Raw genomic sequence first — 55,269 nt, forward strand, 5'->3', positions numbered from 1 at the left:
TGCGCGAGCGCACCAAGGACACCTGGGGCCTGTGGCGCCAGAGCGAGCTCAACCCGGAGTCGAATGTGCAGTTCGGCGAAGGGGGGGCCGGCACCTTCTCGGACGGCAAGCTGTGGAGCCAGATCTCCGATCCGCGCCACCTCACCCGCAAGGTGCTGACCGAGTTCGTCAAGGCCGGCGCGCCGGAAGAAATCCTGTACGTCAGCAAGCCGCATATCGGTACCTTCCGCCTGGTGTCCATGGTGATCAAGATGCGCGCCGACATCGAGGCCCTGGGCGGCGAGATCCACTTCGAGCAAAAGGTCACCGACGTCTTGATCGAAGACGGCCCCAAGGGCAAACATATTCGCGGCGTCAGCCTGGCCAGCGGTGAGCAGATCCGCACCGATCACGTCGTGCTGGCGCTGGGCCACAGCGCCCGCGACACCTTCACCATGCTGCACGAGCGCGGCGTGTTCATGGAGGCCAAGCCCTTCTCGATCGGCTATCGCATCGAGCATCCGCAAAGCCTGATCGACAAGGCCCGCTTCGGCCCCAATGCCGGCAACGAGATTTTGGGCGCGGCCGATTACAAGCTGGTGCACCACGCCAAAAACGGTCGCTCGGTCTACAGCTTTTGCATGTGCCCCGGTGGCACGGTGGTGGCGGCCACGTCCGAGCCCGAGCGTGTGGTCACCAACGGCATGAGCCAGTATTCGCGCAATGAGCGCAATGCCAATGCTGGCATCGTCGTGGGCATCAGCCCGCAAGACTACCGGCAAGACGGCAAGACCGACGGCCCGGTCAACCCGCTCGACGGCATGGCCTTCCAGCGCATCTGGGAAAGCCGCGCCTACGAGCTGGGTGAGGGCGGCTACAAAGCCCCTGGCGCGCTGGTGGGCGACTTCATCAAACGCCAGCGCAGCCGCGTGTTGGGCAATGTGGAACCGTCTTACAAGCCCGGCATCACGCTGACCGATTTGCAGCAAAAAGGCCGTGGCAGCTTGCCGGAGTACTGCCTGGACGCGATTCGCGAGGCCTTGCCCGCGTTTGAGCGCCAGATCCGCGGCTTCTCCATGCCCGATGCGGTGCTGACCGGCGTGGAAACACGCACCTCCTCACCGCTGCGCATCACTCGTGGGCGCGACTACCAAAGCCTCAACGTCAAGGGCTTGTACCCCGCCGGTGAAGGTGCGGGTTATGCCGGCGGCATCATGTCCGCGGGGGTCGATGGCATCGAGGTGGCCGAGGCTCTGGCCAGCGCGATGCTGGCAGCGGGCTGATCGGCGCTGGTCAGCCTCAGTAAGCGCCAATCAGCAAGTGGCCGCAGCTTTCGCGGCCCACTTGCATGATCGAAACCCGCAGGCCTGATCGCTGGGATCTAGCTTTGTTGCAAGGGCAGTAGCAAGACAATCTTGCAGCCCTGACCCGGCGCGCTGTCGATCTTGACTTGGCCGCCCATCAGGTCGCAAACCAAGCTGTTGACGTAGCTCAGGCCCAGGCCGGTGCCGCTCTGCCCCAGCTGGGTGGTGAAAAACGGCTCCAGCACATGGGGCAGGTGTTCGGCGGCAATGCCGCGGCCGTCGTCCTGCCAGCTCAGTTGCAAATGCGCGGGCTTGGCGTGGGCCAAGCCAATTTGAATCAGGCCTGTTTGGCCTGGCGTGAAGCCGTGCAGCAAGCTGTTTTCAAATAATTGCTGCAGGGCTTCGTCCAATGCGCGCGGGTAGCCCTGGAGGCGCCAAGCCGCGGGCCCTGGCTCGAGTTGAATCCGCACGCCGCTGTCGGCCAGTTTCGCCTGCCAGCTTTCCAGGCAAGTGCGCAGCAGCTGCACGACATCAAAGTCCACGCGAGCTTCGTCATGCTGGCTGATGGCCAAGGCCTTGAAACGCTGCACCAGGGTGGCGGCGCGCTCGAGTGCGCGGTCGATCACGGCGCTGCCGCTTTGCAGCGTGGCCAGGCTGCTTTGCAATTCACTGCGGCGCATCTGATTGGTCTGCAGGTCGGCCAGCAAATGGGTGCAGCTGGCTTGCATGGTGCTGGCCGCCATGCGGGCATTGCCGAGCGGTGTGTTCATCTCGTGAGCCACGCCCACCACCATGCGCGACAAGGCCAGTTGCTGTTCCTGGCGCATCAGCGCTTGCATGGCGGTTTCCAGTTCGCGGCTGCGCAGGCGCACCTGGTCTTCCAGTTCATCGTGGGCGGCCTGCAGCTCGGCTTCGGCGGCACGGCGGGTGCGGGCTTCGGCCTGCAGCTCCGCCAAGGCCTGTTGCAGCTGGGCATTGCGCTGGGCCAGCGAACCTTCCAGCAAGATGCCTTGTTCGGCCAGCTGCGCATTGCGTTGCTGCAGCTTGGGCCGCTCCATCACATCGTCCACCGTGTCGGCCAGGGTCTTGGACAGCTTGCGCCGCAACTCCACCTGCAGATGCAGCAGTTCCTGGCTGGCGGCCAGGGCCTGCTCGAAGCGGCCTTGCTGACGCCCCAGGCGCACGATGGTGGCCAGTGCGGCTTCGCAAATATGTTGATGCACGCCTTCTTGCCCGCGCAACGAGTCGGCCAGATCCAGCAAGTCCGCCCATCCTGCATCGGCTGACTCACTTTGGCAGGCCAGCATGGCGGCGCACAGGCGCCGCCAACCGCGCCAAACCGTGCTGATGCCCAGAGGCGCCAGCGTCTCTTCGCAGACCAAATCGAACTGCGACAAATGCTGCTGGGCCGCTACTGACTGGCCCAGAGTGGCGTTGACCACGGCCAGATTCAAATGCGAGATGGTGGCGCGCGTGGTCATGCCGGCCGCGCGGGCGCCTTGCAAGGATTGCTGATGCATGTCCAGGCAGGCGGCCCAATGCGGCGCCGCCTCGGTTTCAGGCAGATTGCTGGCGAGGAAGAAATGGGCCGAAGCCGTGCTGTTCAAGACGGCGCAGATGGCGCTGGGTTGCAGCAAGTCGCGCCTGGCCAGCAGTGCGGCGCTACGTGTGATCACTTCGGCGTAAAGCTCGGCATCCACCAGGGCCGCGCACAAGGCACAGCCCAGTGCGGCGGCTTGGTGGCCGCGGCCAGCACGGGTCAGCAGGTCCATCGCCATGGCGGCGCTGTGCAGGGCGGAGTGATGCAGACGCAGGCGGAACTGCACGATCTGCAGCGACTCCCAGGCCCAGGCCTGCGCCAGCACCGAGCCCATGGCCTTGGCCAGCTCCAGCCGCACCGAGCCTTCTTGCAACTGCTGGCTCAAGCTCTTGCCTGAGCGATTGGTGCTGGGATATTCGCGCAGCAATTCCGCGAGCAAGGTTTGCTCGGGGCTCAACTCGGCCCTGGGCAGGGCTTGCAGCGCGGCGTGCAGGGCGTCGCCATCCAGGTTGTCGCAGAGCTGCTTGCATGCGTCCAGCCGCGACGCGATGTCGTCAGGGGCTGCCACCGCCGCCGTCGCCGGCTGGGGCTGAACTGCTTGCGATGAATGGGCCTCGCTCATGCTGGCACGAGTTGAGTCGCAAAATGTGAATAGCACCATTCTGCGCCAAAGCCGGCCGGTCTGCTGCTGAGCAGACCGTTGAAACGTCGGTGAAATCCCGAAAGCTTCGTTAGCGCGATTCGCCGGGTTCAGCCGCGGCGATCATCATGTCGATCAGCTCTTTGACGAATTCCAGGGCTTCTTCGGGCGTGGCGAAGTAGTACTCCTGCCCCAGGTCCGCCACGTCGCCCTCCGGGCCGATATGCACCACCGACCAGCCCTCCGCGCCGCCGCCTATGGCGCAGACGCCGAAGCTGCCCGGCGCCAGCTCTTTGGCTGAGCCGGCGGTGATGAAAATGTCTTTGTCTTGGTGGGAGTAATAGCGTTTCACCTCGCCATTGTCGGTGCTGGCTATAGTTCCCCACGATCAGTCAGCAAAGAGGGCGTGAAATGAAAGCAGTTTGGAACGGTGTGGTGATCGCCGAGAGCGACAAAACGGTGCTGGTGGAAGGCAACCACTACTTCCCGCCCGAGTCGCTCAAGCGCGAATACACCAGCTTCAGCAACCACCGCACCGGTTGTGCGTGGAAGGGCCAGGCGCATTACCTGAGCCTGTTCGTCAACGGCGAGATGAACCCAGACGCCGTCTGGTTCTACCCCGAGCCCACCGAGGCTGCGGCGGAAATCAAGGGCCATTACGCCTTTTGGAAGGGCGTGCAGGTGCTGTGATCTTGGCCCTGTGACGCCAGGTGCCGCAAGCCGGGCGTGCCGGCGCCTAAGCCCAAGCTTCAGCGCGGCGGTGGCGACTGGCCTTGCGTGCTGGCGCTGCTCAGCGTTGTCAGCACGATGCCCTGGCCTTCGGCGCTGAGAAAAAGGTCTTGAATCAAGACGCCGGCAAAGATCGCCAGCACCGCCACCAAGAGCGCCATATGCAGGCCACCTTCAGAAAACACATGAAGTTTTGCGCTGGACATGATGAGCTCCTTGCCTTTGTTCGGCTGGCGTGCGAAACGCGGCACCCCACCGCTCAACTCTAGGCCGCAGCGCGCTGTTTATCCAGGCGCAATTGCTGCGCCTCCACAGTGCTGGCGAGTGCTGATTCAGCGGCTGGTGGCAGTGCCGTCGTCCGGCCACAGCGCCCACAGCCGCAGCGGCTGTTTCATGCGCCCGGCCTGGGTTTCGGCCTCGCGGCCCCAACCCCAGAAGTAGTCGGCCCGCACCGCGCCGACGATGGCGCTGCCGGTGTCCTGCGCCATGGCCAGGCGGCGCAGGGGCTGGCTGCTCAGGGGCTCGCTGGCATCCAGCCAGACGGGCGTGCCGTAGGGCACGCTGTTGCGGTCCACCGCGACGGAGCGGCCCGGTGTCAGCGGCACGCCCTGGGCGCCGCGCGGGCCCAGGTTCAGGTCGGGTAGGGCTTCTTCGCGGAAGAAGACGTAGCGAGGGTTGGTCCACAGCAACTCATTGCTTCGCTGGGGATTGCGGCGCAGCCAGTCGCGGATTTGCGGCCAAGAGGCCTCGCCGGGGCGCAGCTCGCCGCGCTCGATCAGGGTCTTGCCAATCGATTGATAGGGGTGGTCGTTATGCCCCGCGAAGGCCAAGCGCACCCATTGCTGGCTGCCGTCCAGGCTGGAAAAACGCACCCGGCCGGAGCCTTGGATTTGCAGCACCAAGAGGTCCAGCGGGTCATCCAGATAAGCCAGTTCGCGCTCGCGTAAACGGGCTTTCACGGCCGGCTCGGACTCGATTTGCTGGCGGGTGAAATAGGGGCGGCGCTGCTGCAAATCCGCCGGGGCGCCGAGTACCGGCACCTTGAAGGCACCTTGAGGCCGCCGCGTGGCTTCCAGCTGTGGCTCGAAATAGCCCGTAAGCAGGCCTTGGGCTTCGCCCTCCAGGCTTTCCACCCGGTAGGGGCGCAGATGTTGCATCAGCCACAGGCTGGCGCTGGTGTCGTCTGTTGGTGGCGGCTCCATGCGAGCGCGGGCGCAAACCGCCGCCCAGCCCGGCGCCGGGCGGGCGCAGCTTTGCAGCAAGGCCGGCCACAGCTCAGTGGCGCGGTCTTGGCCCCAGCCGGGCAACTCGCTCCAGTCGGCGGCCACCCAGCGCGAGCGCTCGCGCAGCAAAACCTGGCGCTGGCGCGGCGCTTGTTCTTCCAGCGCCGGCGTGGCGGCGGGCGGGGGTGTGCTTGGCTTGACCGGTGGGGTTGGTGGCGCAGCGCAAGCCGCCAGCAGCCCTAGAATCGCCAGCGCCGCCAGGCTGCCCCGCAGCCGGCCAACCCGGGACGGAGAAGACATGGCTGTGATCTTGCTGGAGGCTTTGTTGGCCTTGGCGCTATTGGTGTTCATCGTGTGGTGGACCATGTTCTCCGGCCGCAAAGGGGGCGAGCGCCGGGGCGATCAGGATCAAGAATAAGCCAAGCCCCGCTCTGCCCGCCTTAGGCTTTGTCTTGTGTCGCGGCTTCGGCTTTGGGCGGCAAGAAGAAGCTGCGCGGGTGCTGCCGCAGGCGCTGCCAGATCGCTGCAGTCACCCGCGAGCGATCGGCCAGCCGGATGCCGCGTGAACGCAATGCCACCTTCAATGCCAAGTAGAAGCTCACGCCCAGATTGAGCAAGCCGGTGGCCGCAATGCCGGCCACACACCACCAGAAAGCGCTCAGGTGGAAGATGTTGAAACCCAGCGCACCGACGCTGGCGGCCAGCTGCCCGGTGGACAAGGTGACGTGGCGCACATCCAGCGGCAGGCCGATGAAGGCCAGCACCGGCGGCACCAAGCCCAGCATCATGCCCAGCGCCACATTGGCGGCCACGCCGCTGATGTTGTCGCGCCACCAACGCGCCCAGCGGGCCGCGCGGTTGGCGCCCAGGCGGTTGATGATGCTGGGGTTCCAGGCGATGGCGCTTTCCAGGCGGTGGAACACAAACCAGTTTTCCACCCAGCCAGCCACCAGGCTGCTGGCGAACAGCAGCACGCCGGTGAAGGCGGCGAACAAAACGGTTGGCCCCAGCAGGGTCAGGCCGTGCAGCACATAGTCCGCCTGCGCCGCGCCCACCAGCGGGGCACCAAACAGGGCGCGCCAGAGTAGCTGCACACCCAGCACCACCGGCGCCACCACGGCCAGATTGCCCAAGATGCCGGCGATCTGTGAGCGGAATAGATTCGCCACCTCGTCGACAAAGCTCTCCAGCCCGCCTTCGGACTCGATGTGCTGCAGCTTCTGCGCCATTGCCGGGGCCGTCATGGCCGGCTGTTTGGTGGCCACGGTCCAGTGCAGCAAGTGGATGATGAGAAAACTCATCGCGTAATTGATGCCGGCCCAAAAGCCCGCCCACAGCGCGCTCAGGCCCAGGGCCATGACCAGGAACTTGACGAAGGTGGTGCCGGCGATGATGGCGCCGCCGCCAGCGGCGTGGCGCAACATGACGCGGTAGTCGGCGCGGTCGCGGGTGATGTAGTGCTCGCCGGTTTCGGCGCTGCGTTCCGCCACTTTGCGGGCCAGCAGCGAGTAATGGCGGGCGAACAGGGTGCGGATGCTGCGCCGCTCATGCCCCACGCGAACCAGGGCCGCCAGCAGCCGGGCCAGCTCTTGCTGCGGGTGCTCACCGGCCAGGCAGTCCAGCAGGGCTTCGATGCGCTGGATGCGCGCCAGCAGCTGCTCCACCGAGAACATGATGTCCACCGACACGCCGAACTGTTCCAGATGCTCGGGCACGCTATTGGCGGCCTTGCGGCAAGCGTCCAGCAGGGCGCGCAAAAAGGTCAGGGCTTGCAGCGTGGCGGCGCGGTCGTCGGCCTGCACCGCGAAGGTCAGCGCATCGCAGGCGCTGGCGAGTTGCTCGAAGGGTTTGGCGGTCAAGAGCGCCGTGCTCATGCGCCGGCGCAGCGTGCCGTTCAGACCGGCGGAGCGCACCGCGCTCACCAGGGCGGTCAGGCCGACCAGCATGGGCTGCAGCCAGGGCTTGGCGCGGTGGCTGTCCGCCGGCCCGGCCTCAGGCTTGCCGACATCCAGCAAGCGCTCCAGGCGCAGCAAGGTGTTGGCATCGATGCCCAGCAGCCAATGCTCGTCCGACTCCTCAGGGAAGAGCAGCTTGAACAGTTCGGCCAGATCGTTGGTGTCGGCGGTGCTGGGCAGCAGATGCTGGCCCAGGCGATGGAAGAACTCGGGCCAGAAGGCCACGCGCGGGGCGAAACCCACATCCACAAAGAGGCTTGCTGCGTCCAGATCGCGCCAGATCGAATTGAGCAAGCGCGAGACCGTCAGCGCATGTTCGGGGTGGCGGTCCAGCACATTGAGCAGGTGCTTGAGCCGCAGCAGCGGCAGCGGCGTTTGCACGGCGGCTTCCTCGCGCTCGGCCGGGTGGCGCAGCCACTCCAGCAAGCGCGCCAGCCACAGATTGCGCGCCGCCATCTCCGCCCGCGGGTCGGCGGCATTGAGCAGGGCGGTCAGATCCCAGGCAACGCTGCGGCGCAAGCCCAACAGTGCCATCAGTGCAGGGCGCCGCTATCGGCCAGCATGAACTCGGGCACCTCGCTGTAGAACACCTCGGCGTTTTCGGTCACGCACAAGAAGCGTCCACGCATACTGCCTTGCTTGGTGCCGATCTGCGCCCAGCTGCTGTACTTGAAGCTCTGGCCCGGCGCCAGCAGCGGTTGATGGCCGACCACGGCCAAGCCATCCACTTTTTGCTCATGGCCGCGCGCGTCGATGATGGTCCAGTGGCGGCCAATCAGCTGCGCCGAGATATCGCCAACGTTCTCGACCGTGATCGTGTAGCTGAAGGCGAAAACACCTTGCTCGGCTTGAGTCTGCTCGGCCAGTACTTCGACCTGGGCGCTGCATTTGAATTGGGGGTTTGCCATGGCGCTGATTCTAGGGCGGGCGCTATGCTGCGGGCCAAAGCCCCTTCAATGCAAGCGCAGCGCCATGACTCAGCAAACTCTCTATCTCCCCCCCGACGGCTGGCCGCGTTGCCGCTGGTGTGCGGCCGCCGCCGGCGACGAAGGCTATCTGCGCTATCACGACACCGAATGGGGTTTCCCGGTGGCTGCTGATCGGCGCTTGTTCGAGAAGCTGTGCCTGGAGGGTTTTCAGTCCGGCTTGTCCTGGCGCACCATCCTCAATAAACGCGAGGCCTTTCGCGCCGCATTCGCGGGTTTTGACTTTGCGCAGGTCGCACAGTTCGGTGCCAGCGATGTGGAGCGCCTGCTGCAAGACGCCGGCATCGTGCGCCACCGAGGCAAGATCGAGGCAGTCATCAATAACGCGCAACGCTGCCTGGAGCTGGTGGCCGAGCAGGGCTCGCTGGCGCGCTATATCTGGCGCTTCGAGCCGCACCCTGCCGACTTGCCCGAAACGCCGCAAGCCCTGACCGAGTCAGAGGCCTCGCGCGCGCTGTCCAAAGACTTGAAAAAGCGCGGCTGGAAGTTTGTCGGCCCCACCACCATGTACGCCTTCATTCAATCCATGGGCTTGGTCAACGATCACGCGCTGGGGTGCGTGACGCGTGAGCAAGTTAGGCTAGCGCGTCAGGCGTTTCGCTCGCCCGCACTGGACTGAGGGCGGAGCGAAAAAAACCGCCAGCAGGACTAAGCCGCTGGCGGTTTGGGTGGGGCGCAGTGTTGCCTTATTTGGGCATGATGACGCTGTCGATCACATGGATCACGCCGTTGTCGGCGGCGATATCGGTGGCCGTGACCTTGGCTTGATCAACCATCACGCCACCGCTGGTGCTGATGGTCAGTTCGCTGCCTTGTACGGTCTTGACTTTTCCGGCCTTGACGTCCTTGGCCATGACCTTGCCCGGCACAACGTGGTACGTCAGCACGGCGGTCAGCTTGGCCTTGTCTTTGAGCAATGCGTCCAGATCAGCCTTTGGGATTTTGGCAAAGGCGGCATCGGTGGGGGCAAAGACGGTGAATGGGCCCTTGCCCTTGAGTGTGTCGACCAGGCCTGCGGCTTGCAGGGCGGTGGCCAGAGTTTTGAAAGTGCCGGCGGCCACGGCCGTGTCGACGATGTCCTTGGCTTGAGCAGACAGGGCGCTCAGGCTCAGGGCGGTGATGGCGATCAAGTGCTTCATGGTGCTTCCTTCTGTGGTGGTGGGTGAGAAAGTGGGTGGGTCTGCAAGCTGCTCTAGAGCGGGCTTGGCGTCAGTGCAGATGTGCGGCGGCGACTTCCCCCTGCAGTGAGGGGGGCAGCAGGGCCTGATCGAGCCGGTGCAAAACGCCGTTGCGGGCCAGCTGCTCGCTGCCTGGCAAGAGCGGTTGACCTTGTTCGCCCCTGCCCAGCAAGCCCAAAGCGCTCAGGTGAAGGGCTTCTCCACCCGCTGTCATCATCTGGCCGCCCCAGGGCAGCTCGCTGAGGTAGAACGATCCCGGCAGTAGATGCTGGGCCAGCACGCGGCGCAGCAGTTTGGGCTGGCGAGCCAGTTCACGCTCGCGCAGGCCCAGCCGAGGAGCAAGCCTAGCCATGCCCGCGTTGCTTGGCGCGAGGACGGTGACGTGCTGATGGCCTGCCAGCAGGGCATCCAGGCCGGTCGCGCGCAGTGCGGCCAGGAAGTCGCGATGTTCAGCGGCCTGAGCCAGCAGATCAAGCAAGCTGTTCCTGGCAGGCTGCAGAACCCGGTCCAGCACATGCACATGCCGCAGCGGCCCGGTTTGCCAGCTGCTCAGGATCTGGGCGGCATGACCAAGGCCGTCGTGCAGGCTGATCGCGTCGGCTGCTGCTCGTGTGGGCTTCAGCTGTAAGGGGTGTTCGCCCAAGGTATCCAGTCGCGGCGCGCAGGCGCTCAGTTGCCGGGCCGAGAACGGCGCTGGCACGACGTGGTTGAGCAACAGGCGGCGTAAGGCTGAGCGATCAGCTGAAAACGCCGCCCAGTTGCTGCCGCGCTGTTGCAGCTGGAGTTCAAAAGCCTCAAACGCGTGGTCGTCTGGCACTAGCAGGCTGATCTGGCCTTGGCTGGCGCTGGGGTCGAGTGCGCGAGGCAGGTCGGCCGCATGCAGGGCCTGGGTCCAACGCAGCAGGCCGGTTGGCGCGCCCTTGCGTTCCGCTCGTGCAGCACCAGCGCGGTCATTGCGGCCTAGCAGTTCCCGGCAGCCGGTATGGGCAATCTGGTCGGGGGCAATCTGCCAGTTCAACATGGGAAAACCTCAATGAGACAAGCCGTGTTTGTGATCGTTGGCACAGTGCAATCGAGTGATTTGAACTGCGCGGGATGAAATGTGAACTACTTGGTATTTAAAGTCAACCGATTGGTATAAAAAGATACGGAGAAGAATTATTCGGGACTGCCTTGTTCATTTTGGCTTGGGCGGGTGCGCGTCGGAGCGGCGCGCCAGGAGCCCGGGCTAGGTGAACCACGGGCAGCCGTGAACAGCTGGACCTCGCCTAGGGCCACGGTCGGGTGGCAGGCAGGCGCCGCGGGCGGCAGCCCCTAGAATTCAGCCCTGGCCGGGCATGCCTCGGCCCGGCCACTCTTGCCACCTTCGTTCATACCGCCATGACCACCAACTTCCGTATCGCCCCCAGCATCCTCTCGGCCGACTTTGCCCGCCTGGGCGAGGAGGTGCGCAACGTCCTGGCGGCGGGCGCCGACTGGGTGCACTTCGACGTGATGGACAACCATTACGTGCCCAATCTGACCTTTGGGCCGATGGTCTGCGAAGCCCTGCGCAAGCATTCGGTCAAGCCCGATGGCACGCCTTGCCCGATCGACGTGCACCTGATGGTGGAGCCGGTGGACGCCCTGGCCGTGGCTTTTGCCAAGGCCGGCGCCGATTTGGTGAGCTTCCACCCCGACGCTTCCAAGCATGTGGACCGCACCCTGCAGCTGATCAAGGGCGAGGGCAAGCAAGCCGGCCTGGTGTTCAACCCGGCCGAGCCGCTGGACGTGCTGGAATGGGTGATCGACAAGGTGGACCTGGTGCTGATCATGAGCGTCAACCCCGGCTTCGGCGGCCAGAGCTTCTTGCCCAGCGCACTGAAGAAGCTGGAGCAAGCCCGCCGCATCATCGATGCCAGCGGCCGCGACATCCGCCTGGAGATCGACGGCGGCGTGAAGGTCGACAACATCCGCCAAATCGCCGATGCCGGCGCCGACACCTTTGTGGCCGGCTCCGCCATCTTCGGCAAGCCCGACTACAAGGCTGTGATCGACGCCATGCGCGCTGAACTGGCGCGCTGATCAAGATGCCTGCGGTGCTGCTGGTCTGCACGGCCAATCTGTGCCGATCGCCGTTGGCCGAGCTGCTGATGAAAACACGCCTGCCGGGCTTCGGCCCTGGCGCGGCGCAGGCCTTTTCGGTGATCGAGTCGGCCGGCGTGCGCGCAGCACCTCGGCCCGGCCCCATGGACGCCCGTGCCGCAGCCGCTGCGCAGCGCGCCGGGCTCAGCCCCAACAAGAAATGGCGTTCGCGCCGTGTGGTGGCTGCGGACTTTGAGCGCTTCGATCTGATTCTGGCCATGGACAGCGAGAACCTGCACGAGCTGAAGCTGCTGTGCCCGGCCGCTTTGCATCCGCGCTTGCACCTGCTGCTGGACTTCGCACCCGGCCTGCAAGGCCAGGAAGTGCCCGACCCCTATTTCGGCCCGGCCCATGGTTTTGACCATGTGATGGGCTTGCTCAGCCAGGCCGTTCAAGGCCTGGCTCAGGCCTGGCGGGAAGGGCGTTTGCCCGTGGCGGTGCCATCACCAAGCCGGATCGGCGCATGAGCGAGGTGCTGGCTGGTCAGGCTTCAGCTGATATGCGGGCGCAGGCCAATAGGGCCGCCGCCCTGGCTTATCTGCAGCACTACGCGCGCAAAGACATTGCGGCCATTGAAGCGATGCTGGCCGAGGACGTCAGCCTGCGCGACTGGCAGATTGCCGTGCAGGGAAAAGCCGCCGCACTGGCCGAAACGCGCAAGAACTTCGCCAGTGCGGGAGGGATCGCCATTGAGGTGCTGAACCTCATTGCCGACGCCAACAGCGTGGCCGCCGAGTTGAAGATTCGCGTTGACCTGGTTGATGCTGCTGATCCCGTCGAGCTGTTTGTGATCGACGTCATCAGCTTCAATCCGCAAGGCCAGATTCATTCCATTCGTGCCTATCTCGGCCGGGGCGAGGCCCTATCGTGAGGATGACGATGATGTTGGCCGCCGTGAAGTTGTTCAGAGCGTCAATCGAATGTGCCTGATCGCCTGGCGCTGGCAGCCCGGTACGGCCACGCCCTTGCTGCTGCTGGCCAATCGCGATGAGTTCTATGCCCGGCCCACGGCGCCGCTTCGCTGGTGGCCGGGTGGCCGCGTGCTGGCGGGTCAGGACTTGCAAGCCGGGGGCACTTGGCTGGGCCTGGGTGCCGGTGGGCGGCGGTTGGCGGCACTGACCAATTTCCGCGACCCTGGGCTGCTGCCGAGTTCGTCGGCGGCTGGCGCCTCACCTCCTTCGCGCGGCGCTTTGGTCAGCGAGTTTTTGCAAGACGAGTCCCTGAGCGCGGCCGACTACCTGGCCCAGCTGGCGCCGCGCGCGGCCGAGTTCCAGGGTTTCAATCTGCTGCTGTTTGATGGCCAGCAGTTGCTGGGCTTTGAGGGCCGCGCCAGCCGTGGGCAGCGCAGCGTTGTTCTAGAGCCGGGCTTGGGCGCGGTGTCCAATGCCGGCTTTGACACGCCCTGGCCCAAGCTGCTGACGCTCAAGTCCGCACTGGCTCAGCGCTTGGCCGAGGACCACGCGGAGCCGGGTGGCGATGAGGCCTTGCTGGCCTTGTTGCGTGACCCGCGCATCGCGCCGGACGAAAGCCTGCCCGCCACCGGTGTGCCGCAGGAATGGGAGCGGGCGCTCTCCGCCATCTTCATTGCCTCGCCCAATTACGGCACGCGGGCCAGCGCCTTGCTGCGCCTGCGGCAACCAGGTGGCTTTGATTTTCTGGAGCGCAGCTTTGACGCCAGCGGCGTGATCGGCATGCGCGAATTCAGGGTGGCGGCTTAGCCAGGCTTAGCTCGGCACTGGCAGATGCAGCCACAGCGCCAGCCGGTCGAAGAACAGGCTGTAGAGCGCAATCGGCAGCGGCAGGCCGATCACAGTGCCCAAGACATAGCTGCGCCAAGGCACGCCCGACAGCGCCAGTGCCACATTCAGCGCCGGCGCGGTTTGGAACATCAGGCGCAGCAGGGTCACGCTTTGCAGTGGGTGGCGGTCCAGGCGCGCAAACAGGCGCCGGCTCAGCCGGCCCTTGTTTTGCCATGCGCGTAAGGCGTCAGCACCCAGCCAGCGGATGACGAAAAAGCTGCTGAGGCAGGCGCAGCATGCGGCCAGATAAGTGCCCAGGCCGCCCCACATCGGCCCCAGGGCCAGCACCGCCGCAGCCAGAAAAACCCAGCCTGGAATCTGCAGCAGATTGCCGGCCATGAAGAGCAAGGTGAATAGCAGCAGGCCCAGGCCTTGGTGGCCATCAAACAGCGCGCGCAGCTCGGCCAGGGTGAAGAGTTGGGTCGACAGGCCGCTGAGTTTTAAAGTTAGCCAAGCGGCGGCCAGCAAGGCCAGCACCAGCAGCAGGCGCTGCTGGCGGCTCATGCCCGGCCTGTTTCAGTGGGCGGCGTGTCGGGTGGCGTGTGGCAAACCACGCAGAGCTTGTTGCCATCTGGGTCGCGGAAATAGGCGCCGTAGTAATGCGCGTGATAGTCAGGCCGCAAACCCGGTGCGCCCTCGCAGCGGCCGCCGTGGGCCAGAGCCAGTGCATAGGCCTGGTCCACCACAGCGCGGCTGTCGGCCAGCAAGGCTGTCATCGGTCCATTGCCCGGCTGCGCGGCCTGGCCATCGAAAGGGTGGCCGATCAGCAGCAGCGGCCGCGCCACGCCGGGGCTTTGCCAGCCGGCCCAGGGGCGCTGCCGCTCACAAAACCGCTGCGCCAGGCCTAGGCTCGCCAAGAGCGGCTGGTAGAAGGCGAGGGCACGCTCGAAATCGCTGACGCCGAGGAAGATGTGGGAGAACATGTGGCGGGCGGCTCCTGAAAGCGCTGCGTTTTTCGATGGCTTGTTACTGATGGGCCGTCATCCGGCCCGGTGCCACCTCACGCATATCCGGCCCCTTGCCGCTGAAGCGGTCCAGGGCCAGGTAGATCACCGGGGTGATGTAGAGCGTCACCGCCTGCGACAAGATCAAGCCGCCGACCACCGCCAAACCCAGAGGTTGGCGCAGCTCGGCCCCGGCGCCCAGGCCCAAGGCAATCGGCAGGGCACCCATCAGCGCGGCCAGGGTGGTCATCATGATGGGGCGGAAGCGCAAGATGCAGGCCTCGCGGATCGCTTCCGGCGGGCTCATGCCGCCGTTGCGCTGGGCGTCCAGCGCGAAGTCAATCATCATGATGGCGTTCTTCTTGACGATGCCGATCAGCATCAGGATGCCGATGGTGGCGATCAGCGTCAGGTCCATATTGAAGAGCTGCAGCGTGATCAAGGCACCCACCGCCGCCGAGGGCAGGCCGGCCAGGATGGTCAGCGGGTGGATATAGCTTTCATACAGCACGCCCAGCAGCACATAGATCACCGCGATGGCCAAGCCGATCAGCAAGACCTGACCCCCTTGCGAGTCCTGGAACACCGCCGCATCGCCGCCGTAACTGGTGATGATGCTGCTGGGGAGTTGCAGCGCTTTGGTGTAGCCGTCCAGCTTGGCGGTGGCGTCACCCAAGGGCACATCGGGTGCGAGGTTGAAGCTCAGGGTGATGGCCTGCAGCTGCCCCTGGTGATTGACTGCTGTGGGGCCGAGCGCTCTTTGCACGCTGGCGAAAGCCGTCAGCGGCACCAGGGCGCCGTTCTTGCCGCGCAGATAGATCTTGTCGAATGCGTCCTCGGTCAGGCGATCGGCGTCGCTGGCCTCCATGATGACTTGGTAGGTATTGCTCTCGGCGTAGATGCTGGAGACTTGCCGCTCGCCAAAAGCGTCGTAGAGCGCGGTGCGCAGGTCTTGCATCTGCACGCCCAGCAAGGAGGCGCGCTCGCGGTCGATGATCAGATTGGCTTGCAGGCCGCGCAGCTGCGAGTCGCTGGTAACGTCGCGGAACAGCGGGTCAGCACGCAGCTTCTCTTGCAGCTTGCTGGCCCAGACATTGAGCTCGCCGGCACTGATGGACTGCAAGGTGTACTGGTAGCGGCTCTTGCTCTGGCGCCCGCCCAACTGCAGGTTTTGCACCGGGCGTAAATAAACGGCGATGCCGGGCACGCTGCGCAGTTTTTTGCGCAGGCCTTCCAGCACCTGCGCCATCGGCGGGCGCTCGCCACGCGGCTTGAGGTTGATGAACAAGCGCCCGGTATTGCCGGCGCTGCCGCCACCACCCCCGCCGCCCACGGCCGCCGAGACGCTGGCCACGGCCGGGTCGTCCTTGACCAAGGCGGCCACGCGTTCTTGCAATACCGTCATGGCCGCGAAGGAGATGTCTTCGGAGGCTTCAGTGCTGGCTTGGATCTGGCCGATGTCTTCTTCCGGGAAGAAGCCCTTGGGAATGCTGGTGTAGAGCCAGGCACTCGCCACAAAGCTGGCCAGCGCCACGCCCAAGACCCAGTTGCGATGCCGCAAGGCCGCGTCCAGGCTGCGGGTGTAGGCGTTCAGTACGGCGTTAAAGCCGCGCTCAAACACGCGGCCCAGCGCGTTCTCTTCCACATGCGCATGGGGCTTGAGGAAACGGCTGCACAACATGGGCACCAGGCTCAGCGAGACGCCGGCCGAGACCAGGATAGCCAGCGACACCACCACCGCGAACTCGTGGAAGAGCAGGCCGATCACGCCGGGCATGAAGAAGATGGGGATCAGCACCGCCACCAGCGAGATCGAAATCGAGACGATGGTGAAGGCCATCTCGCGCGCGCCGCGCACGGCAGCCGCGAAGGGCTCCATGCCATCCTCAACGTGGCGGTGGATGTTCTCCAGCATCACGATGGCGTCGTCCACCACCAGGCCCACGGCCAGGGTGATGCCCAGCAGCGAGATATTGTCGAGGCTGTAGCCCAGGGCATAGAGCAGGGTCAGCGCGCCGATCAGCGAGATTGGCAGCGACAGCGTCGGGATCAGCGTGGCCACCGCGCGGCGCAGGAACAAGAAGATCACCAACACCACCAGGGCCACGGTCAGGGCCAGGGTGAAATAGACGTCATGCAGGGACTCGCGCACCGAGATCGAACGGTCGTTCAGCGTGCTCATTTGCACCGAGGCCGGCAGCTGGCCTTCGAAGCGCGGCAGCATGGCCTTCACCGCATCGACCACCTTGACGGTGTTGGCATCGGGCTGGCGCTGCACAGCCAGCACGATGGAGCGCTCGCCGTTGAAGTTGGAGAAGGATTTGACGGTTTCGAAACTGTCCAGCACCTCCGCCACATCACGCAGAAAGACCGGCGCGCCATTGCGGCTGGCCACGACGATGGCGCCGAATTCGCGCGCATTGCGCAGCTGCTTATTGGCCTGGATGGTCAACGTCTGGCGATTGCCGTCCAGCACGCCCACCGGCGTATTGGCATTGGCGCCCTTGATCGCGCCTTGCAACTCCTCCAGCGTGATATTGCGTTGTTGCAGCAACTCGGTGCGCGCCTTGATGCGCACCGCAAAACGCTTCTGCCCGTAGATGGAGACCTGGGCCACGCCGTCGATGGTGGACAGGCTGGGGGTGATCAGGTTCTCGGCAAAGTCATTCAACTCCGAGAGATTGATGCTGGGCGAGGTCAGCGCTACCAGCAGCACCGGGGCATCGGCCGGGTTGACCTTGCGGTAGCTCGGCGGCGAGGTCATCTCGGTCGGCAATGCCCGCAGCGAGCGGAACAGCGCCGCCTGCACATCGACGGCGGCTGCGTCGATATTGCGGCTGGGGTCGAACTCCAGCGTCAGCGAGGTTGAGCCCAGGGTGCTGGTCGAGGAGATGGTGCTCAGACCGGCAATGGTGGAAAACTGCTTTTCCAGCGGCAGAGCCACCGAAGAGGCCATGGTCTCCGGCGAAGCGCCGGGCAGGCTGGCCTGCACATTGATGACCGGCGTGTTGTAGGACGGCAGCGCCGCCACCGGAATCTTGCCCCAAGCCGCCAAGCCGGCGATGACCAGCGCGATATTCAGCAGCACGGTCATCACCGGCCGCCGGATGAACAACTCCGTCAAGTTCATGCGCCGGCCCCGGAAGCTGCCGAGCTGGCTGCTGATGGCGCCGATGCCGCTGATGCAGCCCCCGCGCCTTCACCCGCCGCCTTCTTGCTGGCGGCCGCTGCGGCCGCTGCTGCAGGGTTCAGGGCTGCGGGCTGGGCCTTGACGGCGGTGCCGGGGCGCAGATTCTGCTTGCCGTCCACCACCACCTTGTCGCCGGCCTGTATGCCTTCCACCACCGCCATCTCACCAAAGGTGTAACGCTGCTGCACGGTTTTGAGTTGGGCGTTCTTGTCGGCGTCAACGATATAGACCGAGCGTTCGTTGCCGCGCTGGATGATGGCGGCTTGCGGAATCACGATGGCGTCTTTGATTGTGCGCAGCGTCATGCGCACCCGCACAAACTGGCCCGGCCAGAGTTGCTGCTGGCGGTTATCAAACTCGGCGCGCACTTTGATCGTGCCGGTCGTGCTGTCCACCAGGTTGTCCACGAAAACCAGCTTGCCCTTGGCGCCGGCTTCGGCCTCGCTGCCTTTGCCAGTTGCGCGGCCACCGGTCGGTGCGATCTGCACTTGCAGCGCTTCTGGGCTGCTGGCGCCGGCTTTGCCCGCGCCGCGCGTGGCGGCCAGCAAGGGCTGCAACTGCGATTCGGCCAGGCTGAAGCTGACGCCAACGGGATCCATCTGCGCGATATTGACCAGCGGCAGCGCGCTCGCGCTGGCCTGCACCAAGCTGCCAGGGAAGACGCTGAGCGCACCGGCCCGGCCGCTGATGGGGGCGCGCAGCTCGTTATAGCTGAGCGCCACATTGGCGGATTGCACGGCCGCTTCGTCAGCAGCCACCAGGGCGCGGGCGGCTTCGGCATTGGCTTGCGCCGTGTCCACCGCGCTTTGGGCGATGAAGTTCTGGGCCTTGAGTTCTTGGGCGCGCTTGAACTGGCGCTCGGCATCGGCGGCGGCGGCACGATCGCGCAGCAATTGGGCGCGAGCGCGTTCCAGATTGGCGCGGTCGGCGCGGTCGTCGAAGCGCAGCAAGACCTGACCCTTGCGCACCGTGTCGCCGTCCTTGATCAAGACTTCTTTGACGGTGCTGGTGGTTTGCGCTCGCATGTCCACGCTGGCCAGCGAGGCCACTGTGCCGCTGGCTTCCAGATTGACCGGCACATCCTGCTGCCGCGCCTCAATCACGCCGACCGCTTGCGGGCCGCCCTTGGCTGCGCCGGCCGCCGGGCTGGAGGCGGCGGTGGGGCCGCTGGTGACGCGAGGGGGTTGGGATTTCCACCACCAGCCGGCGGCAGCCAGGCTGATGAGAGTCAGGGACAGGATGATTGTTTTTCTGCTGCGCATGCTGGGGCGAGGTCGGTGATTCGCTTGGCCTCGGCGCAGGCTGCGCCGTGTATACAAGGCAAGGCCCTGAGCTTACCCGCTCAGCGCCGCCCGCATATTGCTGCCGTGTGAACCGCCCCGCGCGCGCGCTCAGTTTTGCAGCGCTTGTGCGAGCCGTGCGCCGGCCACGGCATTGTGTTTGACCAGGGCGATATTGGTGGCCAGGCTGCGGCCGGCCGTCAGCGCCTTGATGCGCGCCAGCAGGAAGGGCGTGACGGCCTTGCCGCCAATGCCCTGAGCGGCGGCCTCATCCAGCGCTTGCTGCGTGATCGCATCGATCTCGGCGCGCGGCATGGCTTGCGCGGCCGGCACCGGGTTGCTGATCACCACGCCACCGCGCAGGCCCAGCGCCCATTTGGTTTGCAAAAAGCGCGCTTGCTCGGCGGCGCTGTCGAGGCGGAAGTCGGCCTTGAAGCCGCTGTCCGGCGTGTAGAAGGCGGCGAAATTGTCCTGGCCGATGCTGAGCACCGGCACGCCGTGGGTTTCCAGATACTCCAGCGTCAGGCCAATGTCGAGAATGCTTTTCGCGCCGGCGCAGACCACGGCCACCGAGGTTTGCGCCAGCTCCTGCAAATCTGCGGAGATGTCAAAGCTGCTCTCGGCGCCGCGGTGCACGCCGCCGATGCCGCCGGTGACAAAGACGCGAATGCCGGCCAGCTCGGCGCAGATCATGGTGGCCGCCACCGTGGTGGCGCCGATCTTGCCGCTGGACAAGACAAAAGGCAGGTCGCGCCGGCTGACCTTCATGGCCTCGGGCGATTGGCCCAGCAGCTCCAGTTCCTCGTCCGCTAGGCCGATGCGGATCTTGCCGCCCAGCACGGCGATGGTGGCGGGCACGGCACCCTCGGCGCGGATCAAGGCCTCCACCTCGCGAGCCGTCTGCACGTTCTGCGGATAGGGCATGCCGTGGGAAATGATGGTGGACTCCAGCGCCACGATGGGCCGGCCAGCGGCGCGGGCCGCGGCCACTTCGGGTGAGAAGGCGAGGAAGTTCTGTGCGTTCAATGTGTTCATGGCAGGAGCAGTTCAGGGCTGAGTTCGGGCGAGACGCTGTGCTCGCTTTGCAAAGTGAGTCGGGCCAGGCGCAGGCCCAGCTTGCAGGCGCTGGCCAGATCGCCCGCATCTTGCAGCAAGGCGGCGCACACGCCGGCGGCAAAAGCATCGCCGGCGCCGCTGACCTCCACCACGCGGGTCGCCGTCGGCTTCAAGGACTTCAATGCCTCGCCGGCATGGCCGAAGTAGAGGCGCTCGCTGCCTTGGGTGACGATCAGGCTGCCCAGGCCGCGTGCGGCCATGGCTTGATGGGCGCGCTGCAAATCGGCCTCGCCGTTCAGGGCCAAGCCGGTGGCGGCGGCCAACTCGTCGTGGTTCAGGATCAAAAGGCTCAAGCCCTGCAGGGCCTGCGGCAGCCGCGCCATCTTGGGCGCCGAGACCGCCACCGCCACCAGCGGCGCCGCAGTCTCATTGGCCGCTTGCGCCAGCAAAAAGGCCAGGCTATCGGCAGGCAGGTTGAGGTCCACCAGCGTCAGGCTGGCCTGGGCGCGCTGCGCCGCGCATTGGCGCAGGTAGTCGGGCGTCAGACGTTCGCACAAGTCCATTTGCGCCAGGCCCAGGACCAGCTCGCCCTCGGGGCTCAGCACGGCGGTGTAGCTGCCGGTGGGCGCATAGGTGGCGATCAGGCTGGCGCTGCAGTCCACGCTCAAGGCCGCGGCATGGCTGCGCAAAAAGCGCCCGGCGGCGTCATCGCCGAGGGCGGTCAGGAGCTGCACGGGCAGGCCCAGCCGGGCCAGGTTCTCGGCTACATTGCGGGCCACGCCGCCGGGGCTTTCGTTCAAGCTTGCCGGGTTGGAGTTGCCCATCTGCAGCGGCTTAAGGCCGCGCAGCTTGCGGTCCACATTGCTGCCGCCGATGCACACCACGCGGCGCGCGCCCGGCAGAACATAAGCGCGGCCGAGGAGGCGCCGCTCCTTGGTCAGCGCCGCGACGTGGCCGGCTACCGCCGAGCGCGACAGCCCCAGCTGCTCGGCCAGGTCTTGCTGGCTGATGAAGGGGTTGTGAGTGATCAGGGCCAGCAGCTGATCTTTCTTGGATTCCATGGTCGAATCATAGAACATTTGTTTTCAATTTCGGACAATTGTCCTTGACGGCGACCCTGGCGGACGCTTGGCGACTGAAGTTAGACTCCCGGGTCGGAACTTGAGCGGGCCTAACGCCCCATCTGCGCTCACCGTGCCGACTCCTGGAGGAATGCATGAAGGTTTTGTCGCGCGTACTGTTTGCTGTTTTCTTGTCTGCCATGCTGGGCGCAGGTGCAGCCTGGGCGCAGCCGCAAGCGCAGCAGGGCATTTTGGATGTGGTGCGCGGCAATGAAGATTACCCGCCGTTTGAAATGATGGTTGAGGGCAAGCTGGTGGGCCTGCATGTGGATATGGTGGAGGCCGCAGCCAAAAGCCTGGGTCTGCGGGTGCGCTGGACCAGCCTGCCCTGGAAGCGCGCACTCTTGATGGTGGAAACCGGCCAGGCCGACGCCATCACCTACATCTCACGCACGCCCGAGCGCGAAGCCTGGGCGGTGTTTCTGGAGGGCAATTTCCTGTCCAGCGCCGATGTCCGCTTCATTGCCCGCAAGGAAGACGCGCCTCGCCTCGCCTTCAATGGCGATCTGCAGGAGTTCCTGGCTCAGCACAGCTTGGTGACCGTGCGAGGCTTTCAATTCGGCAAGGCCGATATCGACCGTGCGCCCCGCATCGAGGCCAGCAATATGGATGACTTGCTGCGCCGCTTATTGGCCGGGCATGCCACGGTCGGCGCGGTGGCCTGGGACAACTTCAAGGCGGCCTATCAGGACCGCCCCGAGTTCGCCCGCATCGTGGCGCTGCAACCGGCGATCACCAGTTCGCGTAACTACATCGCTTTTTCAGCTGCGCGCGGCCATGCGCCGCTGGCCCAGCGTTTCGCGCAAGCGCTGAGCCGGGTCAAGCAAGGCGCCGAGGTCGCACAACTGCAACGGCGCTACGCGCAAGCGCCCTGATCGCAGGACGCCCGCGCGACCTTCAGCTCAAGGGGCGATGGAGGCTGCGCGCAGCTTCAGGCCCACGGCCTGGGTCATGGTTTGCAGCTTGGGGTTGATGGCGGCGGCGCTTTCGCTGGCCACCTTCTCGCCCAAGGTCTTCTCCATCGCCGGCACGAGCTTCTCGAACTTCTTCTTCACCGGCGATTCCAGCAGGGCAATGATCTGGCGCAGCTCGTTGTCGTCAAAGTTTTCTAGCAGCATGGGGCCGACGGTGGGGGTGACCAGCTTTTGCGCATTCGCCTTGGCAATGGGCGTGGCCTCATCCACATAGGTCTGCACATCGCTGCTGATCTCTTTGAGCGTGCGGTCACGCTTTTCGGCGCTGACCCGGCCTTGCAGCACGACGCGGGCTTGCTCCATGGCGTTGACCGCCGGGCGCTGCACCATCACCACGGCCACATCTTCCACATGCCACAGGCTCAGCAAGCGGTCCACCAGCGCTTGGCGCGCCGGGCTGGCGGCTGTGCTAGGTGTGGCGGGAGCAGCGGCTGCTGCCGTGGTTTTGGCTGCGGGTGTGGCCGCGGTTTGGGCGCTGGCGCCCTGACTCAAGAGCGCCGCTAGCAGGCCGGCGGTGAGGGACGTTGCAAAGGACGGAGATGGGAGCAGCTTCATTGGCGAAAGGGAAATGGAGATAAGGAGGCGACGGAAGCAAAGAAGGGACAGGACCTGACTCAGGCCCCGTCATGGGATGGCATCAGAAGGGATGGCTGAAGGAAATGCCGCCGTAGCGGATGTAGATGCCGCCATTCACATCCAGGCCGGCATAGGGGTTGTAGATCACATTGCTGAAGTTGGTGCAGTTGAGGTTGCAGCTGGTGTTGGCGGGCAGGTTGAAGCGGCCGTGGGCGTAAGCCACGGTGGCGTCGATGCGCAAGCCCTTGTCGCTTTGGTAGCCGACGCCAGCGCTGTAGACCTTCAAATCAGGCAGCGGCGCGATCAAGTCCATGGCCGAGCTGGGCACCGAGCTGCGGCGCGGCTCGTAGCCGCCCCGCACATGGAAGTGCTTGCCGACGCTGAGATCCACGCCATAGCCAAAGTGCAAGGGGCTTTTGTAGCCCCGCGGGATGATCAGCTTGCTGGCGTCACCCTGGCCGAACAAGCGTGCCATCTGCAGCAAGGAAACCTGCTTGTCGAACTGGAAGGTCATCTTGTCCCAGCGCGCCCAGTTGGTCCAGTTGACGTCCACATTGAATTGCAGAAAGGGCAGTGGCTTGATCTTGATGCCGGCCTGAATATGCTCCGGGAAGGGCAGCACCAGGGTGGCATTGCCGCTCTGCGACTCGGGGATGCTGCTGGGCATGGCAAAGGTGGCGGCCATGATGGGGCCCAGCAGGCTGGCGTACATGCCTTCCACGAACTTGCGCAGCATCGGGTCCGCGTTGAAGGTGTAGCGGCCGGTCAAGGTGGAGTTGGAGCCGAACTGATATACCGCGCCCGCCGCAAACCACTCTTTGGGTTCCCACAGCACGCCCACATTGATAGTGGGATCCATCGGGGCGGTCAAGTCGAATTCCATGCTGCCCACGGAATTGAAGGGCCGCAGGCGCCCCTCTTTGCCGCCGCCACACAGGCCGAAGGCGAGCACGTCGATGGGGTTGCCGCTATTGCCGCACCAGGCGTCCTGCAGCTTGCCGATGATGCCCAGCAGCTCATTGGGCATGCGCATCTCGGTATTGAGCATGAAGCCTTGGTGGGCGATAGGCACGGAGACGCCCAGGCTCAAGGTATCGCTGAGCTGATAAGCGGCAGTGGGTGAGAGATAGACCAGGCGCTGGATCACCACCTTGCGGCCGTCGAAGCGGCCAGGGTCATTGGGATCTTTGGTGCGGTCGATGCCCACGGCCTGCGGCACATAGGTGGCGGTGCCAAAGGTCCACTTGGACTCGGGCTCGTGAAAGGCCAGGCCTAAGCCCGCCGCAAACGCCGCCGGCAAGCTCCAGGAGGGCGAGCCGTAAATGGGCAGATAAATGCTCTGCCGCACTGGCCCGGTCTTGGTGCCGTTGAGCGGGTCTTCCTTCCAGCCGCCGATGTCAAAGCCTTCGGGCTGATGGAAGCTGGCGTAGGGCTTGATGGAGGCGCCGAACAAGGCGTCCTGGCGCCGGTTGGTCTTGATGCGGGCCAGGCCGGCGGGGTTGAAGTGGATGGCGTCCAGGCCCGGCGGGTCGGCCGTGACGGCATTGCCCAAGGCCATGCCCACCACGCTGACGCCCAGGTTTTCGGTCAAGGCGGCGTGGCTGGGCGAGGCCAAGCCTAAGCCTAGGCTCGCCAGGGCGCCCAGCGCGCAAAGCCTTGCCGCTGGCGCCCGGCGGCGCCAGTCGTTCTGAAGCTGACGAAACATGGCAGCCTCAGAGGTTCAGAGGCATGTTGAAGCCCAGCGTGAAGCTAGGTGCATCCGGCCCCAGGCCGACGCCGACCGAGACGTTCATGGTGGTCTTGGGCGAGGCACGCACGCCCAGGCCGAAGCTCAGGATGCCCGAGGTCTGTGGCGCGGTGGCACTGACCTTGCCATCGGCCAGGTAGAGATGCGAGCGCGCCGACACCGTCTCCTGGAAGGACAGGGTGGTCGAGACTTTGTAAGACAGGGCGTAGGCGAAGCCCATGCCGAAACTCAGGCTGGCGCCGGGGCTCATCTTCACCAAAGTGCCGCCGTTGACGGTTTGATCCAAGCCGGTGGCGGCTTGGCCCAGCGTGACGGACACCGAGCCGAACACGGCCACCGGGTCCATCACCTTGGAGGCATTGGCGCCGAAGGTGATGCTGTTATAGCCCGAGCCGGTGGCCAGGCCCTGGTTGCTGATGGTCTTGAAGGGGCTGCGGCCGGTGGCCACGCGCAGGGTGCTGGAGGCGGTCAGGGATGGCAGATCGCGGCTTTGTGCCAGCGGCTGCCAGCGCACGCCCAGCGAGAGGTCGCCAATGCCGTTGGAAAGGCCGGAGAAGCTCTCCGACTGGCTGTATTTGCTGACCAGGGGGATGGTGACGTTGCCGGTCAGGTTGTTGAGCAGGCCGTAGTCGGTCGACACGGTGTTGGTGATGGTGTGCGAGCGGGTGTTCTGAATGCTGAACAGGGTCAGCGCGCTGTCGGCAAAACGCGCCTCGATCAACTGGCTGCCGATATAGGCGTAGCTCAGGTCATAGGTGAGGGCCAGTGCGCCTTTCTTGATCAGCGAGTACTGCTTGTCGGTGGCGGTGAGGGTGGCTTTGAGCAGGGCGGCCTGGTCCACATCGCCATCCTTCTTGGCGAGTGCTTGGCGGGCAGCTTCGGCATCGGCGCTGGCGCTGTTGGTGGATGGGGTGCTGGCGGCAGTGCTGGATTGAGCAAGGGACAGTCCGGTGTGCAGCAGCAGGGCCAAAACGAGGCCGGAGGCGGCGCGAGAGCGGGTCGAGATTGCGGTCATCATGATGAGAAGGATCGTTAGCGTCGGAGATTGAAAGTGCCAAAGTTGGCTTGCACCGCAGCGCGCAGGGCTTCGGTGTTGTCGAGGGGAAGGGAAAGGCGCGCCTGGCTGCGCAGTTGATCGGGGTCGATCACACCCAATTCCTGATCGTTGAGCGCGAGCAGGTTTTTGGCTTGGCCCCGCGTCTTGGAGGGATAGAGCAGGAATAAGGTGTTGCGGTCCCAGAGTTCAGCGAACTCCTCGACCGAGAAAACGATGTGGCCCACCGAGGGGTCGGCCAGGAAGACCTTGCCGTCGCGGATGCCGCGGAAGACCACAAAGTGCTTGAAGCCGGCGTAGTCGATGGGCACGATGCCGGGCACTTTCAGCTCGGCCAGGTCTTTGATCTCGGCCTTGAAGCCGGCGCTGTCCGAGCCCAGGGTGGCCACATAGCGCTTCATGTCCAGCAGCGAGAAGCCGCGGCGCTCGATGATCTTGTCGCGCTCGCCATGGGCCAGCATGCCTTCCATGGCGGCTTGCTCGGTGACTTGGATGCCTAGATAGTTGTTGATGATGGTCACCAGCGCGGCCGAGCCGCAGCTGTAGTCATAGGCCTGGTGCACGATGTTCTTGAACTTCAGCTCCGACAGCGGCTCGATCACCACCGAGGCCGGCACCACGCCGCCGCCCACCTGCGCCATCGGCAGCTCGAATTGGCGCTCGGGGCGGTCTTGGGCGGGCTTTTGTGTGTCCAGCGTGGCGCCGCCGATCAGCATGGCCAGGGTGCCCAGCAAAATCATCAACATGGTTGGTCTCGGATGCGGTGGAAGTGAATAGATGGATGAGGAGCGAGCCGGTGCTTTACTTGGCCCACATCAGCAACTGGCCCTGCATCTGGGCGCTGCCGTTGAGCTGGATCTGGCCCAGGCTGTTGCCGATGGGCGCCAGCGGATCGCCCTGCACGCCGATGGCGCGAATGCCGAAGTCCTTGAAGCCCAGAAAGCTGGGCAAGCCGACTTGGATCACATCGCCCTGGCTGCTGCTGGTGGCCGGCTTCACTTCCAGGCCCAGCAAGTCCAGCGTGCCGCTGACCCGGTCCAGCAGCAAATAGCTGGTGTTGCCCTGCACCTTGAAGCCCAGGCTGACGCGGTTATTGCTGCCCGGCTGGGTGTTGAGTTCCAGATGCGCGTTCATCACAATGCCGTCGCGGCCGCTGACGCGAGCCAGTGCGGCGTCATCCAGCGGCGTGGCGGCTTGGGCGGCCTGGCTCAGCAGGCCACACAGGGTCAATAAGGGAAGCAAGAAAAGTTGCCGGACAGTCAGCGCACGCATCTCAACGGCCGCCTTTCAGTTTGATGTCGAGGTACTGGATCTGCATGCCCCCGATGCGGCTGCTGCCCAGATCCACATTGCCACCCAGATCGCTTTTGAAGCTGATGTTGTCGATCAGTAAGCTGCCCACCGGCGCTGGCTGGCTGGCGTTGGGCCAAGCCAGATTCAGATGCAGCACGCCGCCGCTGCCATCGGGCGCGGCCAGGGTGTTGAGCAGCAAGGGCTGTTGATCGAGATCGGCGAGGCGCCAGGGCGCGCCGCTCAGGCCGGTGGCAATGCTGTTGGCCGCGCCCAGATGCAGGCCGCGCAGGCTGAACTGCTCGGGCGCGCCGGGTGCGTCCAGCAGCGTGGTGTCGCTGCGGCCGCGCGGGCGCAGGCTCAGGGCGCCGAGGTCCAGCTTGAGGCTGAGGCCAAAGGCAATGCCCTGCACATCGGGGTTGGCGTTGGGGGCCAAGTCCAGGCTCAGGCCGCTGCTGCGCAAGTCTTGCAGCAGCAGGGCGCCGGCCTGGAAGTTGCTGCCGACGGCGTCTTGCAAGCTCAGGTCGGCCGCAAACTGCCAGCGCAGCAAGCCGAGGCTGTTGAGCGGGCCGCTGAGCGTGAGCTTATCGGGCAGGCCCGCGCCGCGTTGGCTGACACTCAGTTGGTAGGGGTCGCTGAAGGTGTTGGCCGGATCGTCGCTGCGTGACAGGCTGATATTGCCCAGGGTCAGGCCGCTGGCGTCGCTGCTGCTGCCCAGGCGCAGCGTCAGGCTGCCGTCCAACGAGAAGCCGCGCAGATTGAAGGCAAAGCCATCGCGCGCATGCACGCCGGCCAAGTCGGCATCCGAGATGCTTTGCAGGCCGGCGTGGGCCATGCCGCCGCACAGCAGGCACAAAGCCGCAGAGGCGATGACAGCGGCCCTGGCTGCCGCTGTGGTGAAGATTCTGTGGAAGATGGCTTCGGCGCGCATCACGGCTCAGCCCCCGGGTTTGGGCAGGTTGGGCGGCAGGGCCGCGCCGGGGTTCAGGGCCAGCAGGCGGTCGCGCCAGTTCAGCCACAGGCCTTGCATGGCCGCGCTGCTGGGCGGCTGACCGGCGGCGCTGGGGTATTGCACCGACTGTTTCAGAATCGAGATGAAGAAGTCGCGGCTGGGGCCGTTGCTATCACCGGCCTGAATGGCGCTGACGTTGGCCAGATTGAAGGGGCAGGTGTTGCCCGCGCCGCAGTTCGTGCCGTCCCAGCGCTTGCCGCCTTGCGGGTCTTGGTTGGTGTCGAGCGTGCGGCCCAGGGTATCGGTGAAAGCCAGCGAGCCGCTGATGCTGTGCGCGGCCAGGCCGATGTGGCCGCTGATGCCTTCAAAGCCCAGGCGCATGCCGATCACTTCGCGCGTGCTGGCATTGCCGGCGTTGCGGTAGACCAGCTCCAGATAAGGGTTGCTCAGCGCCACGGTGCGGGCCGCGTCGTCCAGATCGCTGCGGCCGAACTGCAGGCGGTTGATGGCGAAATCGGCACCGGCGCCGTTATTGGCGGCGACGTTGTACTCGCCCAGGCGAATATTGCTGAAGTTGGCGCTCAGCTTGATGTCGGCATTGAGGGTGACGCGTGAGAAGTCGTAGCCGTTGACGCTGGTGTTCGTCACCTCCACCATGGCCTGACCCCAAACGCGTGACAGCTCGTAGTCCGGCAGCGGCGCACCTTGCGCCCGGGCGGCGCTGGCGCTGCTCAGTACCAGTAGGGCGGCCAAGAGGTGACGCAGCATCTTCAGCGCGCCCATATCCACACCTTGGAGCCTTGCATGTCCAGATTGGTGAGCGAGAAGCTGCCGAAGGACGCGCTGCTATTGCCCATGGTCACCGCACCCACGCTGATGCTGGGGCTTAAGCGGTGGTCGAGCCCGGCATTGGGGATGGCCAGCTGGATCACATCGCTGCGGTTGTCGTAGAGGCCGCTGCTGATCAGGCGGGCGATGCCGGCCGCCCCGTCGGCGCCGTAGGCCGCCATCGAATTACTCATGGCGCTGGTGAAGCTATTGGCGCTCAGCACATCCACGGTCATCGCGAAGAGACCGTTGATCTTGATGTCTTTGAAGGCGATGGTGCCGCCGTTCGGGTTGTTTGTGCTTTGCGTGCTGTAGACGAAGGAGCCGATGTGGATATTCAGATCCGACGCGATCGTCACGCCATCGCGGCCATGCACTTCGGCCATTTCCTCGTCCTCCATCCGCGCCATGGCATGCGCGGCACCGACCGAGGCGGCCAGCAGCACAGCGATGACAAGGGCGAGCAGGATGCGGTTCATGGCGAAAAGGCACACGAAGGAGGCGAAGGGGAAAAAAAGACCCGGGTCCTGGGACCCGGGTCGGTCGATCAGGCGAAGCTCAGATCAGGACAGATCTCAGTGGGCCCAGATCCAGACCTTGGTGCCTTGCAGGTCCATGTTGTTGATGGCCACGCTGCCGAAGGAGGCAGTGCCGTTACCCATCTTGATGGCGCCGACCGAGATGCTGGGCGACAGCTTGCTGTCCAGCTTGGCATTGGGGAAGGCGAACTGCACGACATCGCTGGCGGCGTCGTAGATGGCGCCGCCGGTGGCTGCACCGAAGGCGTCAAAGGTGGCAGCAGTCAGCTTGCCCAGTTGGGTTGCCACAGCAACGCCACCGGCGGTGGGAGGCACAGCGATGCCGCCGGCCAGTGCCTTGCCGACGTCGGCATCGGCTTGGGTCAGGCCCAGGCGGGCGCCGATGGAGTCAGCCACGGTGCCGACGAAGGCGCTCTTGCCCAGGATGTCCACGGTCATGACGAACATGCCGTTGATCTTGATGTCGTTGAAGGACACGGAACCACCGCTTGCGTCGGTGTCGGTGTACTTGAAGGAGCCGATGTTGATGTTCAGGTCACCGGCGATGGACACACCGTCCTGGCCGCTGACTTGCGACAGGGCGCTGTCATCAATGGCGGTCATGGCGGATGCCGACAGAGCAGCAGTGGCGAGCAGGGCGGCGACAGCGGAGAGTTTGAAGAACTTCATGATGATGAATTCCTAGCAATACAAATTTGAATGGAGGTTTTGTGATGCCGGCCGATCGTGTGAGCGGCCGGGCATCGCAAGGTCAAGAGTCAGATCAGTGAGCCCAGATCCAGACCTTGGTGCCTTGCAGGTCCATGTTGTTGATGGCCACGCTGCCGAAGGAGGCAGTGCCGTTACCCATCTTGATGGCGCCGACCGAGATGCTGGGCGACAGCTTGCTGTCCAGCTTGGCATTGGGGAAGGCGAACTGCACGACATCGCTGGCGGCGTCGTAGATGGCGCCGCCGGTGGCTGCACCGAAGGCGTCAAAGGTGGCAGCAGTCAGCTTGCCCAGTTGGGTTGCCACAGCAACGCCACCGGCGGTGGGAGGCACAGCGATGCCGCCGGCCAGTGCCTTGCCGACGTCGGCATCGGCTTGGGTCAGGCCCAGGCGGGCGCCGATGGAGTCAGCCACGGTGCCGACGAAGGCGCTCTTGCCCAGGATGTCCACGGTCATGACGAACATGCCGTTGATCTTGATGTCGTTGAAGGACACGGAACCACCGCTTGCGTCGGTGTCGGTGTACTTGAAGGAGCCGATGTTGATGTTCAGGTCACCGGCGATGGACACACCGTCCTGGCCGCTGACTTGCGACAGGGCGCTGTCATCAATGGCGGTCATGGCGGATGCCGACAGGGCAGAAGCGAGCAGAGCGGCGACAGCGGAAAGCTTGAAGAAGGACTTCATGTTTGATATCTCCTAATGTGGTTTTAAAAGGGGAGGAACTCTTTTTCTCTACGCGCCTATTGACCATGAACCTTGGTGCTTTCGTTCACGACCTAACTCTTCATCTGTACCGTCTCCGATCGGATCTGGCTCGGCGCAGAGTTGTCAGCGGCGTGAACGCATGATGCGGATTTGTGCGCAGATTCTTCTGACTTTGCGAGCCAAGCTCTTGGCCTTGCAGGCCCTCCGTTCGGTGGGGAGTGACAACCCCAAGGAAGGTCGACGCGGATTTTTCGGGTATCTCCTGATGCCTGTTTTGATGTCTGAAAGGTGCCGCGAAAGCGCTCGGTGAATCGGGCGCAATCGCTGTTGTGGCGTGTGGGAATTCGTGGTGAAAACTGCGGTGCAGGCATGGGGCCGTGCTTGCCTGAAAGCGCATGAGGGTCAGGTCTTGCCTGGATGAATTGCGCGGCCGTCTGCGCAGGTTCAAGCGCCGCAGCGCAGATGGCTGGGCGAGTGGCCAAACCAGCGCTTGCAAGCGCGGTAGAAATTGCTCGGGTCGGCAAATCCCAGAGCGAAGCTCATCTCGGTGGCGGAGATGCTGCCCTTGGCCAGAAAACGCTCGGCCTGCTCGCGACGGGTTTCGTCGAGCAGTTTGTTGAAGCTGGTGCTTTCTTCCAGCAGGCGGCGCTGCAGGGTGCGCTCGCTCATGCAAAGCATGGCGGCAATGGTGTCGCGCTTGGGGTCGCCCTTAGGGAGTTGCTGCACCAGGGCCTGGCGCACGCGGCGCTGCACGCTGCCCTCGTGCGAGGCCATTTGCTGTTGGGCCTCGGCCACGCATAGTGCCGCCACGGCGGGGTTGGCGGTGGGGATGGGCGTCTGCATGTCTTCGCTGTGGAAGACGATGCAGAAAACCTCGGCGCTGAATTGCAGATCGCAGTCGAAGGCGGCTTGCCAGGGCGAGGTGTCACGCGGCGCCAGAAGTGGATATTCCACACAGGCGGGCCGGATGCGTGTGCCGGTCACCCAGGTCAGTGCTTGCAGCAACACATGGGCCATGAAGTCATAGCGCTGCATGGGGGGCTTGTGCAGGCCTTTCAAGAATTCAACGCTGAGCCGGCTGTAGGTGGGGCCGTGTTGCAGTTCCAAGTTGATGGTCGGCGACAGCAGCACCGAGTAGCGCTGCAGATGGGCCAAGGCCTCACCCAGGCTGCGGGCCGACAGGATCAGATGGGTCAGGTTGCCCATGGCCACCAGCGGGTGTTTGAGCTCGCACAGGCCGATGCCGGCGTCGCCGCTGCGCGCCGCGGCCAATTCCCAAACCTTGTTGTAGGCGTCGGACAGCACGCGCAGGTCGGTCTCCGCCGGGTTGATGCCCAACTGGCTCAGTAGCTCTTCCAGTGCGAGGCCATGTTTGGCCAATGCCTCGGCCATGGCTGTGCGCCAGCTTGATTCGAGCGCGGTCTTGGCCAGGCTGCCACTGCTATGGAGTTTGTTTTGCGTTGTGAGTGCGGCGTTGGCAGCGTGAGTGCGCGTCATGGGCACAGAAGGGCGGGAGCGGAAAGGTGCCCGACTCTAGGTGCCGGCCTGGGCCTTGTCGCCGTCCAAAGGGTGAGGTGCTGCGCGTTTCGGGGGTTAGTCCTCGCTGTCCGAAAGGATAGGGTGAGGATAGGGGTGAGCTGTCACCTGAGCTGCGTGCAAAACGCCAGGCGGGTCAGGACCCGCGCGGGTCTTGCGCCCCTGGCATGCCGTCTTTGGCTGCTTGCGCCGCGCCCGCAGTGGGTGCTTTGTTGCTCTGTTAGCGCACCCAGCCGCGTTCGCGGGCGATGAAGACCGCATGGGTGCGGTTGCGGGCGTCGAGCTTGTGATTGACGTTGCGCAGATGAAACTTCACGGTGGGTTCGGAGATGTGCAGATTGTTGGCAATCTGCTTGTTGGGCATGCCGGCCGCCAGGCATTGCAGGATCTGCAGCTCGCGCGCCGACAAACCGCTGGGCGCGCCCGCGGCTACCGTCGATTCGGTGCCGGCTTCTTCGGCATGCCCCATGTCAGCAATGCTGTCGGGCGAATAGCTGCTCATAGGCGGCGCGCGCAGCGGCACAGCTGCGCTAGCCTCGCGCGGTGCTGGCGTTCTCATGCTGTTCGTTGCCGCGCAACCCTGCGCCTGGGCCAAGTCCACCAGGCCGTCCAGCACTTGTCGCTGGGCTGCGGTGCCTGTGCCTGTGCCTTGGGCTTGCAGCTGCATCAGCAGGCGCGGCAGCAGTGGGCCTTCCTCCAGAAAGCTGGCGCGCAATTGTTGGCCGGCATCGCTGTGCAGCAATTCGCTCAGCAAGGCCAAGGCCTCGGCCTCACGCCCCAGCAGCTGCAGCGCCTGCACCTGCAAGATGCCCAGCTTGAGTTGGCGGCGCAGGCGCCCCAGTCGGCCAGTCTTCTCGCGCTTGGTGATGCAGGCTTCCAGCACCTCGCTGGCACGGCCCTCACGCAGGCCTTGGCGCAGGCCGGCCAGGGCTTGGTCCTCGACGTCGTTGATGGGTGTCATGCGGTCGGTCGCGAAGTCCCATTTGGCATGCAGGGGCAGGCGGGTGGCGGGCGAGGCCGGTCCGTGGTCCAGCTGATGCACCAGCTGGTATTGCTGCTCTAGCCGCATGGGTGCCACGATGCGCGCCAGGCCGAGTGAACGACCTAGCTCCGCGCCAGCCACGATCAGAGCGCCCGCCTCGGCGTATTGGCCGCGCCGGCATAGGCCGCGTGACAGCACGCGGTGGGCGATGACGATGGCGTCCAGAAACACCAGCTCGGCCGATAAGTCCAGATACTCGCGCGCCAGGCTTTCGGCGCGCTCGAATTCGCCCACTTCGTAGAGTGCACCGGCCAGATAAATGCCGATATAGGCACTGCTGACACTGTGGCGCCCGCCGTTGCGGCACAGCTCGGCAAAGCTAGGCTCCAGCAGCTGGATCGCCTGCAAAGGCTGTCCCTGGGCTAGCAGGGTGTACATGGCAATGCCGAAGCTGAAGGTGGTGCCATAGACGCCGCCTGCACGTTTGAACAAGGTGCGGGCGCGGTCGGAATTACGCAACGCTGCGTCGAAGCGGTGTGAGCACAGCTCCACATAGGCATTCAGGCAGCAGAACACCGCTTCGCTCAAACCGCCGACGCTGGTCATGGCGATATTGGCCTGGCTTTGCAGCAGGGTCTCGCCTTCGCTCAAGCGATCCATCAGGATCAGGGACAGCGGCTCCAGCAAGCGGTATTCGGGCAGGTCTTGCACGCGCGGCTCGCTCTTGAGCTGGCGTGCAATCTGGCCAGCTAACGCGTACTCGTACTGGAAGATATAGGCCCAGCTCAACACCACCAGCAGTTCCGGGTAATGGGCCAGCACCTCTTGCGGGATGCGGCTCATCCAGGCCCGGCAGGTGCTGATGTGGCCGCGCGCCAGGGCGGACCATGCGTGGGTGGACAGGATCTCGCAGGCCTGCTCGTGATTGCCAGCAGTCAGCGCATGGTTGATGGCCGAGGCCGAATCGCCCGTTTGCATGAACCAGTTGGCGGCGCGCTGGTGCAAGCCGGGCAGGGCCTCGGGCATGTCCTCGCACAGCTTGCGTTCCAGGAACTCGGCGAACAAGGGGTGGTAGCGATACTCGTTGCCGGCCGCGCCCATGCGCAGGATGAACAGGCTTTGCTGCTCCAACTGGCGCAGCAGTTGCGCGGCATCGTTGATCTGCACCACCGCATTGCAGATGCCGGGATTGAGTTGTTTGATCGGGCTGCTCAGCAGCAAGAATGTTTTTAGCTCGGCCGGCTGGTCCCAGAACACTTCTTCGTAGAGGTAGCGGCCGATGTCGGCGGTCTGCTCGCAAAAATTCTCGATGAAGCCGCGTTTGTCGCCGCGCGCTTTCAGCGCCAGGGCTGCTAGCTGCAAGCCGGCGGGCCAGCCTTCGGTGGCATGCACCAGGCGGCGCACGCTGGCGGCGTCAAGTTGCAGCTGATGGCGTTGGTTCAGGAAGATGTCGGCCCGCTCGGCGTCAAAGCTCAGCTCGGTCATGCCAATCTGCAGCAGGCGGCCTTGAGCCTTGAGCTTGTAGAGCCGCAGCAAGGGCGTGTTGCGCGCCGTGATGAAGAGCTTGCAATGCGCGGGCATGCGCTCAATCAGGCGCTGGATCAGGTCGATCAAGCGCGCGTCGCGCAAGTGGTCGAAATCGTCGAGAAAAATCGCCGTGGGCTTGGCGATCTGTGCCACGGTTTCCAGCACATCCTGGCCTAGTTGCGAGCCGGCGTAGCGCGCGTCCATCAGATTGGCCTGCGGCCGCGCGCGGCCCGGCTCGTTGCTGGCGCTCAGGCCGGATTGCATCAGGGTGCAAAAGCGCTCGACATGGTTGTCTTCGGCGCTGAGCTGTATCCAGGTGGTGGCGTAGCCGCGGGCCCGCAGCTGCTCGAACAAGCTCAACATGGCCGTGGTCTTGCCAAAGCCGGCGGGCGCAATTGCAAGCACCAGGCTCACCTCGTCGCAGTCCTCCAGCCAACCGGCGAGGTTGGGGTTTTCCACCAGGTGGCGGCTGGGTTGTGGGGCGTCGAGAAGCGGCATGGAGGGCGAGCAGTGACGGAGGCGCTAGGGTACTTGATCGTGAAGCTAGCGCGGGCTAGTGAAAGCCTTGATGTTGTTGTGGCGGCATTTTCACAGCGCTCAGGCGCCTAAAAATCCCAGCGGATGTTTGCTGATCGCGACCGATACCATCCAGGCGACGGTCAGCAAGGCACCGAGGAAGGCGGCGGCTCGCAAGCCCCGCGGCCGCCCCGGCTTGAGGGCTAAGACGCCCAGGCCGATATAGACCAGCAAGCCGATCAACTTGGCGGTTAGCCAAGGGGCTTGATCCAGTTGTAGCCGCAGCTGCCAAGCCAGACTGAGGGCCGACAGCAGCAAGACCGTGTCGACGAGGTGAGGCCAGGTCTTGGCGGCGCGGCTGCGCACCCAGCCCGCCCCCAGCAAGCCGCCCAGCCCGCGCGCGAAAAAGCCGCTGATGGACAGCGCCACGGCGGTCTGATGCACGGTCTTGAGTGTGATGTAGTCCATGACGATCAATCCGTCCTTTCGTCTGTCCGTGGGCGGCTTGCGCGCTGCTGCGGCACTTTGTTCATGAGTTGATTTGCTGGTTGACGGGCGCCAGCCATTGGCGGGTGAAGCGGCTGGAGTGGGGGGGATCTAGTGAGGCGCATGATGCGCGAATGAGACTGTTAGGGATTGCAGGGTCATATCACTAGGCCTAAGGTCGCTCGCATTTCCAAAAAAGTGAAGCGCAATGCGCTTTCCGAGCGAAGGCAAATGCTAACTTGCGCGATCTATTCGAATGATCTGAGAACCTGAGAATAGAGTCGGCGGCCGAAGTCGAATCCGGGTGCACGAGCACGTGCTAGCAAGACCTGACCCCGGCCGAGGCCAGCCAATTTGCGATTTGCAGGCGTGCAGGTGTGCACAGGGCATCGGCAGCGATGCATATGTTTGACAGCCAGAAGGAAGCGCCGGTATAAACAGGTGCTCTGGGGCGATTCAGTTCAGTATTGATTCATGCTGAACAAGGAGACGATCTTGCAAAGTACTAGCAGCGATCCTCGCGATGAGGTGTCGGCAGACGCTCCGTCCACGCGAACTGAAGAGTTGCGCAGCTTCCTTTTCCTGTCGGCAGTGACGGCGCCCATCCTGGCCGCTTTGCTTGTCGCTGGTTTTGGCTTCGCGGTCTGGATCTATCAGATGTTTGCAGGCCCCCCGGGGGCTTGATCGGCATGATCCACCCACGCGCTTGCCGCCAGATCCCATGAGCGAAGAACTTCACATCACCAGTCTCGTGGTGCATGCCGTGACGAGCTCGGTGGCGCAAGTCATCGAAGCCATTGCAGCCCTGCCCGATGCCCAAGTCCACGGTGTTGACGCGGCCCGCGGCAAATTGGTTGTCACGCTTGAGGCCGCCACGTCTGCGGCCATCCTGGACCAGATCGAACTGATCCGGCAGGCCCCTGGCGTGCTGACCGTCGCCATGGTCTACCAGCACACCGAATCCCTCGAAACCCTGAGTACGGAGATCAACCATGTCGACTAGACGTGACTTTGTCAGGCAAGCCGCCGCAGCAGCGGCCGGGACCGTAGCCGGCATTCCTATTGCTGTGGCGCAGGGGGGCAATGCCTATGCCGAAGCCAATAAGCTGACGTGGTCGAAGGCGCCATGCCGCTTCTGTGGGACCGGTTGCGGCGTCACCGTGGCGGTGAAGGACAACCGTGTGGTGGCCACCCAAGGCGACCCGCAGGCGGAGGTCAACCGTGGCCTGAACTGCGTCAAGGGCTACTTCCTGTCCAAGATCATGTACGGAGCGGATCGCCTGACGACGCCGCTGCTGCGCATGAAGAACGGCCAGTACGCCAAGGACGGCGAGTTCCAGTCCGTCTCCTGGGACAAGGCCTTCGACGTGATGGCCGAAAAATTCAAGGCGGCACTCAAGGCCAAAGGGCCTTCAGCCGTTGGCATGTTCGGCTCTGGCCAGTGGACCGTCTGGGAGGGCTATGCCGCCTCCAAACTGATGAAGGCGGGCTTCCGTACCAACAATATCGACCCCAATGCGCGGCATTGCATGGCCTCCGCCGTGACCGGATTCATGCGCACCTTCGGCATGGACGAGCCCATGGGTTGTTATGACGATATTGAGGCTGCCACGGTGTTCGTGCTGTGGGGCTCCAATATGGCCGAGATGCACCCCGTGCTGTGGACGCGCGTCACTGACCGCCGCCTCAGCGGCCCCAATGTCAAAGTGGCGGTGCTGTCCACCTTCGAGCATCGCTCCTACGAGTTGGCCGATCTGGAGTTGACCTTCACGCCGCAGACCGATTTGGCGATCCTGAACTACATCGCCAACCACATCATCACCACCGGTCGGGTCAATAAGGACTTCGTCAACAAGCACACCAACTTCAAGTTGGGCAATCCGGATATTGGCTACGGTTTGCGCCCCGAGCATCCGCTGCAAAAGGCGGCGAAGAACGCGGGCGACCCCAATGGCGCCAAGCCGATCAGCTTCGAGGAATACGCCAAGTTCGTCTCCACCTACGATCTGGAGTACACGGCCAAACTCTCTGGCGTGCCCAAGAATCGTCTGCTGGCTTTGGCCGAGTTGTATGCCGACCCCAAGACCAAGGTGATGTCCTTCTGGACCATGGGCTTCAACCAGCACACGCGCGGCACCTGGGCGAACAATCTTGTTTACAACATTCACCTGCTGACCGGAAAAATCGCGACGCCGGGGAACAGCCCCTTCTCGCTGACCGGCCAGCCTTCGGCCTGCGGTACGGCGCGCGAGGTGGGTACCTTCTCGCACCGCTTGCCGGCGGACATGGTGGTGACCAACCCCAAGCATCGCGCCCACACCGAAGAAATCTGGAAGGTGCCGGCCGGCACGATTCCCGACAAGCCGGGCTTCCACGCGGTGCTGCAAAACCGCATGCTCAAGGACGGCAAGCTCAATGCCTATTGGGTGATGGTCAACAACAATATGCAGGCCGCCGCCAATATGGGCAACGAGGGCTATCCGGGTTATCGCAATCCGGACAACTTCATCGTTGTCTCCGATGCCTATCCCACCGTCACCGCTGTGGCGGCTGACCTGATCCTGCCCACCGCCATGTGGGTGGAGAAAGAGGGGGCGTATGGCAATGCCGAACGCCGCACGCATTTCTGGCACCAGCTGGTGACTGCGCCCGGCGAGGCCCGCTCTGATCTGTGGCAGCTGATGGAGTTCTCCAAGCGCTTCAAGATCGAAGAGGTGTGGCCGGAGGAGTTGATTGCCAAGCAGCCCGAGGTACGCGGCAAGACGCTGTTTGATGTGCTCTACCGCAATGGCAATGTGGACAAGTTCCCGCTCTCCCAAACCAGCCCGGACTATGAGAACGCCGAATCCAAAGCTTTCGGCTTCTACGCGCAAAAAGGCCTGTTCGAGGAGTACGCGACCTTTGGCCGAGGGCACGGGCATGACCTGGCGCCCTTCGATGAGTACCACGCCGTCCGTGGCCTGCGTTGGCCGGTGGTGAACGGCAAGGAAACTCTGTGGCGCTACCGCGAGGGCACCGACCCCTATGTCAAGGCCGGCACCGGCTTCCAGTTCTATGGTCACCCGGACGGCAAGGCGGTGGTCTTTGCCCTGCCTTATGAGCCACCGGCCGAGTCGCCGGACAAGGAATTTCCCTTCTGGTTGTCCACCGGTCGTGTGTTGGAGCATTGGCACTCGGGCTCGATGACACGCCGGGTTCCTGAGTTGCATCGCGCCATGCCCAATGCGCTTTGCTATATGCACCCTGACGATGCCAAGGCCCTGGGCGTGCGCCGCGGCAGTGAGGTGGAGGTGTCATCACGGCGCGGAAAAATGCGCACCCGTGTGGAAACACGCGGCCGCAACAAGCCGCCGCGTGGGCTCGTCTTCGTGCCTTGGTTCGATGCCAGCCAACTCATCAACAAGCTCACTTTGGATGCCACGGACCCGATCTCGTTGCAGACCGACTTCAAGAAGTGCGCCGTCAAGATCACCAAGGTCTGAGCGAACAAGGAGTAGTGATCATGAACCGCATCCTTCGACACCTCGCCTTGCTCTTGTGCTGGGTCGCTTCCTGTACGGTGGCGCATGCTCAGCAGGGCCAAGCCTTCATTGATCAGGCCCGTGGCCCCACGCCACTCATGGAGACCACCAAGCCGCCCTTGCTGGGCAATGCGGTCAATGATGACCAGCGTCGCACCCGCAACTACGCCATGCAGCCGCCCATCATTCCGCACCGGGTTGATGGCTATCAGGTGGACAAGAACTTCAACAAGTGCCTGGACTGCCACGCCCGGGCCAAGACCTCGGCCTCCCAGGCCGTGCCGGTCAGCGTCACCCACTATATGGACCGTGACGGCCACATCTTGGGCCAGGTGTCCACGCGCCGCTATTTTTGCCAGCAGTGCCATGTGGCTCAGGACGTAGCGCGTCCTATCGTGCCCAATACCTTTGAGGATGTGGACACGGTGATCCAGCGCAGCCTGCAGGGCAAGGCGCCCAAGAAGTGAACGAATCGAGGAGCCTTCTGCCATGTTGAAACTTCTCAAGCGCTATTGGACGGTGATCTGTAGGCCCAGCGTCTACTTCAGCCTGGGTTTTCTGACCATTGGCGGCTTCATTGGCGGCGTGCTCTTCTGGGGTGCGTTCAACACCGCGATGGAGTTGACCAACACGGAGAAGTTCTGCACGGGCTGCCATGAAATGCGCGAGAACGTGTTTGCGGAACTGCAGAGCACCATCCACTACACCAACCGCTCCGGTGTTCGCGCCGTGTGCTCGGACTGTCATGTGCCGCATGACTGGACGGACAAGATCGCCCGCAAGATGCAAGCATCCAAGGAAGTGTGGGGCAAAGTTTTCGGCACCATCAGCACGCCCGAGAAGTTTCAGGAAAAGCGCTTGGAACTCGCGCGGCACGAATGGGCTCGCTTCAAGGCCAACGATTCGCTGGAGTGTCGCAACTGCCACAACTACGATTCCATGGACTTCACGCGCCAAAGCGTGCGCGCCCAGACCATGCACACGACCTACCTGGCCAGCAAGGAAAAGACCTGTATTGACTGTCACAAGGGCATTGCCCACCGGCTGCCGCACATCCCGCCTGGAGAAACCGCTTTGGACAGTCCTGGCCAAGCTGTGCCTCGAGGTGACGAGGGCGCCAGGGTAAATCCCGCCAAGCCCTGACGCTGTCGCTTGAATGGGCTGTGCTGGCTGCGTAAACGCTGCCCGTCTTGCCTGGAGCTGATAGAGGGGCGTTGAGCTTCCGCCCGACAAGCGCTTTCTTGTGGCCCAGCGCCGCTTCTGCGGAGTACGGCGCCAAGAGGTCAAGCTCAGGTTTGCCCGCCAGGCATGGCGAGGCTTGCATCGTCGAGACGCCTGCCTGTCTCCGCCGCTTGCCAGTTGGCGCATTGGCTGGCGGGCTGCGCAGCTCACATATGCCAATCTCGTCTGCCTCAGCTGCATGCGGATTGGCTTGGGCTTGGCGATGTGTCGCCAGAGAAGCAGCTCAATCCCAGTGGACGCCAAGCACGCGATTCTTGACTTGGGATGGGTTCAATTTTCAATAACTATTGCTACACATTTGCCACATCTTGGCGCTGCAATCGAGGCAAACTGACGTCGGCAAATCATTACGCCGCTGACTGCTGAAGCCTAAGTTCCCCCGGCGAGCCCTTAAGCAGATGGCAACAAGCGCCGCGACGAGATTCATTGCGATGCCATTGAGGCTCGCGAGTGGTGGTCGATTCCCAGTGGCGCCGGATTTGGTGCGCGGCCACTCATCGCCCAGTATCCCGGGCACCAATTAGTCCCTACGCCGTCGCGGCAAACCTTGGCACTGAGTTGCTCCATGACTTGCTGAGAAATATCAGCAAGCGATTGACGCGCCAATCGCAAAACCGAGCAAGACCGAAGTCGTTCAACCGGAGAGTTCATGAGTACGAATCTTGTCACTATCGGCAGTTATGGCACTTTGGTCGCTGCATCACTGGTTTTGCTGTTCGGCCGCTTTCTGGTTGAGAGAACGGCGCCGCTCAAGGCCTTCACCATTCCCGAGCCGGTTGCTGGCGGTTTGGTCGTCGCTTTGCTGATGCTGATGGTTCAGCAAATCACGGGAGTCAGTGTCAAGTTTGATACCACCATACAGACGCCGCTGATGTTGGCCTTCTTCGCCACCATCGGGCTCTCAGCCGATTTATCCAGCTTGCGTGCTGGCGGTAGCGTCATCATGAAGTTCCTCTTGGTGGTACTGGGTCTATTGCTGATGCAAAACATGATCGGCATCAGCCTGGCCAAGGTGCTGGGGCTGGATGGTCATCTTGGTCTTTTGGCAGGCTCGATTTCTCTCTCGGGTGGCCACGGCACGGGCGCGGCTTGGAGCAAGGTGTTCAGCGAGCAGTTTGGAATTGCCGGCGCCACCGAGTTGGCCATGGCGTGCGCCACTTTCGGCCTGGTGCTGGGCGGCTTGATTGGCGGCCCGGTCGCCAAGCTTTTGCTCAAAAAGGTGGCCTCGCCAGGAGCGCAACACAATCAGGATCGCGACCCCGGCATGTTTGAGGAGCCGCAGGCGACGCGCCTGATTACGGTGAACTCATTCATCGAATCCCTGGCGCTGATCGTTCTGAGTATGGCTGGCGGCAATATCCTTGCCGAAGCCTTGCAGGGCACCCCGTTTGAGCTGCCCACTTTTGTTTGCGTTCTGTTCAATGGCGTCTTGCTGCGAAACATCTTGTCCGGCCTGGGTTGGTACGAAGTGTTTGACCGTGAAATTTCGGTCTTGGGCAATGTGAGCCTGGCGCTGTTTTTGGCAATGGCCTTGATGAGTTTGCGCCTGTGGGAACTGGCCAGTTTGGCCCTGCCCATGCTGCTGATTCTTTTGGTGCAAGCAGGCGCCATGGCGGCCTATGCCATCTTCGTGACTTTCCGCGTGATGGGTAAGAACTACGATGCCGTCGTTCTGGCCGCCGGCCACTGCGGCTTTGGCCTAGGCGCCACGCCCACTGCGATTGCCAATATGCAGGCGGTCACCCATCGCTTTGGCCCGTCCCATCTGGCCTTCATCGTCGTACCGATGGTCGGTGCATTCTTCATCGATATTGCCAATGCCATCGTCATCAAGCTGTTCATGGCACTGCCCATCTTCTGAGCGGAAGGGACTGGTGTTTTGAGCCGGGCGCAGCTGTTGCAGCCGTGCAGGCGGCGATCGGTGTGATGGACGCTTTGCAGGCCCTGCGATCCCAGCAGCTACGATCCGGGCTCAGCAGTTTTTGAATGCCATTGAGTCATCCCCGCCTATGCCCACCGCTCTCATCTTCGACCTTGACGGAACTTTGATCGACACCCTGGGCGACTTTTGCGTCGTGCTGAACCGGGTCTTGGCCGAGTTGGCCTTGCCGGCCGTGACACGCGACTTTGTCGAGCTGACGGTCGGGCAGGGCAGCGAGCATTTGATCCGCAGCACTTTGGCGCATGTCGGTGGTGATGCCGACTTGTATGAGTGCGCCTGGGCCGCCTACCAGGCGCATTACGCCGCCATCAATGGCGAATTCTCGGCCGTTTTTCCCGGTGTGCTGGAAGGCTTGGAAAAAGCCAAGCAACTGGGCTTGCCGCTGGCCTGCGTCACCAACAAGCCGGCGGCGTTTGCCAAGGACTTGCTGCGCCGTAAGGGGCTTGCTGGCTACTTCAACGAAGTCTTCGGCGGCGACAGCTTTGCGCGCAAAAAGCCCGATCCCATGCCACTGCTGAAAACCTGTGAGGCCTTAGGGACCTTGCCCGGCGACACCTGGATGATTGGCGACTCCAGCAATGATGCCAAGGCGGCAGCTGCTGCGGGCTGCCCCGTGGTTTTAGTCAGTTATGGCTATAACCATGGAGAACCCATTCGCGCGGTGCCGGCCCACCAGCATGTGGACCGGCTGGATCAAATCAGTTACGGCCCCGTGTCTCACGTTTGACGCCCATCAGCGCTTCTTTGAGTGCTTGATCGGCTGGCGACTTGCCCAGCCAGATACGCAAGAAGGCCGAATAGAACTCGGGCTCGCGGATCGGCGTACCCTGCACCTTGCCGTTGAGTTGAATCACCGAGCCGGTGCCGGGGATGTAGTCGACCGAGAAGTGCTCGCCCACTGCCAGGCCCTTGCGGCTGGAGAAGATTTCACCCACGCGCAGCACGCCGTTGATGGCCTTGCCGAATTCTTCACGGGTGGCGTTTTGCTCCATGCCCTTGGTGAACAGTCGGCCCAGCTCGGCGGCATCCACCTCGCGCAACATGGTCAGGTGCAGGCGCTTGGGAACATTGCTGTTGAGCGCCGTATCGATGTCATCGGTCTTCTTGCCGAGGTAGAGTCCTGCGGTATAGACCTTGAAGACGGCCTTGTAGCGCACGCCCGCGCCATTGAGTTCGATCATATTGCCGTTGACGTTGACGGGGCTCTCGTACTTCACCCCGGCCACTTCGACCGTCTCGGCATGTAGTGCCGGGCTGGCCAAAGGAAGCAGCAGGCCCAAGGCTGCGGCGATCAAAAAAACACGCATGCTGTATCTCCTAGTCTAGTTATGGCTGTGGTCTGGGTGATGTGGCGCACAGCTTGGGCTTCTTTGCTTGCCCAGCTGCGGAGTATCTGCCAGCGATGTGCCTCGTTCCTCATTAGGAACTGCGATTGGGCGACACACGGCGTTACATATTTCACCAATCGCGGCGCCTATTGCTCGGAAATTGCTTGGAAATAGTGCCCCGGGCGCGTACCGGTGACCAACACTCTGCCCCGTCGCCGCAGATGCTTCATGGCAGGGAACGCCATTCGCTTGGCTGAGCCGTGGTCAGTTTCGCATGCGCTCTTGCCGCGCAAGCAGGCGAAATGGCGGGCTTGGCGGCGGCATTTTGGCTGTCATTTGCGCCGCACGAGGCGCTGCTACACTGGGCTCATGTTCATCACGCGCAAGCACATCAAAGGGTCGCATGACCGGGGAGCCTGGCCCTGGCGTCGTCACTCGCACGTCTTCAATCGCTGAAGCCGCTTGATGCTGCATGACCGGTTGCCTCTCACTCCAATGAGTGACGCGGCCGGCGCGAAACCTGACCTGAGCCCATGTTGGCGAACCGGTCGGTCGCGTGAAAAATTCGCTGTCAGCCAAGCGCCCTGAATCCAGCGGCGCGCCCCAAACCCTGCATGGTCGGGCCGCCGTTTCCCTTCCTTCAAAGGGTTTCGTGATGACTGAACTTGAATTCAAAAGCCTGGCTGCCCAAGGCTTTAACCGCATTCCGCTGATCAGCGAAGCCTTCGCTGACCTGGAAACCCCGCTCTCGCTCTACCTCAAGCTTTGCGCCAGTGGCGCGGGCGGCGGTAAGAACAGCTTTTTGCTGGAGTCGGTGGTGGGCGGCGAGCGCTTCGGCCGCTATTCCTTCATCGGCCTGCCGGCCCGCACGGTGCTCAAGAGCCACGGCCGCATCACCGAGGTGACGACCGATGGTCAGCTGACCGAGCGCCACGAAGGCGACCCGCTTGCCTTCATCGAGGCCTACCAGAAGCGCTTCAAAGTCGCGCTGCGCCCCGGCATGCCGCGGTTTTGCGGAGGCCTGGCCGGTTACTTCGGCTATGACGCGGTGCGCTATATCGAGCCCAAGCTGGCCAAGACGGAAAAGCCCGGCGGGCTCAACACCCCCGATGTGATGCTCTTGCAGTGCGAGGAGCTGGCCGTGATCGACAACCTGTCGGGCCGGCTCTATCTGATCGTCTACGCCGACCCGGCTCAGCCTGAAAGCTATTTCCGCGCCCAGAAGCGCCTGACCGCTTTGCGTGACCAGCTGACCTATAGCGTCAGCGCGCCGCAGGTCAAACGCGTGCAGTCGCATCCCGTCGAGCGTGAATTTGCCAAGGCCGACTATTTGGCCGGCGTACTCAAGGCCAAGGAATACATTGCCTCGGGCGATGCGATGCAAATCGTCTTTGGCCAGCGCCTGCGCAAGCGCTATACCGAGTCGCCGCTGAGCCTGTACCGGGCGCTGCGTTCGCTCAACCCCAGCCCTTACATGTACTTCTACGACATGGGGGACTTCCAGATCGTCGGCGCCTCGCCGGAGATTTTGGTGCGCCAGGAGGCTTGTGCTGCTGGCCAGCAGACGGTGACCATTCGCCCCTTGGCGGGCACCCGCCCGCGCGGCGCCACCACCGAGCTGGACCACGCGCTGGAAGCCGAACTCAAGGCCGACCCTAAGGAGCGCGCCGAGCACCTGATGCTGATCGACCTGGCCCGCAACGACCTGGGCCGCATTAGCGAGACCGGCTCGGTCAAGGTCACCGATGCTTTTGCGGTGGAGCGTTACTCGCATGTCATGCACATCGTTTCCAATGTGGAAGGGCAGCTGCGCCAGGGACTGAGCAGCATGGATGTCTTCCGTGCCACTTTCCCGGCGGGCACCCTGAGCGGCGCCCCCAAGATCCGCGCGATGGAAATCATTGACGAGCTTGAGCCCGTCAAGCGCGGCATCTACGGCGGCGCTTGCGGCTACCTGAGCTTTGCCGGCGATATGGACCTGGCCATCGCCATCCGCACCGGCATCGTGCAAGACCAGACCCTGTATGTGCAGGCGGCGGCCGGCGTGGTGGCCGATTCGGTGCCGGAGCTGGAATGGGCCGAAACCGAGCACAAGGCCAGGGCCTTGATTCGCGCAGCCGAGTTGGTGGAAGAGGGGTTTTGATATGTTGCTGATGATCGACCATCGACATTGCAATCCATTTTTGTCCAAAGTCGATGGTCTATCACTCCTAAGTCATTGAAATTAAATAAGTACTTGTAAGTTTTTGTGCGCACCTATCCGCGCACAACCGATTGTTTTGGGGGTATCGTAGGGGGTATTGAAATCCAACCTCCGGCATACCCCCAATCGTGAAGTACGCACTCACAGCCACTGCGGTTAAGAACGCCAAGCTCCCTCCTGACAAAAAGCAGCTCAAGTTGGCTGACGGCGGAGGGCTGTATCTCCTGCTAACAGCGACAGGCAGTCGGCTATGGCGATACAAGTACAGACTCGCTAAGGAAGAGCACACATACGCCATTGGGGCCTACCCAGAAATCTCCCTGCAGCAAGCTCGGGAAGAGCACAGCAAGGCGCGGGAGGTCGTAGCGAGTGGAGGGCATCCTCGGGCGGTGAGAGAGCAGTTGAAGCTGCAGAAATTGCAGGAAGGCGCGGACACTTTTGAGTACATCGCGGAGGAGTGGATTGCCAAGCGAAAGGTGGCGTGGTCGCCGTATTACCTGTCGCAGATTCGACGGGCAATGGACAAGGATGTATTTCCGGCCATTGGTGGCATGCCAATTCGGCAAGTGACGCCATTGCATCTGCTTGCCTTGATCAAGAAGGTCGAAGCGCGTGGCGCGGAGGTTGTAGCCGAGAACATCCGCCAACTCGCGTCGCAAATCTTTCGTTTTGCGATCTTGAATCTGCGTGCGGACACGGACCCAGCTGCCGCATTGAAGGGCGTGGTGCAACGACCGAAGATCAAGCACAACATCCCGTTGAGTCCCTCGCAAATCTCGGACCTGCTCCTTCGGCTCAAGAAATCAGGCGGGAATCGCACGACAAAGCTTGCGATTGAATTGCTGCTGTTGACATTCGTCCGCACCGTTGAATTGCGAAAGGCTCGATGGACGGAGTTCGACATCGAGGGCGGGATATGGCGCATCCCGGCTGAGCGCATGAAGATGGGTGTGGAGCATCTCGTGCCACTTTCATTGCAATCAATTGCACTATTGAAGGAACTGCAGGCGATAACCGGAGGCAGCCCTTGGCTGTTCCCCAACTATCGACGACCGGACGACTGCATGACGCCAACGACCATAAATCGCGCGTTGGAGCGCATGGGTCTCAATGGGGCCGGAACTATCGGCTTTGCGGCACATGGTTTTCGGGGTACTGCATCCACACTGCTTCATGAGTGGGGGTTTCGGCATGAGGCCATCGAGCGGCAACTCGCGCACAGCGAGCGAAATAAAGTCAGTTCGGCGTATAACCAAGCACAGTATCTGGCTGAGCGAACCCAGATGATGAGTGCGTGGGCCTTGAAAATTGATGAATTACGTCAAGAAAAGAAGGCGGAAATCGAAGTATTGGCTACTTGAATTCCGATTTTCGGGATTATTTTGGATTTGATTAGACTTCTTCTTACGGATTCGGCGTAGTTAATACGACAGGTGCCGCCGCTCAAAGGAGAAGGTAATGATCAATAGTGGTAAATCGAAAACTGAAGTAGTTCGCCAAACACATACTCGCGCGAGGGATCTTAAGAACATTGACCTTGATAAGCCTGGGAGGCTGCGTGTCGGGCATCTACTGACCATTTTCAGCGTCTCCCATTCCACGCTGTATTCGCACATAAAGACAGGCGTTCTGCCCGCACCTGACGGACGTGACGGGGTACGCCCATATTGGCATACCAGAACCGTAAAGCGATGCCTGGATGCTGAGTCAGCTTCCAACTCGCAGGGAGGTTGCAAATGAGCTTATGGGAGAAAGAGAAAGGAACCGGCGGTAAGCTCCTGATCCTAAAGGCCTATGTCCAAATCGCGGAAGGCCTAGTGGGTGGTGCACTGTTGTCGCAAATCGTGTATTGGCATCGTCCCAATGCTTCTGGCGAATCGAAATTGAAAGTCAAAAGGCATGATCGGTTCTGGATTGCAAAGGACCAAAAAACTTGGTGCGAAGAGTGCTTCATTTCACCGGCGCAGTTCGGTCGAGCTCGACGGAAACTTCAGTCAATTGGGCTGATCGAAGTTAGGTCGATGATGTTTCATGGGTGCAAGGTGTTGCATATTGCTTTGAATATGGCCGAGCTTGAAAGCCTTGTTGATCAGCAGCTGCATCAATCGGAGCTAGCCGAAAGCATCTAAACGCTACGCTGTTTCGCCGTGTCAGCTCACACAAATCGCATCTTTTCGTGTCGGTCAGACGAACTGCGACATCGGGTTTCGTCAGAGGTGGACCTCGGGTCTAATCAGAGGTCCGTCTTGCTCTAATGGTGAAACCGGATCTCATTGTTTTGATGAAATGGTATTAAAGAGAGTACATAAGGAGATTAAATGAATCGCTTTAGCGAGCGAGCTAGCTCACTCGCAAATGAAGCGACAAGAGGTCATGGGGAGTCTGAGGTCGATATACACAGTAGCCAGGGAAATTTCTGGAATACCAAAACATCTATCTTTGCAGTATCTATTGACATGTAGGTGTCAGGTACTACGCTCAATTTGTGAAAACAAATTGTGAGAATAAATGATGTCTGTGTTGTATCTGACGAATTACGACTCTGCAGGACATGTGGAGGAGTTGGAAAGTAAGGTGGGCCGATTTCAAGTGATACTTGGGAAGTTGCCTAGTACTTCAGATAAATGGCTTCTTTCAAGTGCTTTGCAGAAGTCGATTCGTAGAGGGCATATTGAGACCGCAGTTTCGGTCGCCACAAAGTTGCTGGAAATCGATCCGGCATATTTGCCACGACGCTTGCCCATCATTGCCGCCGAAGATGTAGGCATTGGCGGCTTAGAGGTCTGCCACGACGTATTTGATATGTGTGGATCTTCGAAGTGGTGGCGGACTGGGGCGGCGCAGACTGTGGCGTTTCTTGTTTCGTCATTGGCGGCCGCCACAAAGTGCCGTGCGGCTTGCGATGCGCTTTGTCTTGCTGCGGTTCAACAAGATGCTAACCAGCTACTCCCCCGTCTGCTGGCGCAGCCGAGTGATGGCCTTATTGGGGTGGCAGCTGACCGCCAGAGGCCGTGGCTAGAACGCGCTTTAGCACTACGCGTCCTAGGAGGGATCTCCGAGCGAAATGGCGGAACCTATCGAGTGTTGAGCAAGTGCAATGTGCCTGCGCTCAAATTGGTTGGTGCAGAACTGGCGATGCCGCCCTTGGTTCTCGCACTTATGGCCAAGCAGGCAAGATCTGGGGGGCTCGCTGCGTTCTTACCCCTTGCTGTTGAGGCTGCTGGCGAGAGCCGCCGGGTTGCACTCGGAAGCGCTTGCCCTGACTCTGATCAGTTGTTCGAAGGGCTTCCACTTTGCGGAGTGGACATGTTTTCAGAACTTGGACGGTCGGCTCTGCGGGAGTTTTTTCTTTCCCCCAATATTCGGCGATTCACGGCCCAACACTGCTGGGCGCGGAGCCCGGTACGAATGCTCAACATGGCAATGTTCCATGTCGAGTCGTCAAATTTGGATCGATACCTTTGCTCAGATGGCCTGAGCCGCTTGACCGCTGAGACTGAGACTCAAGAGCTTTTACAACTTGGCTTAAGCTCGGCAGAGAGGCGACAAGAGCTGTACGCTCTTCTGCGTTCTGAGGCCGAAGCGCTCGCTCAAATTCGGATCTTTAGGCTTCGAGCTTCCCACCACCAGTTGGATGGGGTGAAGGGAAGCTACGGTGGTCTGTCGTGAGCTCCGGCTCCTATGCCGTTTCAGGAGCGACGCAACTCCTCAACTTTGGCAGCTTTACTAGCGGTAACACCCAATTCTCACTACCAATCCGTGTGGATGCTTTGGGCCGCGTCGAAGTCGCTGAGGTTGCCGTGCAATCAATTGCACGGAACGAAGATGATCAGGCCGTCATGCGGTACGTCGAAGCTGCGACTGCAAATGCAACTCGCAAGGCCTATCAGGGCGATCTCAGGGATTTCTTGGCTTGGGGCGGCCTCATTCCATCTACGCCAGAAGTGTTGGCCGCCTATGTCGCTGCGAGATCTCAATTGCATGCTCCGGCAACAATTCTGAGGCGGATGATTGGGATCGGGCGAGCACACACCAGCTTAGGCTTTCCCGATCCGGCAAAAGCAGATCTTGTGAGGACTGTGCTTCGCGGATGCCGTCGACTGCATGGCAAACCGCAACGTCAGGCGGCGCCGTTGCTGAGGCAAGATTTGTTTCCTATTCTTGAGCAGATGAGCGGCATGAGGGGGCTACGTGATCGTGCCTTGCTTTTGCTTGGATTCGCTGCTGCATTGAGGCGTTCCGAATTGGTCGGGCTAGACGTTGAACATTTGGAGTTCGTCCCCGAGGGGTTGCTTGTGCACCTGTTGCGAAGCAAGACCGATCAATCAGGCTGCGGTCGAAAAATAGCCGTTCCATTTGGGAGGACTGCTGCATGCCCAGTGAAAGCAGTGTCGAACTGGATGGCCGCAGCGGGTATTGGGTGTGGCCCGCTCTTCCGGAGTGTCAGTAAGGCAGGTGCCGTTTCTGCTCGTAGGCTTTCCGATCAGTCTGTCGCGCTGATCGTCAAAAGAAATGTGAATGTTATCGGTCTGCCGAAAGTGGCCTACTCCGGGCACAGTTTGCGGTCAGGTCTGGTCACCTGTGCGGCGCAACTCGGCGTTGGATTGATGAAAATTCAAGAGCAGACAGGGCACCGAAGCTTGAACATGTTGAGCCGCTATGTGCGTGACGCGAATGTCTTTGAGAACAATGCTGCTGGTTGTGTTCTTTGATTCAGGTCCGCTCTGGTTTGTGCAATCAATTGCACAGGAGCGGCACCCTACTTCGCCGAGGCAGAGGATGGCGTGGGGCTGTGGCGCTGCTGAGCAAGCAGTCGTCGCTCAACATCGCTCAACAAGTCCGATGGCAATATCTCTAGGGCTTCGCATAGGCCGAACAGCATTCGTACGCTGGGGCTATTCCGTCCTAATTCAATCAATGACACGTAGTTTCGGTTCACGTCGGCCTCAAGTGCAAGCCGCTCTTGACTCCACTTCTTGCTCTGCCGAAGGCTGCGCAGAGCTAGTCCGAATGCCTGATCAGTGTCCAAAAAACTCTACCTAATAAAGTAGGTAGAGGTTCACTTTTTACTGATGGCGAGTCTTCCTAATATATGCGGCAGAATGAATCAACTAACAGGGGGTGAACATGGCGTTGTTGGCTTGCAGAGAGTGTGGGAAAAAGATCAGTGCCGAGGCAACTGTGTGTCCGCATTGCGGCGTTCCTGATCCATCGCGTGGCAAGGTTGTGGCTCCTAAGGCTGTGGTGCCGAAAAAGCCTATGAACAAGTATTTGAAGTACGCCCTGTGGATTATGTGCATTTGGGTTGTATTGGCTGCAATGGTCGATGGCAGCAAAAAGCACGCGGCAGGGAAACAGCAAGCAGTCGCTCCAGTGGAAGAGCCGGTGAATCGCTGTTTCGAGCGGGGGTATTCGATAGCCTCTGCTTATGTAAATAATTTACAGGGGGCGACCGAAGCTGGAGTGCTTGCGTCGGAGATGATGGCGAGGGGATGTGCTGAGGTCAGCGCCACAGAAACGAGCACAGATTGCCGTGGGCAATGTGAGGCCGGGTTCAAGCACAAAGCAAAAACCTGGCTCAAGCAATGAGGCTGTATGCCTTGTGATGGAGATGCGCTCACATTCCCCTTCCTTCGTCAAAAAAATCGCGCTACGGGGCGATCCAGTGTGCCTAGCGACTGGCGAATGGGCCTCACCCATTGCACCGAATGAATGGAGTCATATGCGAATAGCGATCTTCCGATTTGTGCTGGCGTTTTCTGCGCTCTTGGTGGGTGGAGGAGTTGCTGCCCAGCCGTACAAGTGCACGGTAAATGGAAAAGTGGTTTACCAAGACGCAAAGTGTGACGGCGGCGTCAATGTCAACGTTTCCGGGGCAGGCGCCGCCGACTTCAACTCGCCAAGTGCGCAACTTGTGCGGCGAGAGTTGGAGGCTGCCCATCGCGAGAAAGTGATTGGAGACGCGATGCGAGACGGCAGAGTCATCGTTGGGATGACTGCCGAGGAGGTCGTTCGCGTCTGGGGGCGGCCCACCAAGATCAATCAGACAATTACCGCGTCGGTGGTGAGCGAGCAGTGGGTCTATCGGCGCGAAAAAATTGGCGATGATCAGTACGTCTATCTGAGCAATGGCTTTGTTCGCACTATTCAGACGACTAGATGATCCAGAGCGCCCAGTTCCCTTTGTCAATTGTTCTGTCGCCCTGTGAGTCCCGCATATGAGCATCCTCAGAGTTCTCATCGTTGCGTTGGCCTTCGTCGTTTCGGGTGTGGCTGCCACTCCCGAAATAGAGGATGCAGAGGTTGCAACTGAGTTGGTGCGGGCACTTCAAGGGCACATGATCTCCACGTTCGCGTGCCAGAACTTCCTTGGTGGACTTGGTCGTTATCGAGCGGCGAAGCGTCTTGCTGTGGAGACGCATGTGAGTCTGACAAATGATCGAAATGCGGCAGTGCTCGCCGTAGCCAAGTTTGAGAAACAAATCAAAGCGACAAAGTCAAATGAGCGGATGGTCGAAAAGTTCAAAAAGATGAATTTGTCGTATCTTGATAGTGTTGGAACCTGTGAGGATCTAACTGCTCAAACATACGGTGAGGTGGAGGTTCTGCAGGCCCGATTGGGGCTTCTTTAAAAGGCGAAAAGGCAGCGTGAGGGTGATTCCTATTTCATGAATCAACAATTGATTTTGATGTCGAATCAGATGAGGCCGGTTTGAAAATGAACCTTGCAGCAGTGACCTGTCTCCTACCGGTTTTTGAGGGGCTTGATCGCGAAGCTGACGAGGAGAGCGTTTCTTTTGCCTGTGACCGACTTCGCAACGCTTTATCTGAAATAGACGGCTTCATTCCATTCGATTGGCCATCTTGGTGCGACAAGGCATTCGGGTTCATGCTGAGTCCATCACTGATACAAGAAGCTGATCTGGCGACGATTTTCAAATTGATCACCTTCCATTTTCGTCAAAATCGGTTTGTTGACGGTCATCTCGAAGAAGTAGTTCGCACTGGTTTAATTCTCAGAGCTCTCCGCCGAATTCATGAAGTTGACGGGGCATCTCTTGGCTGGCGATCGGTGCAGGTTGGTTGCTAGATTGTTTCAAGGCGGCGCTCGTGCATTCTGCCTATGCAACTCCTCCCGGATTTTCGATCTTTGGGATTTATGTACAGTCGGGCAACCATTCTTTGAGGATTAGCATGGAACACAAGCGAACCATTACTCTGCAGTGCCCTACCTGCGGCGGATCTGATTTTGAAAACGGGTCAAGTAACGATCCGACCGCGTTACTAGAGTGTGTCTCCTGCCATCGCACTACTTCGCGGGATCAGCTTATCGATGACAACGCCGAAAATATTGAGCACCAAAAGCAAGAGCTAACTCAGGAAGTTGTTGGGGGTTTGAAAAAGGACTTCGAGGCAACGCTTCGGAATGCGTTTCGTGGTAGCAAGAATCTGAAGATCAAATGAGCGTTAATTGGGGCGACATCCCCGCCTACTTAGCGCTCTGTCTATCCATCGCATCCCTTGGCATCACATTCGGGTTCAATGGGCGGCAAAGAAAGTTCTTTGAAAACCAAGAGCTGCTTAACAAGCAGATGATGCGGCAAATCGATGATCAAGCCAAAGAAAAGAGGCAAGCCGATCTAGGTGCGCGTATCGTCAAACAAGGCAATGGTAATCGCTTAAAGGTATTCAATTCAGGAAAGGCGCCTGCACGTCATGTCCGCATGGAGATCCTTGATGGGAGCGAGATGTTGATTGCCACTGAGGTTAGTGAGAAATTTCCGGTTGACCAAATTGATCCTGGTAGTGGCATTGAACTAATAGCCATAACTATGTTAAGTGGGCCTCGCAAGGTAAAAGTTAGATTTCTTTGGGAGGATGATCACAGTGCACAACAAGAGAAGATCGCCACAGCGCATGCGTGAGGTCATGTTCACCCGCTCTTGGCTCGACTTTGTTGGCTGCGCTCGTCGTGGTCATCGGTGTGAGTGAATGTGTCGCTTCGCGCTCCTCATGGATTCTGGACGGCGGGCTGTCGTCTTCGGCTAGCTCGAAATTGTCTGCAAGCTAGAATTGCTTGCATGAAGCGTGACTCTGAAAAACGGACCTTCCTGCTCTGGCGCTGGTGGCGTTAGCCATCAAATTTGCGCATGCCCCTCAGTTCCCGTTTCCCCGAACGGGCAACAAATAGTTGAGGGGGTACTTGAGGGGGTATCCGTGAGTTTAATTTCGATGGGAATCGAAAAAACTCCATATAAATCAATTGCTTAGGTTTAGTCATGCTTTTAATGATCGATAACTACGACAGTTTCACCTTCAATCTGGTGCAGTACTTTGGTGAACTGGGTACTGAGGTCAAGGTGGTTCGCAACGACGAAATCAGCCTGAGCGAGATCGCGGCGCTCAAGCCCGATCACCTGGTGCTTTCGCCTGGCCCTTGCTCGCCCGCCGAGGCTGGCATCTGCGTGCCGGCGATTCAGCACTTCATGGGCAAGCTGCCCATCCTGGGCGTTTGCCTGGGGCACCAAAGCATGGGTGCGGCGCTGGGCGGCAAGATCGTGCGCGCCAAGACTCAGATGCATGGCAAGGCCAGCACCATCAGCACCGACCAAAAGGGCGTGTTCAAAGGCCTGCCGCGTGAGTTCAGCGTGATCCGCTATCACTCCCTGGTGATCGAAGAAGCCAGCATGCCGGCCGAGTTCGAAATCAGCGCCCGCAGCGAAGACGGCGAGATCATGGGCGTGCGCCACCGTGCGCTGGCCGGCACCGCGACGCCGATGGAAGGGGTGCAATTCCACCCCGAGTCCATACTCTCGGAGCATGGCCACGCGATGCTGAAGAACTTCCTCAATCTGGCCCTCTGACAGGCGCTTCTCATGAAAATTGTTGACCTCCGCAGCGACACCGTCACCCGACCCACGGCCGCCATGCGCGAGGCCATTGCGCGCGCCGAGGTGGGCGACGATGTGTTCGGCGACGACCCCACGGTGCTGGCCCTGCAGCGACGCGTGGCCGAGCTCACCGGCATGGAGGCCGCGCTCTTCATGGCCTCAGGCACGCAAAGCAATTTGTGCGGCTTGCTGGCGCATTGCCAGCGCGGTGATGAATACATCGTTGGCCAGTTGGCCCACACCTACCGTTACGAAGGCGGCGGTGCGGCCGTGCTGGGCAGCATCCAGCCGCAACCGCTGACGCAGGACGCGCAAGGGCGCATGGCCTTGGCCGATATTGCCGCCGCCATCAAGCCCGACGACCCTCACTTCGCGCGCAGCAAGCTGCTGTGCCTGGAAAACACCTGGAACGGCCAGCCCATGCCGCACAGCTATCTGGCCGAGGCCACGGCGCTGGCTCGCCAGCACGGCCTGGCCTGCCATCTGGATGGCGCGCGGGTCTTCAATGCTGCGGCTTTTGATGCCGGGCCGGGGGGCGATGTGTTCGCCGCGCTGCGCCGCATCACGGCGCATTTCGACAGCGTCTCGGTCTGCTTCAGCAAGGGCTTGGGCGCGCCGGTGGGCTCGATTTTGTGCGGCTCGCGCGAGCTGATCGGGCGCGCGCATCGCA

General features: G+C 62.1%; 57 protein-coding genes (2 of these 57 cut by a window edge). 28 read left to right on the forward strand and 29 right to left on the reverse strand.

Going from position 1 to position 55,269, the window contains the following annotated elements; genetic code table 11:
- A protein-coding gene (locus AABB87_RS15195) for an NAD(P)/FAD-dependent oxidoreductase (protein WP_341972024.1) crosses the window boundary here: on the forward strand, positions 1-1,262 show its 3' portion. The gene continues 415 nt to the left of window position 1, outside the view; 1,262 of the gene's 1,677 nt are visible here — the last part of the coding sequence; the start codon falls outside the window, past its left edge; it ends in the stop codon at positions 1,260-1,262.
- Between the two features lie 98 nt (positions 1,263-1,360).
- Here AABB87_RS15195 and AABB87_RS15200 read toward each other — a convergent pair whose 3' ends face one another.
- Entirely contained in the window at positions 1,361-3,445 is a 2,085-nt protein-coding gene (locus AABB87_RS15200) for a sensor histidine kinase (protein ID WP_341972025.1), read from the reverse strand.
- A 109-nt stretch (positions 3,446-3,554) separates the two neighbouring features.
- Complete coding sequence (locus AABB87_RS15205; protein ID WP_058721842.1) at positions 3,555-3,815, reverse strand: hypothetical protein; 261 nt, start codon at positions 3,813-3,815, stop codon at positions 3,555-3,557.
- A gap of 59 nt (positions 3,816-3,874) precedes the next feature.
- Here AABB87_RS15205 and AABB87_RS15210 point away from each other — a divergent pair, with 59 nt between their 5' ends.
- Positions 3,875-4,153 (forward strand): DUF427 domain-containing protein, encoded by a 279-nt coding sequence (locus tag AABB87_RS15210; protein WP_058721843.1) that lies wholly within the window; start codon positions 3,875-3,877, stop codon positions 4,151-4,153.
- Positions 4,154-4,212: 59 nt separating this feature from the next.
- Here the strand turns inward: AABB87_RS15210 and AABB87_RS15215 are convergent, their stop codons facing one another.
- The 4 genes from AABB87_RS15215 to apaG form a co-directional block, all read right to left on the reverse strand.
- Entirely contained in the window at positions 4,213-4,398 is a 186-nt protein-coding gene (locus tag AABB87_RS15215) for a hypothetical protein (protein WP_341972028.1), read from the reverse strand.
- A gap of 126 nt (positions 4,399-4,524) precedes the next feature.
- The gene (gene mltA / locus AABB87_RS15220) at positions 4,525-5,715 is read right to left on the reverse strand and encodes a murein transglycosylase A (protein ID WP_341972029.1); all 1,191 of its coding nucleotides are present in this window, start codon (positions 5,713-5,715) and stop codon (positions 4,525-4,527) included.
- A gap of 140 nt (positions 5,716-5,855) precedes the next feature.
- Positions 5,856-7,904 (reverse strand): site-specific recombinase, encoded by a 2,049-nt coding sequence (locus tag AABB87_RS15225; RefSeq protein ID WP_341972030.1) that lies wholly within the window; start codon positions 7,902-7,904, stop codon positions 5,856-5,858.
- On the reverse strand, positions 7,904-8,278 hold the full coding sequence (gene apaG / locus AABB87_RS15230) for a Co2+/Mg2+ efflux protein ApaG (protein WP_341972031.1): 375 nt from the start codon (positions 8,276-8,278) through the stop codon (positions 7,904-7,906). The genes AABB87_RS15225 and apaG overlap by 1 nt, the downstream gene beginning before the upstream one ends.
- A gap of 64 nt (positions 8,279-8,342) precedes the next feature.
- Here apaG and AABB87_RS15235 point away from each other — a divergent pair, with 64 nt between their 5' ends.
- Positions 8,343-8,975 carry a DNA-3-methyladenine glycosylase I gene (locus tag AABB87_RS15235; RefSeq protein WP_341972032.1) on the forward strand — a complete coding sequence of 211 codons (633 nt, stop codon included), beginning with the start codon at positions 8,343-8,345 and terminating at the stop codon, positions 8,973-8,975.
- Positions 8,976-9,042: 67 nt separating this feature from the next.
- Here AABB87_RS15235 and AABB87_RS15240 read toward each other — a convergent pair whose 3' ends face one another.
- Entirely contained in the window at positions 9,043-9,495 is a 453-nt protein-coding gene (locus AABB87_RS15240) for a fasciclin domain-containing protein (protein ID WP_341972033.1), read from the reverse strand.
- A 70-nt stretch (positions 9,496-9,565) separates the two neighbouring features.
- Entirely contained in the window at positions 9,566-10,555 is a 990-nt protein-coding gene (locus tag AABB87_RS15245) for a fasciclin domain-containing protein (protein WP_341972034.1), read from the reverse strand.
- Positions 10,556-10,914: 359 nt separating this feature from the next.
- Between AABB87_RS15245 and rpe the strand changes: the two genes are divergently transcribed.
- From rpe to AABB87_RS15265, 4 genes are read left to right on the forward strand one after another with little or no spacing between them, the layout of a single operon-like run.
- Positions 10,915-11,598 carry a ribulose-phosphate 3-epimerase gene (rpe, locus tag AABB87_RS15250; protein WP_341972035.1) on the forward strand — a complete coding sequence of 228 codons (684 nt, stop codon included), beginning with the start codon at positions 10,915-10,917 and terminating at the stop codon, positions 11,596-11,598.
- 5 nt (positions 11,599-11,603) lie between these two features.
- Positions 11,604-12,125 carry a low molecular weight protein-tyrosine-phosphatase gene (locus tag AABB87_RS15255; RefSeq protein ID WP_341972036.1) on the forward strand — a complete coding sequence of 174 codons (522 nt, stop codon included), beginning with the start codon at positions 11,604-11,606 and terminating at the stop codon, positions 12,123-12,125.
- Complete coding sequence (locus AABB87_RS15260) at positions 12,122-12,529, forward strand: nuclear transport factor 2 family protein (RefSeq protein ID WP_341972037.1); 408 nt, start codon at positions 12,122-12,124, stop codon at positions 12,527-12,529. Before AABB87_RS15255 ends, AABB87_RS15260 begins: the two co-directional genes overlap by 4 nt.
- 49 nt (positions 12,530-12,578) lie before the next feature.
- Positions 12,579-13,376 (forward strand): NRDE family protein, encoded by a 798-nt coding sequence (locus tag AABB87_RS15265; protein WP_341972038.1) that lies wholly within the window; start codon positions 12,579-12,581, stop codon positions 13,374-13,376.
- A 6-nt stretch (positions 13,377-13,382) separates the two neighbouring features.
- On the opposite strand, the gene AABB87_RS15270 is transcribed toward AABB87_RS15265, so the two are convergent.
- The 6 genes from AABB87_RS15270 to AABB87_RS15295 all read right to left on the reverse strand — a co-directional run bounded on the left by AABB87_RS15270 (position 13,383) and on the right by AABB87_RS15295 (position 20,988).
- Entirely contained in the window at positions 13,383-13,961 is a 579-nt protein-coding gene (locus tag AABB87_RS15270) for a TVP38/TMEM64 family protein (RefSeq protein WP_341972039.1), read from the reverse strand.
- Complete coding sequence (locus AABB87_RS15275; RefSeq protein WP_341972040.1) at positions 13,958-14,380, reverse strand: VOC family protein; 423 nt, start codon at positions 14,378-14,380, stop codon at positions 13,958-13,960. Before AABB87_RS15275 ends, AABB87_RS15270 begins: the two co-directional genes overlap by 4 nt.
- Positions 14,381-14,423: 43 nt before the next feature.
- Positions 14,424-17,531, reverse strand: a complete 3,108-nt coding sequence (locus AABB87_RS15280) for an efflux RND transporter permease subunit (protein ID WP_341972041.1) — start codon at positions 17,529-17,531, stop codon at positions 14,424-14,426.
- Positions 17,528-18,853, reverse strand: a complete 1,326-nt coding sequence (locus tag AABB87_RS15285) for an efflux RND transporter periplasmic adaptor subunit (RefSeq protein ID WP_341972042.1) — start codon at positions 18,851-18,853, stop codon at positions 17,528-17,530. Before AABB87_RS15285 ends, AABB87_RS15280 begins: the two co-directional genes overlap by 4 nt.
- A 129-nt stretch (positions 18,854-18,982) precedes the next feature.
- Positions 18,983-19,906: a pseudouridine-5'-phosphate glycosidase gene (locus AABB87_RS15290; protein WP_341972043.1), complete on the reverse strand. Its 924-nt coding sequence runs from the start codon at positions 19,904-19,906 to the stop codon at positions 18,983-18,985.
- Positions 19,903-20,988 carry a carbohydrate kinase gene (locus AABB87_RS15295; protein WP_341972045.1) on the reverse strand — a complete coding sequence of 362 codons (1,086 nt, stop codon included), beginning with the start codon at positions 20,986-20,988 and terminating at the stop codon, positions 19,903-19,905. Before AABB87_RS15295 ends, AABB87_RS15290 begins: the two co-directional genes overlap by 4 nt.
- Positions 20,989-21,143: 155 nt before the next feature.
- Here AABB87_RS15295 and AABB87_RS15300 point away from each other — a divergent pair, with 155 nt between their 5' ends.
- Positions 21,144-21,923: a substrate-binding periplasmic protein gene (locus AABB87_RS15300; RefSeq protein ID WP_341972046.1), complete on the forward strand. Its 780-nt coding sequence runs from the start codon at positions 21,144-21,146 to the stop codon at positions 21,921-21,923.
- Between the two features lie 27 nt (positions 21,924-21,950).
- Here AABB87_RS15300 and AABB87_RS15305 read toward each other — a convergent pair whose 3' ends face one another.
- The 13 genes from AABB87_RS15305 to AABB87_RS15365 all read right to left on the reverse strand — a co-directional run bounded on the left by AABB87_RS15305 (position 21,951) and on the right by AABB87_RS15365 (position 35,454).
- The gene (locus AABB87_RS15305; protein ID WP_341972048.1) at positions 21,951-22,577 is read right to left on the reverse strand and encodes a DUF2059 domain-containing protein; all 627 of its coding nucleotides are present in this window, start codon (positions 22,575-22,577) and stop codon (positions 21,951-21,953) included.
- An 82-nt stretch (positions 22,578-22,659) separates the two neighbouring features.
- On the reverse strand, positions 22,660-24,303 hold the full coding sequence (locus tag AABB87_RS15310) for an OmpP1/FadL family transporter (protein ID WP_341972049.1): 1,644 nt from the start codon (positions 24,301-24,303) through the stop codon (positions 22,660-22,662).
- A gap of 7 nt (positions 24,304-24,310) precedes the next feature.
- On the reverse strand, positions 24,311-25,363 hold the full coding sequence (locus AABB87_RS15315; protein ID WP_341972051.1) for a transporter: 1,053 nt from the start codon (positions 25,361-25,363) through the stop codon (positions 24,311-24,313).
- A gap of 14 nt (positions 25,364-25,377) precedes the next feature.
- Complete coding sequence (locus AABB87_RS15320) at positions 25,378-26,145, reverse strand: C39 family peptidase (RefSeq protein ID WP_341972053.1); 768 nt, start codon at positions 26,143-26,145, stop codon at positions 25,378-25,380.
- Between the two features lie 55 nt (positions 26,146-26,200).
- On the reverse strand, positions 26,201-26,641 hold the full coding sequence (locus tag AABB87_RS15325) for a hypothetical protein (RefSeq protein WP_341972054.1): 441 nt from the start codon (positions 26,639-26,641) through the stop codon (positions 26,201-26,203).
- A gap of 31 nt (positions 26,642-26,672) precedes the next feature.
- Positions 26,673-27,620, reverse strand: a complete 948-nt coding sequence (locus tag AABB87_RS15330) for a hypothetical protein (RefSeq protein WP_341972055.1) — start codon at positions 27,618-27,620, stop codon at positions 26,673-26,675.
- 6 nt (positions 27,621-27,626) lie between these two features.
- Entirely contained in the window at positions 27,627-28,424 is a 798-nt protein-coding gene (locus AABB87_RS15335) for a hypothetical protein (RefSeq protein WP_341972056.1), read from the reverse strand.
- A complete protein-coding gene (locus AABB87_RS15340) occupies positions 28,412-28,948 on the reverse strand; it encodes a DUF6160 family protein (RefSeq protein WP_341972057.1) in 537 nt (178 codons plus the stop codon). The genes AABB87_RS15335 and AABB87_RS15340 overlap by 13 nt, the downstream gene beginning before the upstream one ends.
- A gap of 96 nt (positions 28,949-29,044) precedes the next feature.
- Positions 29,045-29,677 (reverse strand): DUF6160 family protein, encoded by a 633-nt coding sequence (locus AABB87_RS15345; RefSeq protein ID WP_341972058.1) that lies wholly within the window; start codon positions 29,675-29,677, stop codon positions 29,045-29,047.
- Between the two features lie 94 nt (positions 29,678-29,771).
- Entirely contained in the window at positions 29,772-30,404 is a 633-nt protein-coding gene (locus AABB87_RS15350; protein ID WP_341972059.1) for a DUF6160 family protein, read from the reverse strand.
- Between the two features lie 465 nt (positions 30,405-30,869).
- A complete protein-coding gene (locus AABB87_RS15355; RefSeq protein ID WP_341972060.1) occupies positions 30,870-31,922 on the reverse strand; it encodes an AraC family transcriptional regulator in 1,053 nt (350 codons plus the stop codon).
- Positions 31,923-32,181: 259 nt separating this feature from the next.
- Entirely contained in the window at positions 32,182-34,968 is a 2,787-nt protein-coding gene (locus AABB87_RS15360; RefSeq protein ID WP_341972061.1) for a helix-turn-helix transcriptional regulator, read from the reverse strand.
- A 99-nt stretch (positions 34,969-35,067) separates the two neighbouring features.
- Entirely contained in the window at positions 35,068-35,454 is a 387-nt protein-coding gene (locus AABB87_RS15365) for a SirB2 family protein (protein WP_341972062.1), read from the reverse strand.
- A 546-nt stretch (positions 35,455-36,000) separates the two neighbouring features.
- On the opposite strand from AABB87_RS15365, the gene napE reads away from it, so the two are divergent.
- From napE to gph, 7 genes are all read left to right on the forward strand, one after another.
- The gene (gene napE, locus AABB87_RS15370; protein WP_058722530.1) at positions 36,001-36,156 is read left to right on the forward strand and encodes a periplasmic nitrate reductase, NapE protein; all 156 of its coding nucleotides are present in this window, start codon (positions 36,001-36,003) and stop codon (positions 36,154-36,156) included.
- Positions 36,157-36,193: 37 nt separating this feature from the next.
- The gene (locus tag AABB87_RS15375) at positions 36,194-36,475 is read left to right on the forward strand and encodes a chaperone NapD (protein ID WP_341972064.1); all 282 of its coding nucleotides are present in this window, start codon (positions 36,194-36,196) and stop codon (positions 36,473-36,475) included.
- The gene (gene napA, locus AABB87_RS15380) at positions 36,465-38,954 is read left to right on the forward strand and encodes a periplasmic nitrate reductase subunit alpha (protein ID WP_341972065.1); all 2,490 of its coding nucleotides are present in this window, start codon (positions 36,465-36,467) and stop codon (positions 38,952-38,954) included. Before AABB87_RS15375 ends, napA begins: the two co-directional genes overlap by 11 nt.
- A gap of 20 nt (positions 38,955-38,974) precedes the next feature.
- Positions 38,975-39,460, forward strand: a complete 486-nt coding sequence (locus AABB87_RS15385; protein WP_341972066.1) for a nitrate reductase cytochrome c-type subunit — start codon at positions 38,975-38,977, stop codon at positions 39,458-39,460.
- A gap of 22 nt (positions 39,461-39,482) precedes the next feature.
- Positions 39,483-40,136 (forward strand): cytochrome c3 family protein, encoded by a 654-nt coding sequence (locus tag AABB87_RS15390; protein ID WP_341972067.1) that lies wholly within the window; start codon positions 39,483-39,485, stop codon positions 40,134-40,136.
- A gap of 748 nt (positions 40,137-40,884) precedes the next feature.
- Positions 40,885-42,096 (forward strand): sodium/glutamate symporter, encoded by a 1,212-nt coding sequence (gltS, locus tag AABB87_RS15395; RefSeq protein WP_341972068.1) that lies wholly within the window; start codon positions 40,885-40,887, stop codon positions 42,094-42,096.
- 148 nt (positions 42,097-42,244) lie between these two features.
- Entirely contained in the window at positions 42,245-42,904 is a 660-nt protein-coding gene (gph, locus tag AABB87_RS15400; protein ID WP_341972069.1) for a phosphoglycolate phosphatase, read from the forward strand.
- Here gph and AABB87_RS15405 read toward each other — a convergent pair.
- Positions 42,876-43,484: a chalcone isomerase family protein gene (locus AABB87_RS15405; protein ID WP_341972070.1), complete on the reverse strand. Its 609-nt coding sequence runs from the start codon at positions 43,482-43,484 to the stop codon at positions 42,876-42,878. The two genes, gph and AABB87_RS15405, sit on opposite strands and share 29 nt — an antisense overlap.
- A gap of 673 nt (positions 43,485-44,157) precedes the next feature.
- Between AABB87_RS15405 and trpE the strand changes: the two genes are divergently transcribed.
- The 5 genes from trpE (at position 44,158) to AABB87_RS15430 (ending at position 50,420) form a co-directional block, all read left to right on the forward strand.
- Positions 44,158-45,648, forward strand: coding sequence for an anthranilate synthase component I (gene trpE / locus AABB87_RS15410; protein ID WP_341972071.1), 1,491 nt, complete (start codon positions 44,158-44,160; stop codon positions 45,646-45,648).
- Positions 45,649-45,836: 188 nt separating this feature from the next.
- On the forward strand, positions 45,837-47,069 hold the full coding sequence (locus AABB87_RS15415) for a tyrosine-type recombinase/integrase (protein WP_341972072.1): 1,233 nt from the start codon (positions 45,837-45,839) through the stop codon (positions 47,067-47,069).
- A gap of 375 nt (positions 47,070-47,444) precedes the next feature.
- Entirely contained in the window at positions 47,445-47,837 is a 393-nt protein-coding gene (locus tag AABB87_RS15420) for a hypothetical protein (protein WP_341972073.1), read from the forward strand.
- Positions 47,838-48,216: 379 nt separating this feature from the next.
- Positions 48,217-49,377 (forward strand): hypothetical protein, encoded by a 1,161-nt coding sequence (locus AABB87_RS15425; protein ID WP_341972074.1) that lies wholly within the window; start codon positions 48,217-48,219, stop codon positions 49,375-49,377.
- Positions 49,374-50,420, forward strand: a complete 1,047-nt coding sequence (locus AABB87_RS15430; RefSeq protein WP_341972075.1) for a site-specific integrase — start codon at positions 49,374-49,376, stop codon at positions 50,418-50,420. The genes AABB87_RS15425 and AABB87_RS15430 overlap by 4 nt, the downstream gene beginning before the upstream one ends.
- A 47-nt stretch (positions 50,421-50,467) precedes the next feature.
- Here AABB87_RS15430 and AABB87_RS15435 read toward each other — a convergent pair whose 3' ends face one another.
- Positions 50,468-50,737, reverse strand: coding sequence for a helix-turn-helix domain-containing protein (locus AABB87_RS15435; RefSeq protein WP_341972076.1), 270 nt, complete (start codon positions 50,735-50,737; stop codon positions 50,468-50,470).
- 230 nt (positions 50,738-50,967) lie between these two features.
- Between AABB87_RS15435 and AABB87_RS15440 the strand changes: the two genes are divergently transcribed.
- The 8 genes from AABB87_RS15440 to ltaE form a co-directional block, all read left to right on the forward strand.
- On the forward strand, positions 50,968-51,297 hold the full coding sequence (locus AABB87_RS15440; RefSeq protein WP_341972077.1) for a hypothetical protein: 330 nt from the start codon (positions 50,968-50,970) through the stop codon (positions 51,295-51,297).
- Between the two features lie 133 nt (positions 51,298-51,430).
- Positions 51,431-51,871, forward strand: coding sequence for a hypothetical protein (locus AABB87_RS15445; protein WP_341972078.1), 441 nt, complete (start codon positions 51,431-51,433; stop codon positions 51,869-51,871).
- A 55-nt stretch (positions 51,872-51,926) separates the two neighbouring features.
- Positions 51,927-52,340, forward strand: coding sequence for a hypothetical protein (locus tag AABB87_RS15450; protein WP_341972079.1), 414 nt, complete (start codon positions 51,927-51,929; stop codon positions 52,338-52,340).
- Positions 52,341-52,426: 86 nt separating this feature from the next.
- Complete coding sequence (locus tag AABB87_RS15455; RefSeq protein WP_341972080.1) at positions 52,427-52,798, forward strand: DUF6508 domain-containing protein; 372 nt, start codon at positions 52,427-52,429, stop codon at positions 52,796-52,798.
- A gap of 104 nt (positions 52,799-52,902) precedes the next feature.
- The gene (locus AABB87_RS15460) at positions 52,903-53,172 is read left to right on the forward strand and encodes an ECs_2282 family putative zinc-binding protein (RefSeq protein ID WP_341972081.1); all 270 of its coding nucleotides are present in this window, start codon (positions 52,903-52,905) and stop codon (positions 53,170-53,172) included.
- Positions 53,169-53,633: a hypothetical protein gene (locus AABB87_RS15465; RefSeq protein ID WP_341972082.1), complete on the forward strand. Its 465-nt coding sequence runs from the start codon at positions 53,169-53,171 to the stop codon at positions 53,631-53,633. Before AABB87_RS15460 ends, AABB87_RS15465 begins: the two co-directional genes overlap by 4 nt.
- Positions 53,634-53,987: 354 nt before the next feature.
- Positions 53,988-54,572, forward strand: coding sequence for an anthranilate synthase component II (locus tag AABB87_RS15470; protein ID WP_058721877.1), 585 nt, complete (start codon positions 53,988-53,990; stop codon positions 54,570-54,572).
- 12 nt (positions 54,573-54,584) lie between these two features.
- On the forward strand, positions 54,585-55,269 hold the 5' portion of the coding sequence (gene ltaE / locus AABB87_RS15475; protein WP_341972083.1) for a low-specificity L-threonine aldolase. Its footprint extends 398 nt past the window's final position; only the first 685 of its 1,083 coding nucleotides appear in the window; the start codon lies at positions 54,585-54,587; its stop codon lies off the right edge, out of view.

The organism is Roseateles sp. PN1 (assembly GCF_038419725.1).
Taxonomy (GTDB): Bacteria; Pseudomonadota; Gammaproteobacteria; order Burkholderiales; family Burkholderiaceae_C; genus Paucibacter_A.

Bases quoted from the DNA above. Each gene is read 5' to 3' on its own strand.
- AABB87_RS15470 (WP_058721877.1), top strand. From the start codon at position 53,988: ATGCTTTTAATGATCGATAACTACGACAGTTTCACCTTCAATCTGGTG.
- napA (WP_341972065.1), top strand. From the start codon at position 36,465: ATGTCGACTAGACGTGACTTTGTCAGGCAAGCCGCCGCAGCAGCGGCC.
- AABB87_RS15465 (WP_341972082.1), top strand. From the start codon at position 53,169: ATGAGCGTTAATTGGGGCGACATCCCCGCCTACTTAGCGCTCTGTCTA.
- AABB87_RS15310 (WP_341972049.1), bottom strand. From the start codon at position 24,303: ATGTTTCGTCAGCTTCAGAACGACTGGCGCCGCCGGGCGCCAGCGGCA.
- AABB87_RS15270 (WP_341972039.1), bottom strand. From the start codon at position 13,961: ATGAGCCGCCAGCAGCGCCTGCTGCTGGTGCTGGCCTTGCTGGCCGCC.
- AABB87_RS15405 (WP_341972070.1), bottom strand. From the start codon at position 43,484: ATGCGTGTTTTTTTGATCGCCGCAGCCTTGGGCCTGCTGCTTCCTTTG.
- AABB87_RS15450 (WP_341972079.1), top strand. From the start codon at position 51,927: ATGAGCATCCTCAGAGTTCTCATCGTTGCGTTGGCCTTCGTCGTTTCG.
- AABB87_RS15265 (WP_341972038.1), top strand. From the start codon at position 12,579: ATGTGCCTGATCGCCTGGCGCTGGCAGCCCGGTACGGCCACGCCCTTG.
- AABB87_RS15300 (WP_341972046.1), top strand. From the start codon at position 21,144: ATGAAGGTTTTGTCGCGCGTACTGTTTGCTGTTTTCTTGTCTGCCATG.
- AABB87_RS15420 (WP_341972073.1), top strand. From the start codon at position 47,445: ATGAGCTTATGGGAGAAAGAGAAAGGAACCGGCGGTAAGCTCCTGATC.
- AABB87_RS15275 (WP_341972040.1), bottom strand. From the start codon at position 14,380: ATGTTCTCCCACATCTTCCTCGGCGTCAGCGATTTCGAGCGTGCCCTC.
- AABB87_RS15210 (WP_058721843.1), top strand. From the start codon at position 3,875: ATGAAAGCAGTTTGGAACGGTGTGGTGATCGCCGAGAGCGACAAAACG.
- mltA (WP_341972029.1), bottom strand. From the start codon at position 5,715: ATGTCTTCTCCGTCCCGGGTTGGCCGGCTGCGGGGCAGCCTGGCGGCG.
- AABB87_RS15245 (WP_341972034.1), bottom strand. From the start codon at position 10,555: ATGTTGAACTGGCAGATTGCCCCCGACCAGATTGCCCATACCGGCTGC.
- rpe (WP_341972035.1), top strand. From the start codon at position 10,915: ATGACCACCAACTTCCGTATCGCCCCCAGCATCCTCTCGGCCGACTTT.
- gph (WP_341972069.1), top strand. From the start codon at position 42,245: ATGCCCACCGCTCTCATCTTCGACCTTGACGGAACTTTGATCGACACC.
- AABB87_RS15455 (WP_341972080.1), top strand. From the start codon at position 52,427: ATGAACCTTGCAGCAGTGACCTGTCTCCTACCGGTTTTTGAGGGGCTT.
- AABB87_RS15425 (WP_341972074.1), top strand. From the start codon at position 48,217: ATGATGTCTGTGTTGTATCTGACGAATTACGACTCTGCAGGACATGTG.
- AABB87_RS15255 (WP_341972036.1), top strand. From the start codon at position 11,604: ATGCCTGCGGTGCTGCTGGTCTGCACGGCCAATCTGTGCCGATCGCCG.
- AABB87_RS15200 (WP_341972025.1), bottom strand. From the start codon at position 3,445: ATGAGCGAGGCCCATTCATCGCAAGCAGTTCAGCCCCAGCCGGCGACG.
- AABB87_RS15340 (WP_341972057.1), bottom strand. From the start codon at position 28,948: ATGAACCGCATCCTGCTCGCCCTTGTCATCGCTGTGCTGCTGGCCGCC.
- AABB87_RS15445 (WP_341972078.1), top strand. From the start codon at position 51,431: ATGCGAATAGCGATCTTCCGATTTGTGCTGGCGTTTTCTGCGCTCTTG.
- AABB87_RS15460 (WP_341972081.1), top strand. From the start codon at position 52,903: ATGGAACACAAGCGAACCATTACTCTGCAGTGCCCTACCTGCGGCGGA.
- AABB87_RS15240 (WP_341972033.1), bottom strand. From the start codon at position 9,495: ATGAAGCACTTGATCGCCATCACCGCCCTGAGCCTGAGCGCCCTGTCT.
- AABB87_RS15330 (WP_341972055.1), bottom strand. From the start codon at position 27,620: ATGCGCGCCGAAGCCATCTTCCACAGAATCTTCACCACAGCGGCAGCC.
- AABB87_RS15440 (WP_341972077.1), top strand. From the start codon at position 50,968: ATGAACAAGTATTTGAAGTACGCCCTGTGGATTATGTGCATTTGGGTT.
- AABB87_RS15345 (WP_341972058.1), bottom strand. From the start codon at position 29,677: ATGAAGTTCTTCAAACTCTCCGCTGTCGCCGCCCTGCTCGCCACTGCT.
- AABB87_RS15295 (WP_341972045.1), bottom strand. From the start codon at position 20,988: ATGGAATCCAAGAAAGATCAGCTGCTGGCCCTGATCACTCACAACCCC.
- AABB87_RS15385 (WP_341972066.1), top strand. From the start codon at position 38,975: ATGAACCGCATCCTTCGACACCTCGCCTTGCTCTTGTGCTGGGTCGCT.
- AABB87_RS15360 (WP_341972061.1), bottom strand. From the start codon at position 34,968: ATGCCGCTTCTCGACGCCCCACAACCCAGCCGCCACCTGGTGGAAAAC.
- AABB87_RS15280 (WP_341972041.1), bottom strand. From the start codon at position 17,531: ATGAACTTGACGGAGTTGTTCATCCGGCGGCCGGTGATGACCGTGCTG.
- AABB87_RS15390 (WP_341972067.1), top strand. From the start codon at position 39,483: ATGTTGAAACTTCTCAAGCGCTATTGGACGGTGATCTGTAGGCCCAGC.
- AABB87_RS15355 (WP_341972060.1), bottom strand. From the start codon at position 31,922: ATGACGCGCACTCACGCTGCCAACGCCGCACTCACAACGCAAAACAAA.
- AABB87_RS15235 (WP_341972032.1), top strand. From the start codon at position 8,343: ATGACTCAGCAAACTCTCTATCTCCCCCCCGACGGCTGGCCGCGTTGC.
- gltS (WP_341972068.1), top strand. From the start codon at position 40,885: ATGAGTACGAATCTTGTCACTATCGGCAGTTATGGCACTTTGGTCGCT.
- AABB87_RS15365 (WP_341972062.1), bottom strand. From the start codon at position 35,454: ATGGACTACATCACACTCAAGACCGTGCATCAGACCGCCGTGGCGCTG.
- AABB87_RS15285 (WP_341972042.1), bottom strand. From the start codon at position 18,853: ATGCGCAGCAGAAAAACAATCATCCTGTCCCTGACTCTCATCAGCCTG.
- AABB87_RS15305 (WP_341972048.1), bottom strand. From the start codon at position 22,577: ATGAAGCTGCTCCCATCTCCGTCCTTTGCAACGTCCCTCACCGCCGGC.
- AABB87_RS15335 (WP_341972056.1), bottom strand. From the start codon at position 28,424: ATGGGCGCGCTGAAGATGCTGCGTCACCTCTTGGCCGCCCTACTGGTA.
- AABB87_RS15315 (WP_341972051.1), bottom strand. From the start codon at position 25,363: ATGATGACCGCAATCTCGACCCGCTCTCGCGCCGCCTCCGGCCTCGTT.
- AABB87_RS15260 (WP_341972037.1), top strand. From the start codon at position 12,122: ATGAGCGAGGTGCTGGCTGGTCAGGCTTCAGCTGATATGCGGGCGCAG.
- AABB87_RS15350 (WP_341972059.1), bottom strand. From the start codon at position 30,404: ATGAAGTCCTTCTTCAAGCTTTCCGCTGTCGCCGCTCTGCTCGCTTCT.
- AABB87_RS15375 (WP_341972064.1), top strand. From the start codon at position 36,194: ATGAGCGAAGAACTTCACATCACCAGTCTCGTGGTGCATGCCGTGACG.
- AABB87_RS15215 (WP_341972028.1), bottom strand. From the start codon at position 4,398: ATGTCCAGCGCAAAACTTCATGTGTTTTCTGAAGGTGGCCTGCATATG.
- AABB87_RS15225 (WP_341972030.1), bottom strand. From the start codon at position 7,904: ATGGCACTGTTGGGCTTGCGCCGCAGCGTTGCCTGGGATCTGACCGCC.
- AABB87_RS15290 (WP_341972043.1), bottom strand. From the start codon at position 19,906: ATGAACACATTGAACGCACAGAACTTCCTCGCCTTCTCACCCGAAGTG.
- AABB87_RS15320 (WP_341972053.1), bottom strand. From the start codon at position 26,145: ATGTTGATGATTTTGCTGGGCACCCTGGCCATGCTGATCGGCGGCGCC.
- apaG (WP_341972031.1), bottom strand. From the start codon at position 8,278: ATGGCAAACCCCCAATTCAAATGCAGCGCCCAGGTCGAAGTACTGGCC.